48 protein-coding genes and 1 pseudogene (2 of these 49 running past the window's edge) are annotated in these 57,671 nt (G+C 63.2%); 29 read left to right on the top strand and 20 right to left on the bottom strand.

From position 1 onward, the window contains the following. Positions 1-921 carry the final stretch of a DEAD/DEAH box helicase gene (locus tag F8O09_RS00485; RefSeq protein ID WP_158053576.1) on the top strand. 1,710 nt of this gene lie to the left of the window's left edge, so 921 of the gene's 2,631 nt are visible here — the last part of the coding sequence; its start codon lies off the left edge, out of view; it ends in the stop codon at positions 919-921. 154 nt (positions 922-1,075) lie between these two features. Here the strand turns inward: F8O09_RS00485 and F8O09_RS10635 are convergent, their stop codons facing one another. Beyond that, on the bottom strand, positions 1,076-1,621 hold the full coding sequence (locus F8O09_RS10635; RefSeq protein ID WP_158053575.1) for a type II secretion system protein: 546 nt from the start codon (positions 1,619-1,621) through the stop codon (positions 1,076-1,078). 286 nt (positions 1,622-1,907) lie between these two features. Between F8O09_RS10635 and F8O09_RS00475 the strand changes: the two genes are divergently transcribed. After that, positions 1,908-2,165: a hypothetical protein gene (locus tag F8O09_RS00475; protein ID WP_158053574.1), complete on the top strand. Its 258-nt coding sequence runs from the start codon at positions 1,908-1,910 to the stop codon at positions 2,163-2,165. Here the strand turns inward: F8O09_RS00475 and F8O09_RS10630 are convergent. From F8O09_RS10630 to F8O09_RS00445, 5 genes are all read right to left on the bottom strand, one after another. Beyond that, positions 2,162-2,464 carry a helix-turn-helix domain-containing protein gene (locus tag F8O09_RS10630; RefSeq protein ID WP_158053573.1) on the bottom strand — a complete coding sequence of 101 codons (303 nt, stop codon included), beginning with the start codon at positions 2,462-2,464 and terminating at the stop codon, positions 2,162-2,164. The genes F8O09_RS00475 and F8O09_RS10630 overlap by 4 nt on opposite strands. 643 nt (positions 2,465-3,107) lie before the next feature. After that, entirely contained in the window at positions 3,108-3,752 is a 645-nt protein-coding gene (locus tag F8O09_RS00465; protein WP_192497501.1) for a CPBP family intramembrane glutamic endopeptidase, read from the bottom strand. A gap of 387 nt (positions 3,753-4,139) precedes the next feature. Next, positions 4,140-4,280, bottom strand: a complete 141-nt coding sequence (locus F8O09_RS00460; RefSeq protein ID WP_225732785.1) for a hypothetical protein — start codon at positions 4,278-4,280, stop codon at positions 4,140-4,142. A 205-nt stretch (positions 4,281-4,485) separates the two neighbouring features. Beyond that, the gene (locus F8O09_RS00450) at positions 4,486-5,913 is read right to left on the bottom strand and encodes an MFS transporter (RefSeq protein WP_225732784.1); all 1,428 of its coding nucleotides are present in this window, start codon (positions 5,911-5,913) and stop codon (positions 4,486-4,488) included. A gap of 312 nt (positions 5,914-6,225) precedes the next feature. Continuing rightward, positions 6,226-7,221, bottom strand: coding sequence for a DNA cytosine methyltransferase (locus F8O09_RS00445; protein ID WP_225732783.1), 996 nt, complete (start codon positions 7,219-7,221; stop codon positions 6,226-6,228). 285 nt (positions 7,222-7,506) lie between these two features. Between F8O09_RS00445 and F8O09_RS00440 the strand changes: the two genes are divergently transcribed. Beyond that, positions 7,507-7,992 (top strand): hypothetical protein, encoded by a 486-nt coding sequence (locus F8O09_RS00440; RefSeq protein WP_158053571.1) that lies wholly within the window; start codon positions 7,507-7,509, stop codon positions 7,990-7,992. A gap of 181 nt (positions 7,993-8,173) precedes the next feature. Here the strand turns inward: F8O09_RS00440 and F8O09_RS00435 are convergent, their stop codons facing one another. After that, on the bottom strand, positions 8,174-10,258 hold the full coding sequence (locus F8O09_RS00435) for a CHAT domain-containing protein (RefSeq protein WP_158053570.1): 2,085 nt from the start codon (positions 10,256-10,258) through the stop codon (positions 8,174-8,176). 173 nt (positions 10,259-10,431) lie between these two features. Here F8O09_RS00435 and mobF (F8O09_RS00430) point away from each other — a divergent pair. The 4 genes and pseudogenes from mobF (F8O09_RS00430) to F8O09_RS00415 all read left to right on the top strand — a co-directional run. Further along, positions 10,432-12,966 (top strand): annotated as a pseudogene (gene mobF / locus F8O09_RS00430) (MobF family relaxase); the annotation flags it as partial. 129 nt (positions 12,967-13,095) lie between these two features. Then, on the top strand, positions 13,096-13,851 hold the full coding sequence (locus tag F8O09_RS00425; protein ID WP_158053569.1) for a hypothetical protein: 756 nt from the start codon (positions 13,096-13,098) through the stop codon (positions 13,849-13,851). 22 nt (positions 13,852-13,873) lie between these two features. Then, positions 13,874-15,103: an ATP-binding protein gene (locus F8O09_RS00420; RefSeq protein WP_192497500.1), complete on the top strand. Its 1,230-nt coding sequence runs from the start codon at positions 13,874-13,876 to the stop codon at positions 15,101-15,103. Beyond that, positions 15,103-16,407 (top strand): hypothetical protein, encoded by a 1,305-nt coding sequence (locus F8O09_RS00415; RefSeq protein ID WP_158053567.1) that lies wholly within the window; start codon positions 15,103-15,105, stop codon positions 16,405-16,407. Before F8O09_RS00420 ends, F8O09_RS00415 begins: the two co-directional genes overlap by 1 nt. A 130-nt stretch (positions 16,408-16,537) precedes the next feature. Here the strand turns inward: F8O09_RS00415 and F8O09_RS10465 are convergent, their stop codons facing one another. Together F8O09_RS10465 and mobF (F8O09_RS10460) are read right to left on the bottom strand one after the other, a co-directional pair. Continuing rightward, positions 16,538-18,604: an ATP-dependent DNA helicase gene (locus F8O09_RS10465; RefSeq protein WP_263971101.1), complete on the bottom strand. Its 2,067-nt coding sequence runs from the start codon at positions 18,602-18,604 to the stop codon at positions 16,538-16,540. A gap of 173 nt (positions 18,605-18,777) precedes the next feature. After that, a complete protein-coding gene (gene mobF, locus F8O09_RS10460; RefSeq protein WP_225732782.1) occupies positions 18,778-19,995 on the bottom strand; it encodes a MobF family relaxase in 1,218 nt (405 codons plus the stop codon). Positions 19,996-20,253: 258 nt separating this feature from the next. On the opposite strand from mobF (F8O09_RS10460), the gene F8O09_RS00405 reads away from it, so the two are divergent. Next, the gene (locus F8O09_RS00405; protein WP_225732781.1) at positions 20,254-21,114 is read left to right on the top strand and encodes a MerR family transcriptional regulator; all 861 of its coding nucleotides are present in this window, start codon (positions 20,254-20,256) and stop codon (positions 21,112-21,114) included. Positions 21,115-21,138: 24 nt separating this feature from the next. Here F8O09_RS00405 and F8O09_RS00400 read toward each other — a convergent pair whose 3' ends face one another. Beyond that, positions 21,139-21,564 carry a CGNR zinc finger domain-containing protein gene (locus F8O09_RS00400; protein ID WP_158053566.1) on the bottom strand — a complete coding sequence of 142 codons (426 nt, stop codon included), beginning with the start codon at positions 21,562-21,564 and terminating at the stop codon, positions 21,139-21,141. Between the two features lie 80 nt (positions 21,565-21,644). On the opposite strand from F8O09_RS00400, the gene F8O09_RS00395 reads away from it, so the two are divergent. From F8O09_RS00395 to F8O09_RS00385, 3 genes are all read left to right on the top strand, one after another. Then, the gene (locus F8O09_RS00395; RefSeq protein WP_158053565.1) at positions 21,645-22,493 is read left to right on the top strand and encodes a TrmH family RNA methyltransferase; all 849 of its coding nucleotides are present in this window, start codon (positions 21,645-21,647) and stop codon (positions 22,491-22,493) included. Between the two features lie 232 nt (positions 22,494-22,725). After that, positions 22,726-23,601 carry an exopolyphosphatase gene (locus F8O09_RS00390; protein WP_158053564.1) on the top strand — a complete coding sequence of 292 codons (876 nt, stop codon included), beginning with the start codon at positions 22,726-22,728 and terminating at the stop codon, positions 23,599-23,601. A 40-nt stretch (positions 23,602-23,641) separates the two neighbouring features. Further along, complete coding sequence (locus F8O09_RS00385; RefSeq protein ID WP_158053563.1) at positions 23,642-23,875, top strand: hypothetical protein; 234 nt, start codon at positions 23,642-23,644, stop codon at positions 23,873-23,875. Between the two features lie 52 nt (positions 23,876-23,927). Here F8O09_RS00385 and F8O09_RS00380 read toward each other — a convergent pair whose 3' ends face one another. Both F8O09_RS00380 and F8O09_RS10455 read right to left on the bottom strand, forming a co-directional pair. Next, positions 23,928-24,971: a recombinase family protein gene (locus tag F8O09_RS00380; protein WP_225732780.1), complete on the bottom strand. Its 1,044-nt coding sequence runs from the start codon at positions 24,969-24,971 to the stop codon at positions 23,928-23,930. Continuing rightward, entirely contained in the window at positions 24,905-25,495 is a 591-nt protein-coding gene (locus F8O09_RS10455; protein ID WP_225732779.1) for a recombinase family protein, read from the bottom strand. Before F8O09_RS10455 ends, F8O09_RS00380 begins: the two co-directional genes overlap by 67 nt. Before the next feature lie 35 nt (positions 25,496-25,530). Between F8O09_RS10455 and F8O09_RS00375 the strand changes: the two genes are divergently transcribed. Further along, a complete protein-coding gene (locus F8O09_RS00375) occupies positions 25,531-26,520 on the top strand; it encodes a C-terminal helicase domain-containing protein (protein ID WP_192497499.1) in 990 nt (329 codons plus the stop codon). 285 nt (positions 26,521-26,805) lie between these two features. After that, on the top strand, positions 26,806-27,102 hold the full coding sequence (locus tag F8O09_RS00370) for a sulfate permease (RefSeq protein ID WP_158053562.1): 297 nt from the start codon (positions 26,806-26,808) through the stop codon (positions 27,100-27,102). 28 nt (positions 27,103-27,130) lie between these two features. On the opposite strand, the gene F8O09_RS00365 is transcribed toward F8O09_RS00370, so the two are convergent. Continuing rightward, positions 27,131-27,715, bottom strand: a complete 585-nt coding sequence (locus F8O09_RS00365; RefSeq protein ID WP_158053561.1) for a hypothetical protein — start codon at positions 27,713-27,715, stop codon at positions 27,131-27,133. Between the two features lie 423 nt (positions 27,716-28,138). Between F8O09_RS00365 and F8O09_RS00360 the strand changes: the two genes are divergently transcribed. The 7 genes from F8O09_RS00360 to F8O09_RS00330 all read left to right on the top strand — a co-directional run bounded on the left by F8O09_RS00360 (position 28,139) and on the right by F8O09_RS00330 (position 38,159). Further along, entirely contained in the window at positions 28,139-29,377 is a 1,239-nt protein-coding gene (locus F8O09_RS00360) for an SIR2 family protein (protein WP_192497498.1), read from the top strand. Further along, positions 29,364-31,304: an ATP-binding protein gene (locus F8O09_RS00355; protein ID WP_158053559.1), complete on the top strand. Its 1,941-nt coding sequence runs from the start codon at positions 29,364-29,366 to the stop codon at positions 31,302-31,304. Before F8O09_RS00360 ends, F8O09_RS00355 begins: the two co-directional genes overlap by 14 nt. Beyond that, on the top strand, positions 31,301-32,011 hold the full coding sequence (locus tag F8O09_RS00350) for a DUF4238 domain-containing protein (RefSeq protein ID WP_158053558.1): 711 nt from the start codon (positions 31,301-31,303) through the stop codon (positions 32,009-32,011). The genes F8O09_RS00355 and F8O09_RS00350 overlap by 4 nt, the downstream gene beginning before the upstream one ends. A gap of 138 nt (positions 32,012-32,149) precedes the next feature. Next, on the top strand, positions 32,150-33,331 hold the full coding sequence (locus F8O09_RS00345) for a tyrosine-type recombinase/integrase (RefSeq protein ID WP_158053557.1): 1,182 nt from the start codon (positions 32,150-32,152) through the stop codon (positions 33,329-33,331). Between the two features lie 238 nt (positions 33,332-33,569). After that, positions 33,570-34,526: an AAA family ATPase gene (locus F8O09_RS00340; RefSeq protein ID WP_158053556.1), complete on the top strand. Its 957-nt coding sequence runs from the start codon at positions 33,570-33,572 to the stop codon at positions 34,524-34,526. Further along, positions 34,523-37,132, top strand: coding sequence for a S8 family peptidase (locus F8O09_RS00335; protein WP_158053555.1), 2,610 nt, complete (start codon positions 34,523-34,525; stop codon positions 37,130-37,132). The genes F8O09_RS00340 and F8O09_RS00335 overlap by 4 nt, the downstream gene beginning before the upstream one ends. A gap of 214 nt (positions 37,133-37,346) precedes the next feature. Continuing rightward, positions 37,347-38,159, top strand: a complete 813-nt coding sequence (locus tag F8O09_RS00330) for a hypothetical protein (protein WP_158053554.1) — start codon at positions 37,347-37,349, stop codon at positions 38,157-38,159. 1,807 nt (positions 38,160-39,966) lie between these two features. On the opposite strand, the gene F8O09_RS00320 is transcribed toward F8O09_RS00330, so the two are convergent. Then, positions 39,967-40,236: a Rho termination factor N-terminal domain-containing protein gene (locus tag F8O09_RS00320; protein WP_158053553.1), complete on the bottom strand. Its 270-nt coding sequence runs from the start codon at positions 40,234-40,236 to the stop codon at positions 39,967-39,969. Positions 40,237-40,517: 281 nt separating this feature from the next. On the opposite strand from F8O09_RS00320, the gene F8O09_RS00315 reads away from it, so the two are divergent. After that, positions 40,518-41,246, top strand: coding sequence for an NUDIX hydrolase (locus F8O09_RS00315; protein WP_158053552.1), 729 nt, complete (start codon positions 40,518-40,520; stop codon positions 41,244-41,246). 110 nt (positions 41,247-41,356) lie between these two features. Continuing rightward, the gene (locus tag F8O09_RS00310; RefSeq protein ID WP_158053551.1) at positions 41,357-42,400 is read left to right on the top strand and encodes a hypothetical protein; all 1,044 of its coding nucleotides are present in this window, start codon (positions 41,357-41,359) and stop codon (positions 42,398-42,400) included. Positions 42,401-42,407: 7 nt separating this feature from the next. Here the strand turns inward: F8O09_RS00310 and F8O09_RS00305 are convergent, their stop codons facing one another. Then, on the bottom strand, positions 42,408-43,262 hold the full coding sequence (locus F8O09_RS00305; RefSeq protein WP_158031654.1) for a carbon-nitrogen hydrolase family protein: 855 nt from the start codon (positions 43,260-43,262) through the stop codon (positions 42,408-42,410). A gap of 130 nt (positions 43,263-43,392) precedes the next feature. Between F8O09_RS00305 and F8O09_RS00300 the strand changes: the two genes are divergently transcribed. From F8O09_RS00300 to F8O09_RS00290, 3 genes are read left to right on the top strand one after another with little or no spacing between them, the layout of a single operon-like run. Then, positions 43,393-44,964: a class I adenylate-forming enzyme family protein gene (locus F8O09_RS00300; protein WP_158053550.1), complete on the top strand. Its 1,572-nt coding sequence runs from the start codon at positions 43,393-43,395 to the stop codon at positions 44,962-44,964. Further along, the gene (locus tag F8O09_RS00295; RefSeq protein WP_158053549.1) at positions 44,961-46,418 is read left to right on the top strand and encodes a beta-ketoacyl-[acyl-carrier-protein] synthase family protein; all 1,458 of its coding nucleotides are present in this window, start codon (positions 44,961-44,963) and stop codon (positions 46,416-46,418) included. The genes F8O09_RS00300 and F8O09_RS00295 overlap by 4 nt, the downstream gene beginning before the upstream one ends. Continuing rightward, on the top strand, positions 46,411-47,601 hold the full coding sequence (locus F8O09_RS00290; protein ID WP_158031656.1) for an acyl-CoA dehydrogenase family protein: 1,191 nt from the start codon (positions 46,411-46,413) through the stop codon (positions 47,599-47,601). Before F8O09_RS00295 ends, F8O09_RS00290 begins: the two co-directional genes overlap by 8 nt. Before the next feature lie 118 nt (positions 47,602-47,719). Here the strand turns inward: F8O09_RS00290 and F8O09_RS00285 are convergent, their stop codons facing one another. Then, complete coding sequence (locus tag F8O09_RS00285) at positions 47,720-47,923, bottom strand: cold-shock protein (protein ID WP_158031657.1); 204 nt, start codon at positions 47,921-47,923, stop codon at positions 47,720-47,722. Between the two features lie 458 nt (positions 47,924-48,381). Between F8O09_RS00285 and F8O09_RS00280 the strand changes: the two genes are divergently transcribed. Both F8O09_RS00280 and F8O09_RS00275 read left to right on the top strand, forming a co-directional pair. After that, positions 48,382-49,710, top strand: coding sequence for a bifunctional glycosyltransferase family 2/GtrA family protein (locus F8O09_RS00280; protein WP_158053548.1), 1,329 nt, complete (start codon positions 48,382-48,384; stop codon positions 49,708-49,710). After that, complete coding sequence (locus F8O09_RS00275) at positions 49,707-51,782, top strand: ArnT family glycosyltransferase (RefSeq protein ID WP_158053547.1); 2,076 nt, start codon at positions 49,707-49,709, stop codon at positions 51,780-51,782. The genes F8O09_RS00280 and F8O09_RS00275 overlap by 4 nt, the downstream gene beginning before the upstream one ends. A 119-nt stretch (positions 51,783-51,901) precedes the next feature. Here F8O09_RS00275 and F8O09_RS00270 read toward each other — a convergent pair whose 3' ends face one another. The 4 genes from F8O09_RS00270 to F8O09_RS00255 all read right to left on the bottom strand — a co-directional run bounded on the left by F8O09_RS00270 (position 51,902) and on the right by F8O09_RS00255 (position 55,657). Next, entirely contained in the window at positions 51,902-53,092 is a 1,191-nt protein-coding gene (locus F8O09_RS00270; protein ID WP_158053546.1) for a hypothetical protein, read from the bottom strand. A 148-nt stretch (positions 53,093-53,240) separates the two neighbouring features. Continuing rightward, positions 53,241-53,807: a GNAT family N-acetyltransferase gene (locus F8O09_RS00265; protein WP_158031867.1), complete on the bottom strand. Its 567-nt coding sequence runs from the start codon at positions 53,805-53,807 to the stop codon at positions 53,241-53,243. A 99-nt stretch (positions 53,808-53,906) separates the two neighbouring features. Then, entirely contained in the window at positions 53,907-54,719 is an 813-nt protein-coding gene (locus F8O09_RS00260; RefSeq protein ID WP_158053545.1) for a formate/nitrite transporter family protein, read from the bottom strand. Beyond that, positions 54,716-55,657 carry a VOC family protein gene (locus F8O09_RS00255; RefSeq protein WP_158053544.1) on the bottom strand — a complete coding sequence of 314 codons (942 nt, stop codon included), beginning with the start codon at positions 55,655-55,657 and terminating at the stop codon, positions 54,716-54,718. The genes F8O09_RS00260 and F8O09_RS00255 overlap by 4 nt, the downstream gene beginning before the upstream one ends. Before the next feature lie 195 nt (positions 55,658-55,852). Between F8O09_RS00255 and F8O09_RS00250 the strand changes: the two genes are divergently transcribed. Continuing rightward, on the top strand, positions 55,853-56,065 hold the full coding sequence (locus F8O09_RS00250) for a heavy-metal-associated domain-containing protein (RefSeq protein ID WP_158053543.1): 213 nt from the start codon (positions 55,853-55,855) through the stop codon (positions 56,063-56,065). 66 nt (positions 56,066-56,131) lie between these two features. Then, positions 56,132-57,671, top strand: the 5' portion of a protein-coding gene (locus F8O09_RS00245; protein ID WP_412973563.1) for a heavy metal translocating P-type ATPase. It continues 728 nt past the right edge of the window; the window shows 1,540 of its 2,268 coding nt (coding positions 1-1,540); it begins with the start codon at positions 56,132-56,134; its stop codon lies beyond the right edge, outside the window.

Below are 57,671 nucleotides of genomic sequence, written 5' to 3'. Positions count from 1 at the left end.
GAGCAGTATGCGTCCATCCTCACGTTGCATCAGCTCGATAACCAGCAGACTCCGCTCCGAAGCTACTTTCTTGACAAGGTAAGGGACGGGCGAGAACTGCTCCGAAAGGCTGCTGCCTCGATCCAGGTACCTGTTGAGGTGCTGCGTCGCTCGCCAAACATCCTCCCTGGGTATCAGAATCGTGTGTGGGCTGATCTCAAGAGTGGCTCTCAGATGCCACTCGTTTCTGAAGGCGCTGATCTTACCGACGTGAATACGTTCCTTAACGTGCTTAACCGACTAAGTGCCCTTTATGAATGGCGGACAACAGAGGTGTCGGGTATCGATCCCCTTATGCCCAAAAACGCTGACGCAGCTGGTTGGGAGCGTCGCCTCTACTATTGGGCACTCCTCATGCGTGGTTGGGTGCGTGGAGACCCTATCAACCGGGTCATTGCAAGTTCAGTCGCATACTATACACAGCGTGGATGGATTACGTACCGTGACTATTCTCGCGAGAAGAACCTGGTGAAAGAGCGATTCGACCGGAACTCCGCGAAGCATATCAATCTCATTATCGAGTGGACGTTGCGGGACATCGAGGGCGGCCTGCGGTTCCGCATCATCGGGTACCTGCAGAACTTCTTCGATGTGAGCCTCATGTCACTCGGGAGAGACAGAGCCGGAGTCAACGTTGCGACCCTTGTCGAGTACGGCACGACTGATCGGCGGGCAATTCAGCTTCAAGAGGTCGGTTTTGGTCGGTCCGTCGCAGCAGAGCTTCTGGCCGATCACGCCGATGCGCTCCGATTTTCTGTCAATGATGAGCTCGAAGAATTTGATCATGAAATCGTGTTAATGAGTCCCTCACCGTCACGAGAGGCCCGTGCGGAAGTCGAGAATATCATGGTGAAGATTCAGACAGATACCCCTACCGCGTAGTTACCTGTAGACACCCAACAAAGGTATGCGGGCATCAGATGACCGACCCTCAAACCCTACTGATTGACACCTGCACTAACTTACACACAGGCATTGCCACGCAAACACAACGAGCTTTCATAGGCTTGTGATGGTGGCGAAAAATGGATAGATACTACTTAACACACCAGTTCGAGGCGGGTGCGAGCGACCCTTCTACATCGGCAAATGCCGGGCTGACACCGAGCTTGTCGCTTGAGATGTAGAGCATCTTTGCGTCATCGGGCCACACTTGTGTAACAGAGAAGCCCGCGCAGCCCTTCCAACCGGTAACAACACCTCCCTGCGATGAGTATGTTCCCGTGCATGTAGTCAACCAGACAATGCCAGATGGCGACGCTCCACTATCCGCCCCAGTTTGGCGTATATAGTCGTGCGCCGCAGAGCACCAAGCACCTGCCGCCCCGCTCCCCCGAGCAATCTCCTCGTCCATTTTGGCTTGAAATGGCCATTCACCATGCTCAATCCGGTACATCTCCATTTTCTTGCGAAGCTGCGTGAGCTGGAGTGCAACACGGGATTCTCGAGCCCGCTGCTGAATGCCGTTGTAGGCCACTAAGCTCACAGTGGCAAGGATCGCGATTACTACGATTACTACGAGAAGTTCAACGAGAGTGAATCCGTCAGTTGAGTTTGTCTTCTTCGATTGTGTGCGCGTCATATTTCAGTTGTGGAGTATAAGACATAAGCGGTGTTTCGTCAAGAAATAGAGTGATGGAATGGAAATGTCTACTTTGCATTGTGGTGTCTACGACGAAGAAGAAGAAGAAGAAGAACGGAATGCGTCGAACTTGAGCAGGTCTCTAGCGCTGCCTTCTCATCTGATAACAGGTGCTAGTGAACTTGTAGTTGTCTCTTGATTTTCAAATTTGTTCGTATAGCATTCTGCCCTGTTGTATTTTCTACACTTCGTATAACTATACAAAATCGTCATACTAGATGCAGATATGAACGACGATCAATTCGATAAACTATGGAATCATTTCGAGCAACGCTTTAACGAGCTGAATGAACGTTTGGATATTCGCACCGGTCGCCTCGGGGACAAGATCGACGGGATTTACAATCATCCGGATGCACTTCGCGAAACCCTCGATACCGATGAGGTTGAACGTGGAGCACTGGCCGATGAAGTCGAGCGTCACGAGAATTGGATCGAGCGAGCTGCGCCACAAATCGGTGTCACCTACGATGCAAGCGCTTAGCACGTCGAGTCTCTCAGCATATCGATGATCTTCTTGACCGTCTTCCTATTGATGCCGATCTCTTGAGCGGTTCCAGCGTAAGTGCCGACTCGGGCGTACACTTCTTGAACTTGCATCTGAAGCGCCTCATCATCGAGTTTTGCGCCAACCACGATGCCCCGCTGTTTCAAGTGACGAGCGATCGTCTGCCTATGGCAGCCATAGGTCTCCGCCAAGTCATAGATAGTCGATCCTTGCCTATATAGTTCCACCGCTCTGTCTACATCTTTCTTATTGACATGAACGTACTTTCGGCTCATAATGCGGGCAGGAGCTCGCTCAGGTAGTGAGACGTCTCCCTTCTGACACGCGAGTATGAACTCGTGACCTGTTACCCATTTTTTTGAAACTGATGATGGTGCCCCGACAGACAGAACGCCCCGTGTCCTTGTAAACACAAGGCACGGGGCGTTTTCTCGTTAACCGACCAACCCGTGTTCGGCCACCTCCGGGTGATCTAGGGGCGATGACCTTTTGATCGCCTCCACATCTCCCACCCTTTTCCCATCCTCTTACGACGCCTCGACCGCCAGTTCACCAACGACAGGTGCCCACCCCGGCCGACTCAGAACCAGCGGGCGCGCGCCGACCGCATTATCAACGGCACCATCACAGCGCGAACTGCCCCTCCCACGACGGGAGCACGGTGTGCGGGGCGACCTGGTCATCACCCTGCGCAACGAGCGATGCCTCCGCGCTGGCAGCTCATGGGTCAGGAACGATGACCGTTAGATGGTCACGGAGCTGCGCGAGGACGGATCGGCGACACCATTGCCCTACCTATCACCCAAGCAACTGGGCGCCTCGACCTGGGCTAGCTGAGGTACCCCAAACGCACTCACCTGTGATCCGGTTCCGGTTTCCTGACTGGGTTACGGGGCAGGACCGTGGAGTGGTGGGGTGTTATGGCTTGTGGCGTCTCCGGATCATGACCTTTGTCACTACGGCCGAAACGAGCATCACGGCGGCAGCTGCCAGAGCGGGCAGCGTCGTCGCCAGCGGCTCATCGGCCTCGGCGAGGCTCGCAACGCTGAGGTTCACGCCCAGGTGAATGATGACGGCCGGAATCATCCGCTGCCACAGGTTGCCTTCGAACAAGGTCGTGATGGTCAGACTCATGAGCGCGGCTGTCACTGCGAAGGTGAGGACCGGCAGGAATCCGAGCGACCAGTATCCGAGGTGAGTAGCGCCGAAGAGCAAACCCGCTATCACCGAGACAACGGCGGGACGAGCAAGCTGCTCCCCTGCCCGTTGCACCACTCCTCGCCAACCAATCTCCTCGCCCAGCACTCCTACCGTTTGAAGAATGAGAAACAGCCACAGCGGTGAGGCAAAGCCCAGTGCATTCCACGACGGCAGATGGCCGGTCAGTATCGACAGCGTTGCCACGAACATGATGACGGCGACGGCAGCTCCCGCCGAGACCGCAAACACTCGGCCGCTTGAAACTCGCGCCCACCATGAGGGCATCCACTTCGGACGCACGACTACTACGAAGCTTGCCAGCGCCGGAGCGAGCATCACGAATGAGAGCAGTTCGAACGGCACGCCGAGAGCGTGCTGAAGCCGGGGAGCCAACGCCGCGAGCACGATCAGTGCCAACACCCAGGCGGCAAGCAGCAGAACCGGCCGGGATCGACTCTCGGTCGACGCGCTAGTTGATGTCGCGTCGCCTGTTCTCGTCTGCACAACACAAGGATAAGTGACTCAGTCTGTCTCATCCATGCCTGATCGCCGATACAAGGCCCGTGCAGGCACGTTGCAGTGCGGGGCCATTGAGGAAGGGTCAGGGTCAAACGGATAGAGCTGTCGTGCACGTTGTGCGGTCTGCTGCCGGGTCTGTTCCTGCTCGGTGTGCTTGGACTCAATGCGCCGTGCTGCCTCACTTATCGGGATGCCGCGGAGCACGTGCAGCGGAATACCAGCGTCGGCCATTCAGGTCGCTCCCGTGTGGTGCAGGCCATGCCGGGTGAGGTCGGGCAGTCTGAACTTCGCGACGATGCTGTCCCAGTCGGTGGCGTCGCGGACGGTCGCGGTGGTGAGGTAGCCGCTCTTCGGCCCAGACGGGCTGTTCACCAAACTCGCTGAAGAGGATCGCAGAGCCATCGCGAACGATGATCACCTTCACGCAGTCGTACGCGACCGGCACACGGGCACGGGAGATGGTTGCGGTACGAACCATGAGTGGTTCGTACCGCAACCCTTGCCCGCTTCGATCAAACGAGCTGTCCGAGGACGCCATTGAGCACCTCGTCCATCGCATTCATGTGCTCGCGGATGCCTACGAGCTGCCCATCGAGTCAGTATTCGTGACTTCGACGTTGGGGAGGGCAATTCGCGCGGCAACGCCTCCTGCAATACAGAGACCGACAATTGCGAGTCCGCTGCTCAGTACATAGGGCGATATCCCGTGGACGATCGACGTAAAACCCAATCCGACGTAGACGGTGACCCCCGCGGACCCTCCGAGCTGGTCCGAGGCCCGCTGGACCCCGGACGCGACTCCCGCATCCTCTTCTGTGACCTCGGTCACCGCCGCATATTGCAGTCCCACGAGCCCGAATCCCATACCCGCGGCGATGAACAGCATCGCTGGGATCAGCAGCCATGCGGGGGCTTCGAACTGCGCAGCTATAGCGATCACGATCATGCCTACGCCTGCGGAACTTAGCCCGACAACGATGCAAGAACGCGCTCCCCAGCACCCCAGGAGGCGGGGCACGATGGTCACGGCGGCGATGAGTGCCACGGCAAGGGGCAGGAGTAGCAGACCGGCTTCCAGTGGGGAAAGACCGAGTTCATCCTGTAGGTAGAACGTGAACAGCAGGAACGATGTCGAAAGCGCCGCGCTCAGCAGTGCAGTCGCAAGATTTGCTCGTACTCGTGTTCGGTTGTGGAAGAAGGTTAGAGGTACCAGAGGATTCGCGGCTCGGCGTTCCACGGTGACGAACAAGCCTGCGGCGACACTCGCTCCTATCAGCGCGGCGATCGCTAGCCATGGCAGATTCCCGGTGTTCTCTCCGGCTTCGACCACCCCGAATGCGAACAGCAGGGGTGCGCTCGTCAGCAGAATCGATCCAAGGAAATCCAACGGGGCGCGCTCTTGTTTCTGGTCGCGTGGCAGGAGGACTACCGTGGCGAGCAGTACGAACAGAATGAATGGAACCGCGATGAGGAAGATCCATCGCCACCCCAGGTGTTCGGTGATGATTCCCGAGAGCACGAATCCCAGTACGAGACCGCAGCTCGCCACTGCCGCCCAGACGCTCAGGGCACGGCTGCGATCCTTTCCTTCGGGAAACAGCAGGACGATCGTTGCCATCGCAGCAGGCAGGGCGAGTGCTTCGCCTGCTCCCTGGAGCAACCTGGCGATGACGAGTAGCGCGAAGGAATCTGCGAGGCCCGCCATTAGCGAGGCTGTTCCGAAGATCGCTGTACCGGTGAGAAGGAGGCGGCGGCGGCCAAAGACGTCGCCCAGGCGGCCACCGAGCATGAGCAAGCCACCGCCTGCGATGGTGTAGCCGACGACGACCCATGTCAGCCCACGCAGGTCAACGCCCAGATCGTTGCCGATGGATGGCAGCGCGACGTTGACCACGGTGACGTCGACGGCGATGAGGAATTGCAGGACAGACAGGCACACGAGGGCTGCCCAGGAACGCGCAGCCGACACTTGCGCTGGCCGCGATGATGACGTGCTGTAAGACATAAAACTCCGCTGCTCGAATGAAGAATCGGGCGACAACGGGTGTCGCTCCGAACCGACGATCAAGCGACGGAACGTGAAACTTGAAAAGTGAGAAGACGTTCCGCCGCTAGCGGAGCGTCTCCGTCACAGCGGCAGCGGCCGCAGCAGAAGCACCTGACATGCCTCCCATTCTAGCCGACAGCAGCGTCGGCGGCAGATGACCCGTGCCACGGGCTCACTCGGGGAGGTATTGCTGCTAAGGCCTGGAGGCTGAGAACACCGTTCCCGAGGGTACTCATCTGTTGGTTCACGGTAATGCCGTGCTCAGAGGCGCTAACCCATCCAAATGGGAGGCCCATGAGCCACTCCACAAACTCCGGCGACGGCCTCGGACCGTCCGTGTCGTTCAGGAGCGTCGGTGATGGGGCTGGTCGTCCGGTGATGTGCTCCCAACGGGCTATCGCACGGGCGTATCCCCCCCCAGCGTCGAAGATGCTCTGAATCAGGCTCCACAGGGTCTCGGACTCGTTGTACTTGGCTCGCGAGCCAGGCGGTCCGTTCAGTGCGATGTCGATAACCTGATGGCTCAGAGCGATGGTGCCGCGTCGGGCGCGAACTTGATCCAGTGTTTCGCTGCCACGGGCTGAGTCCGAGGCCAGCGGGGTACGAAACAGTGTCCCGGCGATGGGCAAAGATGAAGATGCGATAGCGGTGATGGGGTGCGTCGACGAGGGAAGCTGGTAGACCGATCCATCGTGCATCCATCCCGAGGTCGGCCAGATCGCCGAGTACGGCGCCGGCTGCCCGGAGAGGTCGAGCTGGGAAGTCTCCCAAGCCCCACGAGTCGGGTTCCAGGTTGCGAACGGTTGCATCGCCGTGGGTTGCAAACTCCGGGTCGCGTTGCGCATCGTCTTTTTCTTCCAATGGTGCGCGGACGGCGGGTGAGGACAGCAGGCCCCGCACGTTTTCGATGACGACGAGCTGAGGCTTCAGCACGTCGATCGCTTCGGCCATGTGTGACCAAAGTCCTGAGCGGGTGCCGGGTGCGAGGCCAGCCTGCTTGCCTACAGTGGACACGTCCTGGCATGGAAAGCCGCCGCAGAGGATGTCCAGCGCTGGCACGCCGCTCCAGTTGATGGTGGCGATGTCGCCGAGGTTGTGGGCGTCGGGCCAGTGGTGAGCGAAGACGCGGGCGACGGGTTCGTTGATCTCGGAGAACCAAACGGTCTCGGCGTTGAAGACGTGCTCGACGGCGAGGTCGAGTCCGCCGTAGCCACTGAATAGGGAGCCGACTTGCAGCGGGCGGTCGTGGTGATCGGTGTCGAGCATGAGGACTCCGGCTGACAGGGTGATCCCCGGTCGGACTCCCCACAGGAAGTCGTTGTCGGGCTGGTCAACCTCTAGGTGCTGATTACCCGATCCGCCGCGTCCGTCTTCACATGCGCCGCCGACGTGCACCGTCCTGACTCACTCGTCTGTCAGGCATGCCGGACTCCCTGCCATCCGGCCACCAGAACCACCACGCGTCTTGCAGATGAGGTCAACTCCGCCATCCGTCTCTCGCTCGCAGAGAGCGCGATCCAGAACGTCAACGGTGTGGGAGATACTTCCGGCATGAACGACATGCAGTGGACTGACGAAGATTCCGCCCGGCTCGCCTTTGAAGCGTTGGCGGCTGACCATCCGTCACGAGTAGCGAAGGCCTTCAACGACCTTTTTCATCAGGACGACCTAATGGCATCTGTCCTTGAGATGTTTGTGACGCCAGAAGCCTGCGCCGATTGGGGAGACTTCTCAGATGGCAAACGGTTCTTCCTCGACCAAGCGATTGCTATCTCCACACGAGCGCTACGCCCGAAGGAAGCAAACGATGTGGCCTACGTGAAGCTCGTCCCCGACAGCGGCGCGTACCTCGTGAAGCAACCGAGGCAAAACGTGATCGCCTACGTCACTTTCGTATGGCGTCCAGAACTCCACGGTTGGCGTATTCACTCGATCGGACAGCCCGCGCCACCTTACTTGCTGCCCCGCACTGATCTTGGTGGCACTGCGCCACGATATGAGTCCGACGTTGAAGTCTCGATGGAATCAAAAGGATAGCCACCAGCGCTCTAGGGTTGCGTCCTTCGACATCTGCAACCCCACGCGGTTCGGCGGTTCCGGTATGTGCATCTCGTCTGCCGTGAGGGGCAACCCCGTCCGCGCTTAGGTTCGCTGTCAGACCGAGTGGTTCGATGGCGAGGCTTTCATCTTGCCGGCTTGGCTCAACTGCCAGGTTGCCTTACAGATCCGTTGACCACGCAGTATCGGTGGGTGCGCCGACCAGGAGAAAGCTCGGCCTACCCAGCATCGTGTACATAAGACTCTCGGGCACATATCCTGGTGAGCGTAACCAGCCTCGCACCCGTTGCTCGTCGCTGGTTCGTGCGGCGATGCCGACAAGTCGAGCTTCCGCATCCTGATACAGGTGCGTTCGTCGCATGCCATGGTCACCTGTCATGAACTGCTCGATCGGGCTGGTGCCATTGACTCTTGTGAAAGCCCATTCCATGAGTTTGCGGTTCCCATGGACAAGATCGATAACTACGTTTAGAGCTTGAACTTGATGCCAAACATCCATAACCGAAGTGTTCGCGGGCGTTGCGGAGTCATTGACAGCGAGAGCCACATATCTCAGGAACCGGGCCACAATCTGCGTGTTGTGAAATACGTTTACTGGAACCAGGGTGCTAAGTACCGAAACAGCGCCAGCTCTGATCAAGAGATCTCCGATGTTTACCACTCCTCCTCCTCGTGGAGAGGTGTGGCACGCGCTGAGAATCACCAATGGTGGGACTGCGCCGAAGTCATCTCCGAGGCTGCGTTCATCCTCCCCGATAATGATGCCGGCGACATTTTGCTCAGATGCGTGAAACCCGTGTGCGCTAAGGATCAGCACGTCCGGTGCTGAGGCGGTGATCGCTTCACGGAGCGAAACTCTGGTAAGCGTCTCACTGATCGTGAAGTCAATGCCTGCGGCCTCCATCTCGTCGGCGATACGTGCCCATCCCACCCGAGATGCTGCCCCAACGGGGTCCGAACTCGGGATGCACTCCGCAACGAGGACTTTGAACCCCGCGTTCAAAAGGTGTGGTGCCTGTGGGATGAGTTCAAACTGCAATGCACGCGTGAGAGGGTTGATGGGACGATAGCTGATTGGGAGACGATTGCAGATAGGTGAGGAGTCGCCGGGCAGGGTCAGCAGCCCCAAGGGGAAGTTGGTGAATACTTCGATGGACGATGCGCAACGTATGGCTGCGACCATTTCGTCGGTCCAAAAGGACTCAGTGGCATTGTTGAGACGCTGAAAAAGTCGTCGAACTGCCCCTGGACGCGGCACCTCTGACCAATGTCGTTCTAGCGCTGCGACAGCATGAAATGCTTCTGGAGTCAGCACATCTTCAAGGACGATGCCCATAGAGTTGTCCGCCGACGCGGCATGACTAACCATCAGTGCCCTAACTTCTGGGTAGTCATCCCTGAAGACGCCGTCGGTGATTCCGTCCGCGCCCGAAGAGAACCTGACGTATCGAGGTGCTGTGCCGGATAGACTCATCGTCAACCGCATGCGCATGTTTGACTTCTTCTCCAAAGCTAAGGGGTAATGCGCTTCGGCTGAATCAATGTCGACACCCTCGTGCTCGAGTTCTGCAAGGGCTTCGAGATGTATTCGAAGCCCCCGGACATGCGCTGCCGAACGAAACGGAGATCCCTGTTCTTTGGGGAACTCGAGCGGAACCGCCATCATTCGTGCCAGTCTTTGAAGTGAAAGAAATGAGCCGTCCTGTCGTATCGGCCATGACCACCTCGGAGTTGCAGGTTCGAGGACAACACTTCGCGGCCAGTCATCGAGCCATCGCGAAGCCAGTAGCCGCCAGTGTTCGTCTAGGGAAGATTGACCTAGCGTCTCGAAGGCGGCCGGCGGGAGCAGCGACCCGACCTGCCTCGAAGCCGTCTGCGCTGCCTTGATCCGGTCGGAAGGCGCAAGGATGAGAGCTGGTTCATACGGAGCAGTCAACACCGCCATGAGTTTTGCTTCATCCAGCATTACATCTGGGATAAGTGCGATTGAGTGACCACGAGGAAAACCGACTACCTGATCTCTGATCGCCGGTATTTGCAGGTCAAGCGTTTCGAACCGGTTCTTTGGAAGGTGCATCGCATAGTGGATACCGATAAGGGCTGGCAGGAGTGCTTCGTCAAAGGTTCCGGACTGTGGCTCATCTGGAATGAATGCTGGTTGGAAAGCCGCTCCATCTGGTCCAAGCGGCGCCGCAACAATGTATAGGGGCGTTGGAACGCCCACCTTGCGGTCGTTACTCGTCACGCTGAACCTCGCTACTGGATTATAGATAGACGGAGAAACCAGAATCGCGTCAATGAGTAGACGCAACAACCAGGCACCCTGCAAACCTAACCCTCGTACACCGGCGTAGTGCGGATTTGAAGAACCGCGCGGCGTCCGCCCACCTATACATCGTGACGGTTTCGATGCGGGTGATGAGTTCCGGTGACGGCTACAAGTACCTCCTGCGCTCGGTCGTGGCAGGAGACGGCGAGCGCTCACTCTCGACACCGCTGACCCGGTACTACGCGGAAGTCGGGAACCCTCCCGGCCGCTGGATCGGCACCGGCATTGCGCAGCTCGGCGGCGGGAGAATCCTCTCTGGCAATGAGGTCTCGGAGAAGCAACTGCAGCTCCTTCTCGGCATGGGCCGCGACCCCGTCACCGGTGACCCTCTGGGTCGCGCCTACCCCGAATACTCGACCCCTGCCGAGCGCATCCGCGAACGAGTCGAAGGTCTCGACCCTGAACTCGGCCCAGCCTCGCACGCTGAGGCGGTCGCGCGGGTCGAAGCCGAGGAACGGCAACGCGGCACCCGCAAGGCGGTCGCCGGCTACGACTACACGTTCTCCCTTCCGAAATCGGCGTCGGTGCTGTGGGCAGTAGCTGATGCGGGCACGCAAGCCCTGATTGCCGAAGCGCACCACGCCGCGATCGCCGAGGTGATCGAGTTCATGGAACGAGAAGTGGCGGCGACCCGTGTCGGTGCCACGGGCGCGGATGGGGGCGCGGTCGCGCAGGTCGATACCTTCGGTCTTGCCGCGACCGCCTAGGACCACTACGACTCCCGTGCCGGCGACCCGCACCTCCACACGCATGTCGTCGTGTCGAATAAAGTGCGCACCGTCATCGATGGGAGGTGGCGGTCGCTGGATGGGCGGCCGATGCACGCTGCGACCGTGGCGCTCTCCGAGCTGCACGAGGCGATCATCGCGGACCACCTCACCCGGCTCCTCGGCGTCGAATGGGAAGCACGCGACCGTGGCCGAGACCGCAAACCGGCCTGGGCGGTCACGACCGTGCCCGAGGAACTCGTGCTCGAGTTCTCCACCCGATCGCACCAGATCGACGAAGCGAAAGATCGCCTCATCGCCGAGTGGGTGCAGAACCACGGACGGCGGCCCTCGGCCGCGACAGTCATCAAGCTCCGTGCGCAAGCGACGCTGAGCACCAGGCCCGAGAAGAAGATCCGCTCCCTCGCCGACCTCACCACCGACTGGCGGTGCCGCGCCACCAGCATCCTCGGCCGCGAGAGCAGCGATTGGGTGCGCGAAGCGATCCCGGCTGGTGAGGTGCGGGTGCTCCGCGCAGACGATATGCCGCTTGAGCAGATCGAGGAGATCGGGCAGCAGGTCGTGGAAGCCGTGGGCGCGAAACGGTCGACCTGGCACCGGTGGAACCTCACCGCCGAGGCCGCACGGCAGACGATGGGCTACCGCTTCGCCACGACCCAAGATCGGGAAGCGGTGACCGGGTTGATCGTCGATGCCGCCGAGCGTGCCTCGCTCCGGCTCACCCCGCCTGAGCTCGTATCGACCCCGGCACGGTTCCAGCGCATCGACGGCACGAGCGCATTCCGGCCCCGCCACTCGGTACTGTTCTCCTCCGAGGTACTGCTGAACGCTGAGGCTCGGTTGCTTGAGCGATCCCGCACGACCACAGCACCGACGGTGCCGCTCGCGGTAATCGAGCGGATCGCTGCACGGCCTGACCGGGAAGGCCGGGTGCTCGGCCCGGACCAGGCCGAGGCGCTCACCCGGATCGGAGTTTCCGGCCGCGCCCTCGATCTCCTCGTCGGCCCGGCGGGCACCGGGAAGACCACCGCGATGCGCGCCCTCCGCCTCGCCTGGGAAGCCGAGCACGGCAAAGGCTCGGTCGTGGGGCTCGCCCCTTCCGCGGTCGCAGCGGAAGTCCTGGCTGAAGACCTCGGCATCGCGACCGAGAACACCGCCCGCTGGTGGACAAAGTACCTCTACGGCACGGCATCCTTCGAGAAGGGGCAGCTCGTCATCATCGACGAAGCGAGCCTCGCCGGCACCTTTTCCCTCGACCGCGTCACTGCCGTCGCGGTTGAGGCTGGCGCGAAGATCCTGCTCGTGGGCGACTACTCTCAGCCTCAATCTCCGGAAGCCGCCGGTGCCTTCGGGCTCCTCGCGAACGACCGCGAAGACACTCCTCAGCTCTCTACGATCCACCGATTCTCGAACCCGTGGGAGAAAGCCGCATCGCTCCGACTGCGCCTCGGCAAAGCCGACGTGATCCCCACCTACGAGGCTGAGGATCGCATCATCTCCGGCGATACCGACGACATGACCGCGGCAGCCTACGAAGCCTGGCGGCAAGACCAGCGCGCGGGCATCCCCTCGATCCTCGTCAGCGACTCAGCCGAATCCGTCGCCGCGCTGAACCTTCGCGCCCGCACCGAGTTGATCCTCGCCGGCATTGTCGCCCCGATCCGTGGCGAGGTCACCCTGAACGGTGGTGCGCAGGCTGCGGCAGGCGACACGGTGATTACGAGGAAGAACAACCGGCGGCTGCGCACGAAGACTTCGTGGGTGCAGAACGGCAACCGGTGGATCATCGCGAACGTCCACCGCGACGGTTCCGTGACTGTGCGTCCGGCGGAACGCAGCAGGGGCGGTTCGGTGGTGCTGCCCGCCGACTACGTCGCCGAGCACCTCGACCTCGGCTAGCCGAGGTACCCCAAACGCACTCACCCCTGATCGTGCGCGTGTGCGTGTGCGCGATCTGAGTTTACTCCGCGCCGCTCGACACCACGGCACCCCGGCCAGCGCTGCTGTTGTCGATATGCTTGAGTTATGCGTGAGGGGTCAGGGTTTACAAGCCAGCAGTGGCTCAACGGGTTACTTCCCGAGGTCGACTCCGCGCGGAGCGTGCTCGCATCGGCTGATCGACTGTTGCGGCAAGACGGAGCCCTCGAACGCGACCTCGATGCTGTCCTTGCGACTTACTCGATAGGCATCGAACGACTGATGAAGCTCGCGCTTGGCACCGCAGCCGTCTCGAGAGGTGAAGGTTGGCCGAAGAAGATGGGCTTCACCCGCGACGGCTGGGGCCATGCCTTAGACGAGATGGATGAGCGGCTACGCTCCGAACTTCGCGAGGCAATCGAGTCTGGCGACTGGGATCGGAAACGCTTGCTGCGCAGTTGGATTTGCACCCTCGACAACGACCCTGTCTGGGCAGCGGTGGTTCGCACGCTGAGGAACTATGCAGACACGGGCCGATACCACCACCTTGACCAGGTTTCCGGCAAAGAGGTCAGCTCGCGGTCATCTAGAACGATGTGGGACGAGGCAGAGCGGGCGGCAATCGCTAGCTCACCTCTTCTCTCTGCCCATCACCAGCGAACGATAGAAGGCGCGGACTTCGCGCCATTCGAACGAGAGCTGCGTGCTGAAGTTGCTGACTCGATCAAACGCTGGGTTTCTATCGTTTGCTTGTTCGGCTTCCACGGCGTACTCGGTGAAGACTGGCGTGTCATCGGGGCCTCCGCGCTCCCCGATGACGCGTTGCCGGTCCGGGTGCTGCCGAGCTGTGAGGCTCAAGCGTGACGGCCCGCACGAGAGACTTCAGGTGACGACTGTGCTGCCAGGTGGGTTCGAGGACGATGAGCCCGATATCGTCGAAGGGCAGTTGTTCCGGGTCCTGTCCAATTTTGATGGTTCAGTCTTACTTGAGTTGCGGAACGGCAACACGGCCCGTGCCAATGGTCCGGGCCTAGCTGATCTAGAGCCCGGAGACGTCTTCCTACTTGCCGACGGTCGAGTCGAGCGGCTTGCTGCCGAATCATGGCCAGCTGGCGATCGCACCGGAACCGTTGTATGGGCTGGGAGCACCGACATCGTCGTGAAGTCAGCTGGCTCCACATATAGCTTCCGACAGCGAGCCGACGATCCCTTCGAGAAGGGGCAAACGGTCCGACTCGGACCAGACGGCCAGCCAGTCGCCGTAATTGCAGACGAGCCCATCGACGACCTCAGCCTTCTCCGCGACGACGATTTCGACCCGGAGTCTCTTGTTGTCCGCAAGGAAGATAACACCACGTCCGTCGAGGATTTCGGCGGCAGCATATTGCTTGTCCGCCGTGCCCTCGATCTCGCGACCGTGGCTCTTTCACCCGACGACCCGTTGCGGACAATGGGAGTCAATCCCATCAAGGGGATGCTCTTCAGCGGCCCCTCTGGCACGGGAAAAACGTTTCTTGCCCGGGGTCTTGCCGCTAAGCTCGACGCTTCCTTCTACAACGTTGGCGGGCCCGCGATTGTAGACAAGTTTGTTGGCCAAACTGAGCGCCGACTCCGCGAGATCTTCGAGCATGCGCAAGATAACGGCCCCGCGATTCTCTTCTTTGATGAGATCGATAGCTTGTATACGCAACGGGGCGAACACAACCACGAGGCAACCAACCGGCTCGTTGGACAGTTCCTGTCTCTTCTTGACGGCTTCGTAGCGTACGACCGAGTGCTCATTATTGCGACGACGAACCTTCCCGGTGCACTCGATGACGCGCTCTTGCGACCTGGACGGCTGGGGCACAAGCTCGTCTTCTCCTTGCCTTCTAAGGAAGACCGGGTTCAGATTCTCTCGGCGTCGAGTCGCAAGGTGGTTTTCCGAGAGAGGCCAGACCTATCAGCGCTGGCTCAACTCACGCAAGGCTGGACAGCGGCCGAGCTCGCTGCGATCTGGACAGAGGCCGGTCTCGCTGCGACTCTCGACCATAGGAAATCCATCGCTTGGGAAGACATCCTCATCGGCGTTGAAACGGTTGACCGCGACCGCAAGACTCACCTAAAGGCAGAATGATGGCTATCTGGAACCGCAAGCGCAATGAACCCCGCGACCGCCACCGTGAGTTCATTTATCTGGACGAAGTGAGTGTCGTCAGCCTTCTCGCTGGCCTTCAAGGTGAGATTAAGGAGGCCGTCACTGACACACTCGCACGAACGGAAGACCACAATTTGGGGGGCACCCTAGGTGCGGCGAAGGCCGGTGCCAGCGTGGAATCACGCCTTGGCACATCGCGGACCTCCACCAACGAGGTTGTCCGGCGTGCTGTCATCCAAAGCACGTTCCGGGACCTCTGGCGACGCGACGTCGGAGTTCTCCTTCACGACATCTCAGGGATCAGGCGTAGGTCTCGCAAAACGATCCACTCACATCGCGATCTTGAAAAATCCCTCCCACGATTGAAGAAAGCAAAAATAGCCGTCCCCCTGAGTGACGTCCACCGTGGCGACATCGTGGAGATGGACGTCAAGGTTGAAGCCGATCAGTTCTTCAAGATCATCACGATGGGTACTACGCTTCTCGATCTGATGAACGGTCGAGAGGACCTTTTTGGCATCTCGGATGCGGACGTTCGTAAGGTCGCACCGATGATCGAGGTGCTCGGGGAACTCCTCGTTGGGCTCGTTCCCATGCGGGGACTAGCTACAAGTCACAGCGTCGTCGAGGTGGCCGGTCAGCAGGTCGCAATCGCAACGGAGCTTCTCGGAGATGAAGTGCGGGAGAGCGCGAGACCGCTCGAACTGGTCGGCTTCGCAGAATCCGATTCCTTCTGGCGAGACCTCCGCCGCACGCTATTCTCGGGATCCACCTTCACCGTCTACGCCCGGGCGGAAGGACCTATACTCACGTCGCCTTGGTCCCCAATCAAGATCGCGGACCTCCTCGAATCCCTGTCACCTGATCTCCGTGACGAGGTAGTGCTGCCACTGCAACAGCTTGACCTTGGCAACACCAAGTTGGCCGAGACCCCCGACGCAAACGTCACCGCTCAGTTTCAACTTGAGAACTTCGCTGCTGCGCTCCAAACAGCCTCGGGCGCAACCCCAGATGCCACTTTGGCCAACGAGGCCGTTGCAACTGCCATCCCGGCACTGGCTTCCGCGACAACTATTGAGGAGCGGCGTCGTGCCTTTGAGCCCGTCGCTCAGGCCGTAGCGGGCGAGGACGCTGACCGTGACCTGCTGCTGACAACCAGATCTGAATGGATCGATCGACTCCCCGAATCCGTGCAGAACCCTTCGACGGCTCCTCTTCAACAGCCGAGCCCCAAGGTATTACCAGTTCAGCTCGAAGTTGGGTTCGTCGCGATGTATTGGTGAGCTGCCAACCAAGCAGAAACACCACCTGTTTTCTTCCGCCCGCGCCGCTATCCCTTTCGATTGCAATCCACGAAGCGAAATGATTACAGAGTCCGAGCCGTAGTAGTTCACGAGTTTTTCCGAATTATTGCTACAAGCCGCGTGCTGGCCCGTCCCTTCGCGGATCGCCGTGGTGAGGGCCGTAGTCGAAGGGGTCGCGGAGCTGCCGTGTCCGTTCGGCCGCACGCCGCTGGGCCTCCTCGGCGGCGATCCGTTGTGCGTCCAAGCGTGCGGCTGCCTGTTCGACGGGCAACGCACGCAGGGTCTCGACTTCCTGGCGTACTGCCACGGCTCGTGCGGTGGCTTCGCGGGCTTGCCGGTGGGGGTTGATCGTGACCATTCCGGCGTGGGCGCGGTGCGCTTGAGTGGGACCGTATTCGTGGACCAGGAGCGCGATCCGTTCGCGTTCGTGCCGTTCCCGCACGCGGTCGCTCTTTGCGGTCGCGGCTGTGACAGCCTTCAAGGAATCGAGCACCCGCGGATCGCGTTCGGCGTGGCTAGCGGCTTGCTGCGCCGACCATACGGGCAGCGCCTGGGCCGCGTGGGGCGGTTCGTCTCCCCAGGAGGTGCGCACCTTCGCCCGAACGGTACGCAAGCGCTCGGCGGCTGTCTGCTGCTCGGCGCGGGCTCTGCGCCTGCCCAACCGTCTGCTGGCAGCGAGTTGCGCTGTCGCGGTGGCCTCGGCCGCCACAGCGGCGCGATAAGCCGCCCCATCCGCCTCAGCCTGCGCAGTGAGCGGCACGGCGACCTCGGCGCGGGTCTGCTCGGCGGTTGCCTCAGCGGCACGAAGTAGTGCGGTGGCTTCGGCGTTCTCCGCGCGGTGGGTGGCGCGTTGGGTGTCGAATCGTGTGGCGGTCTGCGTCCACCTTGCCGCCTGCCGCTCGGCCTGTTCCGCCTCGGCGATCAGGCGTGCGATCGCCTCGTTCACTTGCCGTACCGGACCGTCAGCGATGAGGCCGCGTACTGCCTCTGCTGCTTGGGCGGTGGCGTAGTCAAGGCCACGGTCAGCGGGATCGCGTTGCATCGCGTCAATGAACTGCGCCCTGGCGTCGGCCATGTTCTCGGCGACGATGTGGAGCCGGTTGTGCTCTCGACCTCGGGTCATGCCGACGTAGACGCCTGCCGCGCTCTTCGCCTCCGACAGCACGGTGTGCGAGGCGTTGACGGTTGCGCCTTGGACGCCGTAGGCAGTCGCGGCGTAGGACAGGTGCGTGTGCTCGTTCACATACTCGGCAGGGAGGGTGACGGTGTGGGGGTTCGTGCGACCGCTGCCGACCTCGCGGGCATAGACGGTGCCGTCGTTCTTGACGTGTTGGACGATCCACTGCTGCCGGTTTGCTACTCCCACATCGCTGTCGTTGCGGCGGGTCTGGATGAGGTCACCGGCTCCGATGCTTAAGCCATCGCTGCCGGTCGCGGTCATGGTGTCATCAACTTCACCGCGTTGGACCCGTCCGGTACGGATGCGCTCGTTCATCTCAGCGGCTTCGTCGTTGGTGGCAACGGTGATCGCTTCATCGTCCTGGGCGTGGGTGGTGATGTGTTCGCGTGCGGTGTCCTCGTCAGCGTGGACGGTGACGAGCCCCATCGCGGCGAGCCGGTCGAACACGTTGCCGGGGTTTTCCCGGTCGCGCATCGTCAACGTGAGCGCCGCGTATTCAGCGTCAGCGAACCTGTGGAGTTCGGTCATGTCGTAGGTGCGGCCCCTGATTTGTGCGGCCATGTCGAGCACCCCGCCCCTGCCGACGGCGGGGAGTTGGGCGCGGTCTCCGACGAGCGCGACCGTCGCTCCTACTTCGGTGGTGATGGTGAGGAGGGCGTGGGCGGTGTCCTGGTCGAGCATGCCCGCCTCGTCCACGATCACCCGCTCACCCCGATCCAGCACCGCACCCTCTGGTGGGCCGGTGTAAGTGCGCCCTGTTTCAGGGTCAGCGTCTCCAACGGCGAGGCGTGCCCATACACCGTCGCTGTTCCATCGCCACCCGTGCGCGTGCACGAGCGCCGCAACACTCGTGGCGGGTACGCCGAGTTCTTCGTGCGCGACCTGTGCCGCGCGCAGCGTCGGTGCAACCACCCGCGACTGTCTGCCGTGCTCGGCGGCGACGTCGATGGCGGTGCGGAGCATCGTCGTCTTCCCGCTCCCCGCAGCGCCCTCCACGATCACCAACGGATCAGACGAGGCAACCGCCACAGCCGCGACCGACTGCCCGCCGTCCAGTCCCGTCGCGTGCGCGGCCTCGGTCACGTCCGGATGCTCCGGTGCTTGCTCCGACACAGCGGCGGCGAGCCGGTCGCGGAGCGCGGTTTCGGCGGCGACCACGGTGAGGCTGGTCAGGTGCGCGACATGCTCCGGTGTCGCCGCATCCGGCGGGAGCACGGAGAAGCAATCCGACACGGCAAGATCGGTTGCAACCGTGATGAACTCGCGCAGCTCGGTCGGTATGGCGTGCACGCCTGCCTCGGTGGTGATGCGGGTGACGTGCTCCTGCACCGTATGCCTCGTCCACGTCGAGGATGCAGCGGCGCACCGATCCAGTGCCGCGATGCAACCTCCTGTACCGCCAGATCATCCAGCAGCACCGAGCGCTGCACCGCATGCTGATTGAGTTTCGCAGGGTCGTATCCGGCGTCGCGGAGTTCCTGCACCCACCACTGCTCATTCTTCAAGTCGGCGGGCTTCTTCCCTGGCCGTTGGTGCGTCCAGGCGATACCTTGCAGCCTCGCGGTCATGACGGGGCCGAGCGCTTCGCCTGGATGGTCGGCTTCCCAATCGACTTCGAGACGGTCAAGGTTGCGTCTGATCTGCGCCGACCGCTTCGACGTCACCCCGTTGAACGGCTGCAACTCGACCACCTCACCGGACACCGGGTCGAGGGTCAGGCCGTGCTCTGCGAGGGTCTGCGCGAGGTGCGGATGCGCAGCAATGACCGCGGTACCGAGGGCACGAATCGCGCTCTGCTGCTTGAACAACGCCGCCGTGTCGAGTGCCCGCCACCTCCCAGCCACCCACACCCGAGTGCCGATCTGCATATGGATGTGCCGGTGCGGGTCACCCGCCCGCGAGGTCTTATGGCGGATGCCGACGACCTGCATCCGCTCGATAGGCAACACTTCCCGCGCATCACGCGGTCCGACTCGCGTCACCGAGTGCTGGCCGAGCCACCACTGAATCTCTGCGAGGGCGTCCTGCTGCGCCTGATCGAGGGCGGCGGAGACTTCGGGTTGGAGGGCCGCGGCAACCGACAACGACTTGGGTGCGTTGATCGTCATCTCCGCGAACAACGGCGACCCCTTTGACCTTTCACCAGGCTTGCGTGGGGTGCCCCTCGACTCGCCCGTGATCGGCTCGGTCCAATCCACCCACCCCTCATACTCCACGGCTGTCAGGGAGCGAGTGGCGGTGACCTCGCCACGAGCATCGAGCACGGTGTATTCGGCGACGGCGTTGTCTGCGCCGAGGTAGTACTCGTCGGCGCGGGAGCGGTCCGCCTCGACGTACCGGCGCGCGGCGGCACCGGTACCGCGGAACATGATCACTCCGCCCTTCATCCTGGCCTCCCTCATGAGTCGTCTCATGAGGGAGGTGCGCACGCCCCACCAACGGTGGCATACGTGCATCGCTGTGTTACGGGGCATACAGGATCGGGGCAGTGCGTCAGCGGGGCACTTCGGGGAGAGACGGGTGTCAGGCAGCGTAAGGGCCGAAGAAGCGTGTGCTGGAAGCAGGTCGAAGCGCTTGCCTCGGAAGTGCTGGCTGGCAGGAGTTCAGAGCGAAGAGGCAGAATAGGAGGCGAGGAGGTCTGCCGGATGAGCATGCATGTGCCGGAGTCAATGATGCCGTGGATGACTCGTTCGAGCGCGCCGTCCTTCACCGCCGAAGACGTGGAAGCGCTGTCCGTCGGAGACACCGCCTCGTTGGTCGGCGTGAGCGTGAGGACGCTGCACCACTGGGATGACATTGGCTTGGTTGTCCCGCGCCATCGGTCGCGCTCTGGTTACCGTGCGTACGACGGCGATGACATCGGCCGGATTCACCGTGTGCTCATCTACCGAGAACTCGGATTCAGTCTCGCAAGCATTCAGGAAATCCTCGATGACCCCACCGTTGACGAGGAGCAGCAACTCCGTGAGCAGAGACGGATCATTGGCAACCGTATCGGTCGGCTCTCCGAGATGGCGGCAGGTATTGACCGGCTCCTAGCTGCGCGGGAAACAGGGACGCGTCTATCGATGCAGGAGCAGGCGGAGATCTTCGGACAGGACTGGCGGCCGGAATGGGCAGAGGAGGCCTACGAACGCTGGGGAGACTCGCGCGAATGGACACAGTTCGAGCAGAACGTCGCGCAACTTTCGGCAGACGAACGCGCCAGGATTTATGACCAGGGTGAAGCCGTCCAGCGTGAGCTGGTCGAAGCTAAGCGGGCCGACGTCGCGCCGGGAACTATCGAAGCCAATCGACTTGCTGAAGCTCACCGAAATACGATCAATCAGTTGTTCGCCTGCTCGCACTCGATGCACGCTGTCTTGGGACGCATGTATGTCGAGGACGAACGATTCACCGCGAATCTCGACCGTTGGGAGCCGGGTATGAGCGTGTGGCTGCGAGATGTGATCTTCGCCAACGCAGAGGCTCACGGTGTGGACCCGGTACAAGCCGAATGGGAATGACACCAGAGAAAATGGTGCGGCACGTCATGCACGTGATGGGTGCCGAGCGTGTCTGGAACATCTTCGTCTGCTGACCGCGTTCGTGGCATCGGCGAAAGTACGGCGGCACCCCGGATGATCGCACACCTTTACTCTTGACCACCCATCCAACGCGAGCAGCAGCATGAACGCATGCCGCAATGTGATCGGATCGTTTACGTCACCGCGTCGGATTCGGCTACATACCTCCGCGACGCCTTGCTCTTCGTGAGTGATTTCGGACCATAGCAATTGAGACGCATACGCCTGCCCCGACTGCTCGGCCGCATTGAGATAGGGCGCGAGTGCCTCAGGTCGATGCTCCATCGCCTGCCCGACCAGCCCAGCCAACCGTGCCACGAGCGCCACAGGCACGCGCAGCTCGCGGGCCGCTTGTCTGGTCGATGGAGGGTGCTCGGGCGTCTGATCCATGTCAGTGACGCTAGGGGCTTCCCTCGCGTGAGGGTCTAGCAGTTGACTCTCACGTCGCGTCATGCCGAACCGTGGAGCGCATGCACGTAACAACATCGCTTCACGACCGCATCAACGGCCCCGACGAAGAGCGCGCGGTCATCGATGACCCACATCATCCCATTGCTCGCCGGATCGGCGATGTCTTGCGCAACCGTTCGCCAAGGCCAAAGACCATCCTTATCGATGACCTTGAGAACATCGAGCAAGCGGTACGAAACAGCGTCCGGCTGGACAGTCTGTACGTGACCGAAGGGCTTCAGCTCGCCTCAATCAGCGGCGCAATATCCGAATACGGAAGGCTTCCAACTCACAAGCTTTCCCGCAACGTTGTTGATGGCCTGTTCGGTGGTGAGAAGCGAGCGCGAATTTTCGCGTTAGCGAAGGCTCCTCATCCCGCACGACTTAGCGACCTTTCGGGAGTAGAGGACGACATCGTCGTGCTCGATGGTGTCCGCTTGGTCGGAAATATTGGCGCGATCACGAGGACATCGGTGGGCTTCGGAGCCGCTGGGCTGGTTCTCCTGAATAGCGGATTGCGAAATGTGTTTGATCGACGGTTGATCCGAGCAAGCAGAGGCCTTGTCTTCGCTCTCCCGATCGTTCTCGCGACTCTTGACGAACTTACTGAATACTTACGCAGTGAGCGGATCAGTGTGGGAACACTTACGGCGCATGCAACGGAGGAGCTGGAATCCGCGTCCGGTGTCGCGGAGCGGATGGCGATAGTTCTGGGCAGCGAACGGCACGGCGTTTCCGAAGAAATCGACACGATAGCAAACCACAGATACGCAATCCCCATGTCGCCTGAGATTGAGTCACTGAACGTCTCCGTCTCGGCAGGCATCGCCCTTTACGAACGTAACCGTTCAATCCGGCGTCGCACATAACCGGCTCAGTAGCATTCTGCGACTGCTCAGCTCAGTGATGTCAGCACAAGACTCGTCAGCGTCGAATTCTTCTGTTACGTCGTCTCTAGGTTCTGCTGCGCGACGGTTGACGCAGGCTCAGGCTACGTGCCGTATGTGGCACTGCTGTTGACGGGCAGCGGGTGTAAGGGCATACCGCTGCGCGTCTCGGCTTGGGTGCTTGTGGCGCACCTCCTTCTCGGGAGGTGCCACCGTGACCGAACACACCCCACCCACTACAGGCGACGATGCCGTAGCCCCGGAAGGCTCGCCGCGTCACGGGTTCGAGACGCCAGAGGGCTTGCGTGCCCTGCTGATCCGGTTGCACGAGGCCGGGCCTGGGGCCTGGCGCAGTGACCGTGAAGCGGCTGAACTGATGCGGTACACGGCAGAGAGGTACCGGCGGCTGGCACGAAAGTACGGGCTGGATGAGTGGGAGGTGGCTTCGGCTGCGTTCGAGGTCATGCTCGCGCCCTCGACGCGGAACGCAGGTAACCCGTGGGCGGTGGTTACTCGTGCTGTGCAGATCACCTGTGGCGTTGAGGTACGGGCGGCGGGAATGCGCGTCTCGCCGAGCAAGGTACGCCACACGGCAAGGATCGTCGGGTTCCACGACGCCATCCGGTTCGCGGAGCGAGAGAGCTTGGCCGACTACCCCCCAGCGTTCGCCGTGAACTCCGCGAGCGACGATGAGGGGGACTTCGACGGCAGCGACCGTGCTCGGGTCGCTGCCGTTCTATCGGAGATAGTCGGGCTGTTCGCCTCGGTAGGCTGGGACGCCGTGCTCGTGACCGACTGCATCGAGCACGTCGCTTACCGGCTCGGTGACTTGACCTCCCGTCCGAACGCGGTGGAGGTGCTGCGCCGCGACCGCGCTATCTCGGCACTGCTGGGGATACCGCCGAGGTCGTGGGCTGCGTTGCTGCGGATCGTGCTGGGGCATCCTGCTCCGAAGCACGCTGGTACTGCGACCGGCGACGGGGTGCTGCTGCGTCTGCTCAATGGCGAACCCCTCGATTCCCTGCGTTGCGACACTGGCCTGCTGGCTGCGATCTGGGCCGCCAACCCGGACAAACAGACCGAGCCCTGAACCACGGTGAGCGTGCGGGAGGGGCGTCGCACCTATCAGCATGAGCACCCCCGCCGCCTCCGTCTCCGCCGTCATTGCCGACCGTTCTGCGCCGCCGTCACAGCCTGCCGATTCCACGTTGGGAGCACGCCTGGCCGCCGCCTCACGGCAGACGCAGGGCTTGCCCTCGACGGTGGACGATCCGGCGGTGCTGGCCGAACTGCGCGGGCTCTGCACGGCACCTCGCCCCACCAAGCGCACCCTCGCCAAGATGCGGAAAGGCCCCGCACCCTGAACCGTCGGTGCCGGTCAGGACGCGGGGCCGATAGCACCCTGGGCGGTGCTGGTCAGGCGCGCCAGATGAACTCGATCCGCCGGGCGAGAACACTGGCGCGGTGCGCGTCACGGCGGGCCTGGAACGCCTCGGTAGTCTCGTTTCGGCGCTTGGGCACGGCGGTCATCATGTCGGCGGGGTGGGCGTGGACGAGCACGGCTTGCAGGATCAGGCTGGTGGCCTGGTACTGCCACATCGGGGTACGGCCATCCCACTCGGCGGCGACGGTAGTCATGTCGATGCTCGGCCCCGCGTGCTGCTCGGGTAGAGCGGCGGCGTACTCGCGGCGGGTGGCCTCGATGCGCTCAGCGATCCGTGCCCGTTGCCGCACCCACATCGCCTTGTCGATCAGCCCATCGTAATGGTCATCATCAAGTTGAGCCAGGCGCTCTCGGTCAACATCGAGTGTGGCCGCCAGTCCGACACGCGCCGTCAAGTCACCGCCGGTTGCTCGGCGTTTGGTGGGGTTCAGAGTGATCTGCTCGAACGTCGCCAACACCGCTTCCTCTACGAGCTTCGAGACTTCGGCGGAGCGAATCGAGCGATGACAGCCGCCGCGCGTGGCCTGCACGCACTGATACACCGGACCTCGGTGGAGCATCGCCGTTCCGCAAGCAGAGCAGCGGATCAGCCCCGAGAACGGATACATCCGCTTCGCCGCCCCGGTGCCGGGCTGGTGGAAGTTCCGGGCCTTCTTCCGCGCATCGAGCACGTCGGAGACCTGTTGCCAGGTATCCTCATCCACGATCGCAGGCCACGCCGCCTCCACCTGCATCAACGAGGTCTTGGAGCGCGTGCCGTCGGGCAGGATCGGCCGGTACTCACGCACTCCCTTCGTGGAAGAGTTGCGCAGCATCAGTTTCAGTGTCCTGTCCGACCACGCGCATCCGTGGGTGGTGAGCACGCCGCGTTCGTTCCAGTCCTTGCGAATCTGGTACAGCGACTCACCGGCCAGCACCCGCTGCATGGCCTCGGCAACCATCGGCCCGGTCACCGGGTCGATGACGAGGACGCCGGACTCGGCGCGGTACCCGAACGGCACCCGGCCCCATGCCACGCGCCCTCAATGGCCTGCTGCTTCGCCGCCCGCGCCACCCGACGTGCAGTGTCAGCGGATGACTTGTTCGCCATCGCCACCAGCACCCGCGCCATGGCCACATCGGAATCCGTGTCCAGGCGCAGAGACCCAGTCACCGAGCGAACCCCAAACCCACCGAGCACCTTGGCGTCGATGAGGTCTTCCAGGTCGCGCGGGTCGCGCACCGCCCGATCTAAGTCATACGCGACCATCACCTGCGCCTGGCCATCTGCGAGGTGCTTGAGCATCGCACGGAACTGCGGACGGATCACCCGCCGCACCCGCTCACCCGAGGGCAGAGCGATCGTGCGCTGCTTGAACGCCGACGTGTCGTTCTCCCGGAACACCGCCACGACTTCCCAGCCGTGCGCGGCGGCGTAGGCGCGGCAGTCGGCCTCCTGCCGGTCAACTCCACGCTCGCTGCCCTCGGGGTCATCACTGATCCTGACGTACACCACCGACCGCAATGAAGACGCTGCTTGTTCCTGCTCGTTCTGGCCCATCTCCGGCCCCACCCTTCTACTCGTGTGAGAGGTAGGTGCGTTTACAGAACCTCGGCTATGCGATCACGGCGCATCGGGCGCAGGGGTCGACGGTGGATACGGCGCACGCGATCGTGCATTCCCCGGAGATGACCCGCGAATCCCTCTACGTGTCCATGACCAGGGAGCGGGAAGCGAACCACGTCTACGTCGCCACCGACGAGCACCACCTCGAACCCCACCAGCACCGCACCGACCTGGAAATGACCGCCCGCAGCATCCTCTACGGCATCCTCCAGCACGCAGGAGCTGAGCTGTCGGCTCACGACACGATCGCTGCTGAGCAGGACGCGTGGGGGTCGCTGGCGCAGCTCGCGGCGGAGTACGAGACGATCGCGCAAGAAGCCCAGCAGGAACGCTGGATCACCCTCCTCGAACACGGCGGCCTCACCCCGCCCCAGATCGATGAGCTCGTCGACTCGGACTCCTTCGGCCCCCTCACGGTGGTGCTGCGCAGGCTCGAAGCCGACGGTCACGACATCGACGATCTCCTCCCACGCGTCACCCAAGCGGGAAACCTCGACCACGCAGCCGACCTCGGATCCCTCCTCAGATACCGGATCCAACGCGTCACCGCCACCTACCAACCCCAACACCGCCGAGCACCCGGACGAATCGCAGGCCTCGTCCCGCGCGCCACCGGCACCATGACCCCCGACATGACCCAAGCCCTCGCGGAGCGGGAGCAGCTCATGGAACAGCGCCTCACGGCGCTCGTCGCAGCGGTGCGAACCAGCCCGGAGCCGTGGATGCGATCCCTCAACGCGGATGGAGAGCCGGTGGCGGAGGAGGCGTTGGTGGCGGTGCTGGCGTACCGGGATCGGTGGGGCATCACCGCGAGCAGCCCCCTCGGCATAGTCCCGGACGATGACGCGCAACGCATCGACTACGAACGCACCCACACCATCCTCGGGTCCAGCACACGCGACGAAGACGACGCGGCCACGCGGCGAGGCCCTGGACGCGCCGGGCCATCACGCGGCTAACGTCGCAGCGCGATCGCTGCATGCCTGCGTGAGTAGGAAGAAGCAGGCCTAGCGATCGATGGAGGACGGGCGTAGTCTCGGTGCTGGCAGGAATATTTAAGGGCCGAGCCCGCACCCAGCTTCTTGGGTGCGAGTGGAGCAGACCGCCTCGATCAGGGGCACACATTGCAGACGACCTGCCACCCCATCCGTTTGGTACGTCTGTGTGAAAGTGAGACCCCGATCATGCTCCTCACCCGTCTCTAGAACGCAAGCATCCACACCCGCATCTTCCTACGCCGCTGGATGCCCACCAACCGCCTCCTCGACTGGCTCCGCCGCAGAGAGAACCTCCGCTGGGGCATCCCGTTCATGCTCCTCGGAGCCGCTTACATCTTCACCGCAGCCATCTGCACCACCCTCATCAACCAGGGATGGAGCGAATGGCTCTACCTCGCCTTCGCCCTCTGCTTCTACAATGGGCTGAAGCTCCTACTCTTCGGACCCTGGAGCCTCATCCTCCTGGCCCGCGCCTGGACCCGTGAGGCGCGAGCCCGCAGGCAGAACCGGCTGCGCCAGCCCCAGGCCGTACCGCAACACTGAGCCGAATGCATCCAGTGAGACGGCGGCGCTACTCGTCTGTCGCCGAGTCCCGGTAAGAGTCGAGGAGCCGCTCCCAATCGGCGGCTGGGACGAGGTGCGGGATCGTGGGGTCCAGGAGTCCGGTGTCGACGACGTACTCATGTTCGCGGCGGGTGGCATCGAAAAGCGCGAGCACCGCCTCGCGAGGGGCGTCGATCTCGTAGATCTGATGCGGCAGGCTCGAAAGCGATCCCAGCCGGGTCGCGAACCAGTGCGCTCGCTCGAAACTCGTCGTCCACGACAAGCCTGTCTGATGCCCGTCCGCTGCAGCGCGATACAGCCGCAAGCTCTCCGGGAGCCGCGATCGGTCACGCAGGTCCGTCTCGTGGAGGTAGTGGTCGTCGTCGACTCCCGCGAGCTCGAAGAAATACGTCCATACCTCGTGGTCTGCAGCCCGACCCGGCCACTCGCTTGTCGTCCATGAGTCCTCCAAGCCTTTTCGCAACTCCCGATCGTTCAAGAGCCCGGAGGTTACGGCGGCGAGGAGCACGCCGGGTTTGTCGGTGCGGCCGATCCTGGCCGAGAGATCGCTCCACGCCGCCCGTGGGGACTGCGAGCTGCCGAGTCTGCCCATCAGGTGCCCCCTTTCTAGGAGCTGCGGGAGATGATCCTCGAACAATTCTTGCGGACGCGGCCCGAAATCTCGCCCGTCACCCAACGATCGGTCCACGCCTACGCCTCAGATTGGGTTGGCCACCAAACGGCGAGATCCGTGCACGAGTTCCAGGTCCACCGCTTGGGCGGGCCGGGACACGTCCGTCAAGTTGTTGCTCCATGACAGTGAGGTATGCTGGGAGACACCCAGGGTGTCGGCGCTGAACCAGTGCAATCACGTCTCTACAAGACCCGCTGATCCCCATGACGACCAGTACTCTTGGTAGAAGACGGATCAGCTACCTGACCCGTGTTCTTGGAGGAAATGTAACCCAGTTCGGATCGTGAACAACACGCCACGGCCCCACTCGGGCACACGATGGCGGAGAGTGAGACCGGACAAGTGGAACGAACGAACCACCTCAGCGTCGAGGAGCTGCGTGACATCGTCCAAGATGCGCACCTCAACTTCCTTCTCGGCGCTGGCGCATCAGCAGACCTGTTCAAGCCCCTGGGTGACGTCGAAGACTGGCTCACATACCTTGCGCAGAATGAGGACGTACCAACGGCCACGCTGAATCGGGTGCGTGCGTCGGTGTATGCCTACTTCTTCGAGGGCGTCATCGACCCCAACGCCGACGTGATCAATGAATCACTTGAAGCGAGCCCGATTCTCGATACATACCGTGGGTTCCTGCGCACCCTGAACACCCTTCTCGTTCGACGAAGAAGCTCAATTCTCGACAAGCAGGTCAACCTCTTCACCACGAACGTTGATCTCGCAACTGAGGTCGCCGCTGAAGAACTTCAACTCGAACTGAACGACGGATTCTCAGGGCGATACCTGCCAATGTTCAGTGCCAGCAACTTCGGAACCGTGAAGTCCCGCCGCAGCCTCCAGTACGACAACCTTGCAGAAGTACCGACATTCAACCTGTTCAAACTGCACGGATCCACGAGCTGGGCCACACGAAAGATCGATCTCGGCGAAGAGACAAAAGAAGTCATAACCTTCAACCCGAGCACGGAAGTATTCGACTCTATCCGTGGAACACTCCATTCGGCGAATGGTGCGCTCTACGACGTGGATAAAGGGACCAAGATCGACGAGCTCGTACAGGTCGCGGACAAACCGACGCCGTTGGAAGAATCTCTGCTGGATGCGTTCATGGCCGAGTACGAGCAGCTCGCAATCGTGAATCCCACCAAGGATAAATTCGGCCTGACGGTGCTGAACCAGAACTACTACGATCTCCTCCGCATCTTCTCGAACACCCTCGAGAAGGAAAACAGCATCCTGTTCATCATCGGATTCTCTTGCCGGGACGAGCACATCCGTGAGCTCATCATCCGCGCAGCACGCACCAATCCGACACTGCAGGTCATCGTTTTCGCTTACCATCCCGATGAAGCGCAAGCCCTCAAAGATCGCCTCAACGCAGACCTTGCAGCCAACGGCAACATCCTCGTGGTCAGCACGCCCAAGACAGCCGAAGAGACGGACCAAGAAACTTACACTTTGAGCAGCATTACGAAGGCGTTCTTCGAACCGCTCCTGCCCAAGGCCCCGCGCAAGCCCGACAGTGTGGTCGACGTCCGACTCAAGCTAGCGGAACCGCTGGAGATCGATGATGTTGAGTAGCGACGCCGAGCTTCAAGAGCTGTCTGTTTTCAAGATCGGAAGCGTCGTTGAGATCAACGGCCGCACCGTGCGTATCCGTGTTGACAAGGCCAAGAACGGCTCCCACTTGCTCTACCAGGGCAAGACGCTACGGAACGTGTCCGTGGGCGGCTACATTAAGATCGCTAAGGGCTTCTACGACATCATCGCCAAGGTCGACGGCGAGGCCGTCACCGAAGACAACGACTCCAGCTCCTTCTACAGCAGCAAGCGATCGCACGTCGACCGGATCCTGACCGTTAGTCTGCTCGGATACTTTGACCGAGGGGGCAAGTTCCGTCGAGGTGTCCGTGAACTCCCGCTGGTAAACAATGACTGTTTCCTCCTCACTCAGGCCGAGTTCGATGAGATCCACAGCTTCGTCGGCCCAGAAGACATCGCGCTTACGATCGGGAGCCTGGCGATGGAGAAGGGGCAACAGGTCAACATCGGCGTCGACGCCGTCTTTGCAAGCCACATCGGGATCTTCGGTAACACGGGGAGCGGCAAGTCGTACACGCTCGCGGCGGTCTATCACCGGCTCTTCGAACAGTACAAGCACTCTGATCAGTTCAAGAAGAACGCGGAGTTCGTGCTGATCGACTTCAACGGAGAGTACGTCAACACCTCGGAAGAAACCGAAGACCACCGCTCCACTTCCGTCATCACTGACAACGAGCTCAGACGTGAGTACGTTCTCTCAACCAGAGACGGGAACGGCCACCGCCTCCCCATATCGAAGGAGACTGCCGAAGACCCAGTCTTTTGGACGGTCCTCCTCGACGCCTCGGAGAAGACGCAGGCCCCCTTCATCCAACGAACGCTCGATAGCCCCTATTGGGATGAGAAGCTCGACGACGATGAAGCCCTCAGGCACGAAATCGGCTACATCGTCTACAACGCCGTGAAGAACGGTGACTCCGCCCAAGACCGTGCGTCGATCAACCACTTCCTCAAAGAAGTGGCCCTCGCGCTCGGCGCAAACGCTCCACAGGAGCTGACCGAATACACCGACCGGCTGCACGCAAAGCTCGGCTACCACAACGTCGGAAAGACCTTCTACTACCGCGATGACTCTCGCGGCGATATCTATGCGAACGTTCCCACCAATGACCAGTACTTCAAGGAGGTGACGCTCGACGCGATAAAGGCTCTGGATCTTTCGTTCGGTCTTGTTGAGCATATGAACCGGATCAGGTTCAAACTCATCATCCAGTACTACAGCGACGTGTTCCGAGGCTTCGCTAATCGGGAGCACCTCGGCCCCGTCATCAAGCGCCTCGAGACGCGCATGCCCTCGATACAGAAGCTCCTCGAGGTCTCAGACGGGGAGTTACTTACACGGCCGCTCACAGTGATCTCGCTCCGGGACGTGAACCTCGACATGAAGAAGGTCATCCCGTTGCTGCTGTGCCGCCAGCTCTACGACCGCAAGAAGAAGGCCGAGAACGGAACCTTCCTCAACATCATCATTGACGAGGCACACAACATCCTGTCGACGGTCTCTGCCCGAGAGAGCGAAAGCTGGAAAGACTACAGGCTTGAGACATTCGAGGAGATCGTTAAAGAGGGGCGAAAATTCGGCGTCTTCCTGACGATCGCGACCCAACGACCCCACGACATCTCAGACACTATCGTCTCGCAACTCCACAACTACTTCCTCCACCGGCTCGTCAACAACCTCGACATCCACGCGATTGAAAAGGCAGTCTCGTACCTCGACAAGATCTCCTTCGAATCCCTTCCGATTCTCCCGACCGGCACTTGCATTCTCTCGGGGGTCTCCGCACAGGTGCCGGTCGTGGTCTCCGTCTCGGCGCTCGAGCCCCCGTTCGAGCCAAACAGCAAGACTATGACGCTCAACGACAAGTGGCAGGCGCGGCCAAGCGAAAGCAAGGAAAGCTCATGAGCGTGAAGCGTTCCCACATGCTCTCACGTGCATATCTCAAGCAGTGGGGCGATAAGGGTGGCAACGTCGAGGTTATTGACATCCTGAAAAGGATCGGGGTCACTACCGACGTCGTCAATGCCACAGTCGTGAGCTACGGCTACGAGCCAGAAGTACTCAAGCGCGACCTGGAAGGCGAGTTCTCGAAGATCGAGGCGCTGGGAATTCCCGCACTATCCAAACTACGTTACGGACACAAACTCTCGGACCAGGAGAAGTCCGATACCGTAGCGTTCCTCGACATGCACCTGCACCGAGGACGCTACGCGGACCAATCAGAAATTGACACACCCGCTGTCCTTCTAAAGACCGACGGAACGACCGAAGAGGCAAAACTCAAACTCGCTGACCGCCTGATGCTCTCGCAACACATGAAGGACCTCCTCCGGCTCGCATCACTTGGTATCGAAAGCTGGCCATGGGCTGTTCACAACACCAAGAACCTCGCGACCGGCGATGGTGCGGTCTTGCTCTGGGGAGAGGCGCAAGACGATGCGCCATCAACAGTGAGCTTTCCCTTGTCACCAGAGCACCTTCTCATGATCGGTCGCCCCCTTGACGCTCGCCACTTCGATTCTCTCAATGCGCGACTCGCACAAAAGAGTCGGCGATGGATAGTTGGGCAAGTAGGAACCCTCAACCTGGACTGGGCCCGGACCGTCATCTGACCGAGGCGGTCATATCCGGAGTTGCTCTCGTCAGATCTATCCGCGGGCCCATCCAGACTTAACGGATGCAGTCACAACTCCACAGCGAAGACCCCGCAGCACGAACCGATTCCGACATCGCCACGGAGGAGAGCATTCGTGGCTAGACCCCGCACCCCGATCGGAACTTTCGGCATCATCACCATCCGCCGCACCGACGCGGGACGATACGTCGCCCGAACCCGGTATCGCGACTGGGACGGGAAGGGGCGTCACGTCCAAGTTACCGGCGCGACCAGGCCCGGCGCGGAGCGTGCGCTGAAGAAGAAGCTCTCCGAGCGGGATCTGTTCCATCCAGGGTTCTCGGGGATGAGTGCCGACAGCTCCTTCCCGGCGCTGGTGTCCTACTGGCTTGAGGACATGCACCTTGAGGACCGGCTCTCACCAACGACCAGGCTGCTTTACGAGCGCAACATGCGCACCCTCGTCCTGCCGTTCTTCAAGGAGGTCACACTTCGAGAGATCGGCGTGGCCCGCTGCGACTACTTCCTCAAGCAACTCGCGAAGAAGAGCTACAACCGGGCATGTCAAGCCAGAGTTGTCCTCCGCCTCGCCCTCTCGCTCGCAGTGCGCCACGAGATCATCCCGCGCAACCCGATGGATCACGTCTCCCGGCTCCGCCGTCCCGCACGAACCCCGGACGTCTTCACCTGGGACGAGCTCAAAGCCATCCGCACTGGCATTAGTGCGTGGGAGCAGCGCCCGATCAAAGCAGGACCGAAACCCGACGGGCAACTCGGACAGATCGTAGAAGTCATGCTCGGCACCTCAGCCCGCATCGGAGAGCTCCTCGCGATCCGACTTGGAGACCTCGACCTGGACGCTCCGATCCCATCCGTGCGGATCTCGGGAACGATCGTGAGCAGAAAAGGCGAACCCACCCACCGGCAGGATCACCCCAAGACGGCGCGATCCGTCCGCCGAGTCGCCCTGCCAGGGTTCACGCTCCGAGCGATTCAAGCGCGCCTCAAGAAGATCCGCTTCACCCACCCCGACGCACTGCTGTTCGCGACCCGCGTCGGGACACCGCACACGACCAACAACGTCCGCAGGCAACTCCGCGACGTGATGGACAAGGCCGGGGTCGCAGACGTGACCCCGCACAGGTTCCGCCGCACCGCCGCGACTGCGATCAACGAGATCGGGGGACTGCAGCTCGCTTCCGAACTCCTCGGCCACAGCGACCCCTCGATCACCAGAGAGCACTACATCCGCCGCAACGAGACCGTGAACCCGATCACGGCAGAGTTCCTGGAGCAGGCGTTCGGAAAGGTTGGCTGAGCCCGAGCCCGTCAAACTCGTCGTCACCCCGGAAGATACTCCGTAATCGTTGACCGCCTAACTGCATACACACCCCACGGACCTGTCGTGGGTTAGGCGCTCGCAGGCGGCAAGCGCTTCGCCGGAGCCCTCGAGACACGCCTTGGGGCACTCGATGTCGGTGCGGCGCCTTAGCATGGCGAAGGACAACCGGTAGACTGGGAATACATGGCAGATCGATGCTGAAGGAGGACTACCAATGGCGCGAGCAGACCTCCTCCTCGATCTTGTCCAGGCTGAGCGCCACGGCGATCGTGACAGGTTCCGCACGCTGGTAGAGGCCGTGATCGCCGAAGAGCGCGCCAACCAACACCACCTACTGGCGGATCGCCTCTCTGAACTCATTACGACGACCGGTCAGGGGCTGACGAGAGACGATCGTGCAGCCGCCGTCCGCGACCTTGTCGAGGAGATCGTTCCTCAGCGTCGACTGGCAGAACTTGAACTTGCTCCTGTGCCACAGAGAGTCATCACGGAGCTTGTCGAAGAACAACGTCGCGCAGAGTTGCTTCGAAGCTACGGAATCGAACCCCGTAACCGCCTGCTCCTTTCTGGCCCGCCCGGGAACGGGAAAACAAGCGTCGCTGAGGCGATCGCATCTGAACTGATGCTTCCGTTCTACGTCATTCGCTATGAGGGCGTGGTCTCAAGTTTCCTCGGAGAGACCGCGGCCCGTCTCGACAGCGCGTTCGAATTCGCCAGGACACGTCGTTGCGTTCTGTTCTTCGATGAGCTCGACACGATTGCCAAGGAACGCGCTGACGAGCATGAAACCGGCGAGATCAAACGCGTGGTCTCAACGCTCCTTCTCCAGATCGACCGCCTCCCTGCCCACGTCGTCCTTGTCGGAGCAACAAATCACAGCGAGCTCCTCGACCGAGCCGCCTGGCGAAGGTTCCAAGTTCGTGCTGAGCTCGAGGCACCGAGCCGTTCCCAGGCAACGCACTATCTCGAACGGCTGGCTGATCGCTTCGGCGGTGATCTGGGGTTCGCGCCTCGAACTCTTGCGGACAAGCTCGCTGGAGCAAGTTTCGCAGAACTCGAAGAATTCGCCCTTGACGTGCGCAGACGAGCAGTTCTCGAACTGCCAGACGCTGACGTACGCCGTATCGTGAAAGAACGGCTAGAGCACTGGCGTAGTCAGGCCACTGAATGACCGGTGAGGGGCGGCCGCTTCTCGCGCTCGGGGCACCAGAGATCGGCACTCGCCTCAAACAGCCGCCGTCAGTGCCGCCCTCGGTCAAAGGTCCCGGCTCTGGGAGACAAGGCGAACGCCTCGCCCCTAAGTTCCGTGAACTCGTTGACGCATTCGACAAGCGTCGGGCACAGCTTTCCACCGAGACTCTTGATGAAGTCGATCCAGAGCTTGTTCTCGTGTTTGACCTAGCAGGCACCATCGCCGACTTCCGTAACGCCGTCGCCAAGATCGAAGGCTTAGAGTTCCTCACAGAACTACTCGATGACGAAACAGACCCCGACGACGACTTCCACATGGAGAAGAAAACAGAGGGACGCACCGACGACAAAGTCGGACGGTCGCTGCAACTCGTCATGTCGAACGCCAAAGCAGCCGGGCAACTCGTCAAGCTCTTCAACGACTGGGTAGCAAACCCGAAGATGCCCTTCGAACGCGGACTCACGAAGTTCCGAACCGCATTCGAGCAATTGCGCGCAATACGCCGTTGGGGGCCAGAAGACCGCATCCGCGAAACAGGGTTGATCGAAAGCTGGAAGGAACGGCTTGAGGTCGCGGGCCAGTACTACAGCCCGGTGCGCGTTGAAATCGAACTCTGGTATCGGCGTGACGCCAGAGACCGTCAGCGAGCCGAAACTCACCTGACTTCGTTGATCGTTCAATCCGGCGGAAGCGTCAAGAGCCGTTCTGAGATCGCTGGCATCAACTACCACGCTCTTCTTGTTGAGCTTCCAGTTCAACAGGTCTCTGCAGTCCTCGAGGACGGTGCGGACGCCATCAGCATTCTCACTGCGGATGAAGTCATGTTCGTCGGTCCCAGCACCCCAATGAGCGTCGCTGCTCCTACTGAAGATCTGCCCTCATCGACAAACCTGCCCCCGACTGGGCAAATCGACGGGCTCCCTCGTATCGCGCTGCTCGACGGACTCCCATTTGTGAATCACGACGTCCTCGCAGGACGCCTGGTCGTCGATGACCCCGATGACTTGGGCAGCGATTATGCTGTTGGCTCCCGTCATCATGGAACCTCGATGGCATCGCTGATCATCCACGGCGATCTTTCATCCTCCGCTGAACCACTGAACCGACGGCTCTACGTGCGCCCAATTATGCGACCGCACGAAATCTATCCCAACGTCGAGCATGTTCTTGACGACGCCTTGTTCCCGGACCTCCTTCATCGTGCCGTCTTGCGGATCGTGGGGGGAGAACGGGGCCAAGAGCCCGTTGCGTCCAGCGTACGAATCATCAATCTCTCGATCGGCGCTGAGTCGCGAGCTCTTGTTCGGAGGATGAGCGCACTTGGTCGTCTTCTCGATTGGCTAGCGCTCGAGAAGAATCTTCTATTCATCGTTAGCGCTGGAAACCACAGCAGGCCAATCTCGATCCCTGCCGATGATGCGCATACACCCGACGATGCCCGCCTGGCTGCGCTCAAAGCAGCACGGTCCACGAGTCGCCAACGCGGCATTCTTCCTCCCGGAGACGCACTCAACGCGATCACCGTGGGCGCGATCCACGCTGACGAAGCAGGAGAGATTGCACTGCCGGATGGGGTGTGGGACCTAGTCAGCGAGGGCATGCCTGCTCACTACAGCGCCGTCGGTCCAGGAGTTGGGCGTTCGATCAAGCCGGATATCTATCATGCCGGTGGGCGCGTACTTTATTCCCGCCCCGTTGTCGAACAAGGAGCGAGCGAGGCTGAGCTCCAGCCTCTGAACACTCCCGCGACTGCACCCGGAACACGTGTTGCCGCACCGGCCCGAGGTGGCGCTACAGACGCTGTTGCCTTTACTCACGGCACCAGTAATGCCACAGCACTTGTTACGCGCGAAGCCAGCCGACTCTTCGACGTTCTCGAAGCCGGAGCTGATCTCGGAGATCCCACCTTCCCGGATTCTCTCTACCACCCTGTTCTCGCGAAAGCTCTCTTGATCCACTCGAGCTCATGGGGTGATCGCGCCGCGCGTTTGCAGCGGCTCCTCGGTATGGATCCCCAGCAGGCACGTCGAGAGCTCAGTGCGTTGTTGGGGTACGGCTCGATCGACACCACCCGTTTGGGTAACGCCGCAACCAACCGTGCCGTGTTGATCGCAGGCGGACTCATCGAACGCGAGCAGCGCCACACCTACCGCGTCCCGCTCCCGCAGTCACTCCGTTCGAGACCCGAGTGGCACCGAGTGACCGTCACGTTGGCATACATGGCCCCGACTTCGGGACAGCTCAACAGATACCGGGGAACGAAGCTCTTTTTCGAAACGCCTGACAAGAAGATCACTGCTGGTTCACGAGCCGAGGCTGAGTATCGAAACGCTCGCCGGGGAAGTTGTCAGCATGAGATCTTCGAAGGGTACGGATCGATGATCTTCGGGGTGGACGGAACTCTCCCGATCGACATCGAGTGCATGAAGGACGGTTCCACACTCAAGAAGGGAAATCACGTCCGATACGGCCTCGTGGTCTCCGTCGAGACCAGGGTCGAAACGTCGACCGCCATCCACGATGAAGTCCGTGCCCGTCTCAAGACACTGGTGCAGGCGCAGGCCCGCCAACGCATTCAGAACTGAACGTACGAGTGTCAGTGTGCTTCGCGTATATCTCGATCAGAACAAATGGATCGATCTTGCGCGTGCAGCTACCGGCCACAAACAGGGAGAGCGATTCGCCGGAGCATTGGCAGCGGCTCGGGCGGCTGTAGCTTCCGGCACAGCGTCCTTCCCGCTCGATATCTATCGACATCTGGAGACAGCGAAGCGCGCCAATGATCGGTCTCGGACTGACGTGGCCGATCTGATCCATGAGCTTTCAAGGCAACACGCTCTGGCACGTCCGCACGCTCTGCTTCCCGCAGAAATCGACCGCGCACTTCAAGGCATTTTCGGGTTTCCTAAAAATCCGCGCTCTGTAGATGCCTTTGGCCTCGGTATAGGGCACATCACCGGTGGCGACGTGACTCTTCCGCCGTTCAATCCCAGCGAACTTCCGAACAGCGGTGTTGGTCTTGCTGCGTCGGATCTTGCCAAAGTCGAGAGCACCTTCAAAGACCTCGTTGAGCGGGAGCTGCTCAGAGTCGGCCCCAACCCGTTGAAGGCGGCTGGCTTCGACCCCTCCAACTCCGAGCTGGCAAAACGATACGTCGAGCACGAAAACACGATCGCCGCCTCGATCCGTGAGAAGAACCTGACAGGAGAAATGCTCGAGCTCGCTGTCCGAGCCTCAGACCTCGGCGATATCCAGCCTGCGGTCACCGAAGCGCTTGAACGTATCGACATGACGTGGGCAGGATTCCTCGAGGCTCTAGGACCCTCGGGAGTCGTCAGCTTTGTGGACGACCTGCCCACAAGGTACGTGACGAACCTTATGCGATCAGCAAAGCTCCGGCAGAACCAGCAGAAGTGGGAACCCAACGACTTCAATGACATCCTCGCGCTGCCAGTCGCCGTGGTGTACTGCGACGTCGTTGTGACCGAGAAACAGTGGGCCCAACGATTTCGTCAGGGCAAGGTCGAGCAGCGCTTCAACACCACTGTTCTCAACGACACGGCCGACCTGGTCGAGGTTCTCGCCTCCGCCGCCTCGCAGCTTACGGAATAGGCTCGGAGGCCAATCCTGCCTATCGATGCAACCACTCGTTTACAAGGAACTTGCCACCCAATATCGTTATGCCTCGCACGGCTCAGTGTCGAGCCCCGCTACGAGATCCGGTCCCTCATGAGCCGGGCCCAGGCCGCTGTTCCAAACTTGGAAGCTTGCGACGTCGGAGCCACAGGAGGCGGGGAGAATAGGGGATTCATCGTCGTGCATGCTCCCGCGTCCAAGCGGCGCTGCTGGTGTCACGTTCGCCAGGGTGAAAGGTCAAAGACGCTGATCCTGGCATCTGGCAATACCTTCACTCTTTGCTAAGGAATTGACAGACCCTGACGCGTGCTGGGCCGGATTGTCGTTCGGTTTCATTGGCGGGGCGGCGGGTGCGTACTTGGCGTTCGGCTCCATCAACAACTTTTCCTGCAAACAGATCTACAAGTTTTCTTGTGGATGACGGGTGCGTCGGGCCCGGGACGATGCTGTGGGGTCGGAGGGGCGGGGCGAGTCTAGATCGAGTCTGTCACTCCGTCTTCGTCAAGGGGGACGAGCGATTCGCGCGTGCATGTCGTGCAACGTGGCGTCCCCGAGCTCGTGACTCTGGGCGTACCTGATGGTCGAGGCGACGAACGGCGGCCCTCTCATAAACCCCGCGTAAACCCCTGACGGATCTGTGGTCGGCTACCAAGAGCCGGGACCTGACCGGGACCTAACGCATGCAAACCATGCAATCCATGACGTGAAATCGGGCCCTTTGAGGGGTAGAGATGCCCGGAAAATCAAGGAATCTGGCGGAACCGTCTACCTGGGGGGGGTCAAGAGGTCGCAGGTTCAAATCCTGTCAGCCCCACAGACAGAGCACTCCGTGCACTTGCAATCACACCGCACGGGGCGTTTTCTCGCTACCACTCCCCGCTTAAGCCACCTCGGTGTGATCTGGAGGTAATCACTTCTTGACCGCCTTCGCACGGGCGTGCTGTTGAAAGTGCTCACTACGAATGCCGACCACCTGTGATGGGACGTACGGTACCCGAGACTTACGAGGCCTCTTCCGAGGCCAGGTAGACCTAGGCGGCCGCAAGCTCGGCGGGTCGGCCGGGGCAGCCGAGCGAGGTGTTCTCGCCGAAGCGACGCTACCTCTCGCCCCCTGCCCGTGGCAGGGATGAGAAGCGTCCATATGGGGCCCGGGGCAACCGCGTTGACGCGCACGCTTCGCTCCCCTTTGCTCCTCAGCGAGGACACGGGGTGAAGGCCACGACAGCGGCCTCGCACATCATAATGACGGGCGCGACGAGGTTCGTCTCGAACACCTCGAGGATCTCCTCGCGTTCGATTGCAGTATCGGGTTTGCGCTCGTACTGACCCCCGCCGGTAAGCACGAGTACGTCGAGTCTTTCAGCCGTGTAGTCCACGGCGTCGACACAAGCAGACTCCTCGCGGAGGCCTCCCGGCGGCCTGAGGCACCTGCGCCCCACATCTATGCTGTATCGCTCGGTCTCTGCGGCGTCTGGTTCCTCCTGCGGCAGGCACGAGATCGCGGCATCTGCCCCTCCCAGGCAAAGGAAATCGCGATGGCGACACCGACACCAGAGTCACCAACGGTGATGAGTGGTGCCCGCTCTCCCAGAGTCTCGTGCAGCCACAACAACTCTCCTCACCGTGGTCTGCTCAGGGATCCATCGAGGCGGTCAGCCCGACTGGTCTGACTGATTCTGCTCAGGTAGTGGCGGCCACGGATACTTGTAGCGCGGATCAGTGTTCATCATGATGTGCTCCGTTGTTTCGTCGCTCACTTCATCGAGACGAGGATCGCCCGCAGTCAGTGCTCGCGTAACAGGCGGATGAGCTCGGCTCTACGCAGCTTGGAGTAGCCGGTGAGGCCGAGCTCTTTCGCACGTCCACGCAGTTGCGAAACGGTGCGTTCTTCGTAGTCCTCGGCCTCGCCACCGCGCTTGCCGAGCTTTGACCGGCCTTCCTTGGCTGCCGCGTTCGAGATGCGGGCGGCCTTCTCTTTCGACGCCCCTTCGTCACGCAAACGCTCGTAGAGCTTCTCGTCCTTCAGCTGGGGCACAGATGATCGTTTGGGCATCGTCCTCTCCTTTCTTTGCGTGTGGTCCTGCGGAGGCTGCGCGCCCGCCACGCAGGCGGAAGGCTACGCAGAGAAACCCATCAACTGGCGTGCTGCCGACTGCCGGCTGCCGGAGGGAGTTTCTACCACCGACTCTAAGCGGAGCCCTATCGCACGACCACCCCATTGACAAGTTTGACAGCGATGGCCCATGGTGACGCCCCCCCCCCGCGAATCAAGACCTCTCGCTCTCCGGATACACGACCGCACGGCGCGGCCGCACCCTGCCCTATGGTGTCATCATGACCACATTGGCGCAGCAGGCACGGCACCAGCTCGAGGCGCAGTTCGGGCGCGGCTATCGCATCCCCTTTGTCGCGCAGGGCAACGCGGCCTCCACGGCCGACGCACGCCGCTCGGCCGTGCTCATTCTCTTCGGCCAGCTCGACGAGGTGCCCGCCACCGCCAGCGCGACCGCCGCGGTCGATGCCGCAGATCACGCCACAGACGCCCACCCCGTCGTGCCCGAACTCGACGTGCTGCTCACCCGCAGATCGAGCACGATGCGCGCGCACGCCGGCCAGATCGCCTTCCCTGGCGGCGGCGCAGAGCCCGGCGATGCCTCACCGGCCGCGACCGCGCTGCGCGAGGCCAACGAAGAGACCGGCCTCGACCCGACCGGCGTCGACGTGTTGGGCACGCTGCCCGACATCTACATACCCGTCAGCAACAATCTGGTCACGCCGGTGATCGGCTGGTGGCGCCGCCCGAGCGAGATCGCAGCCGACAACACCGAGTCGACCGAGGTGTTTCGCGTGCCCGTCGCCGAGCTGATCGACCCGACGCATCGTGGCACCTCGGTGCTGCGGGTCGGCCACCAGACGTATTACGGCCCGGCGTTCCGGCTCGCGTCGCACTTCGGCGGGCATCTGGTCTGGGGCTTCACCGCGATGCTGCTCGCCGGCGTGTTCGACTCGCTCGGGTGGGCGGTTGCGTGGGATGCCGACCGCCGCTTCGAAGTCGCCCGCTGATCGCGCATGGTCGCCGCCGGTCGAGTACCGCTCCGTACAGCAGCCGACTAAACTCTGTGGTCGTCACTGTGTCGCACGCAATGTCGAGCTGAGAACAGGAACCACAGAACATGGCCCAAGCAGCCAGAAGCAGGAGCCACGCGAAGGGCGGTTGGTGGATCGCCAGCGCGCTGATGGTCGTCGCCCTCGTCTGCGGCGGCTACCTCTGGTACCTGCACGGCGGCGGTCTCGATCAGCTGAGCACAGGCGCCGGCAGCGATGAAGGCCGGTGTGCGTCAGCCACGACTTCTCTGACCGAAGCGCAGAAGTCCCTCACCGATGCGGCAGCCGCAGCGAAGACCGCTCTGCACGAGGCAGACGCGGACGCCGACGTCGCGAGCCGTCGCCCCGCTGAGGCCGCCGACGAAGAGGGCCCCGCGTACGCGGCCACACCCGATGGCACGACGCTCATCGCACAGCTGCGGCCGGCGGCGAGCAGTGCCACCACGACGCCGGTCCCCTCCTGCAGCACGCGATCTGACGCCGACGCGATCGGCACCCACGCCGACGAGGTGAAGGCACAGGCCGACGATCTCGCGAAGAGCACGGCGACGCTGCGCCAGGGCATGACCCAGCTCAAGCGCGATCAGGCAGCCGAGACTGCTCCAAAGGTGCTGAGCACCTCAGACCAGGTACTCTCCGACGCCCATGCCACCGACGAGTACGCGACCAGCGACGTGGGGCGCACGCTGATTCCCGACGTCGAGAGCCGCCGTGACGCTCTGCGCAAACTGACGCAGACCGACACCAAGAACGTCGACGCCGCCCTGTTCGACAAGACGGTGGATGCCGCACGCTCCGGCGCGACGGCGCTGGCCGCAGACCTGGCCGAGTGGAAGCAGGCGCGTGCTGACGAAGAGACCGCGGTCTCGCAGAAGTCGCTGGAACAGGCCGCATTCGACACCTCGCACGACGACGAGCAGGATGCCGACGAGCAGGATGCCGACCACTCCCCCAGCGCTCAGAGCGCCGCATCCGACGCGCCTGCGGGCGGCGAAGACGTCCGGCTGCACGCCTTCTGCAAGGCGCAGAACGGCTACATCACCTACCGTGCGTCGAACGGCTGGAGCCGCATCACAGCCAACCAGGATTACCTGCAGCGGCAGTGCGACTGACCGTCGGTCAGCGCTGCTGAGACTCGTCGGCGATCGTCACGGCGAACCTCCGGCCCAGCAGCGCCGGGTTCGTGGCACGCACTTGGGCGATGCGCTGCAGGCTGATCTCGGTGTGCACCAGAGCGTCTTCGGCACCGGTGGCCGAGAGCACCACGCCCATCGGGTCGACAATCAGTGACCGTCCGATGCCGTCGGGCACCGACTGCCCCGCAGCCAGCACATAGACGGTGTTCTCGATGGCACGCGCCTGAGCCAGCGTGCGCCAGTGCAGCTCTTTCAGCGAACCGCCGACCCACTGCGACGGCACCGCCACCAGCTCGGCACCGGCGTCGACGATGCGTCGGGTGATCTCGGGAAAGCGCAGGTCGTACCCGGCCTGCAGCCCGACGACGATGCCCTCGACCTCGAAGGTCTGCGGGTCGTCGAGCGGGCCCGGTCGCACATACCGCGACTCATGGTGCCCGAAGGTGTCGAACAGGTGCACCTTACGATAGATGCCCTCGATCTCGCCTTTGGGCGACACCGCGACCACGGTGTTCCACAGCCGCTGGTCATCCTGGTCGTCGACCTCGCCGAAGCCCGCGACCACATGGATGCCGTGCACCGCTGCGATCTCGGCGAGCTGACAGACGAAGGGGCCGTCGAGCGGCTGCGCGTGGGCGACGAAGTCTGCCCCGAGACGACCGCTGAAATACGAGGCGTACTCCGGAAAGACCACGAGGGATGCGCGACGGCGGGCCGCCTCGGCGACGCACCGCTCGATGATGCGCAGGTTCTCGGCCTCATCCGGCCCCGGCGAGATCTGCGCGGCCACCACCACCACGGTCTTGTTCAGCCAGAGAGAGTCTTCGGGAGTGGACATGACGTCATCTTCTCACAGCACAGGCGTCGAGTCGCCGCACGACGCTCTGCCAGCAGCGGCCGGTGGGGTAAGGTGTGCGTCATCGAGGCAGAACGCCGCCCGTCTCAGCGCACCTTTCGAGGAGAAAACCGTGCCCATCACTCAGTCGATGCTGCAGGTCGCGGCCTCGCACCCCGAACGCCTCGCGATCGTCGGCGACCGTCTGCGTCTGACCTACCGGCAGCTCGTCGACGACGGAGCCCGAGTGCAGGCCGCCGTCGAGCATCTGCTGGGCCCTGACCGAGACGCGACGACAGCCGGCATCCCCGAGGCGCAGGGGCGCCCCATCGTCGGCATCTGCCTGACCGACGCCGCACAGACCGGGCGTCTCATCGCCGGTCTTGCGGGCTTCGGCGCGATCTCGGCGACCATCGACCCGCGCTGGCCGGTCGACCATCAGCTGCGCGTCATCCACCGCACTCAGATGGCCATCGTCATCACTGACTCGACCACACTGCGGCAGCGGCTGCACGACTGGACGGGCACCGTGATCACCTCGACGGCCTTCGACGAGCTCACGCGCACTCTGCCGCCGGCGAGCGCACCGACCGTCCGCGACGGCGACGAGCCCTTTCTGCTGCTGTTCTCGTCAGGCACGACCAGCGCGCCCAAGGGCTTCGTCCGCACCCGCCGCGAGTACCGCTACAACATCGCCGTCTCGAGCCGCTACCTCGAGGCGCTCGACGGCGAGCGCACCCTCGCGCCCGGCCCCATCTCGTACAGTCTGACGCTCTATGCCCTGCTCGAAGTGCTCGCCTCTGGCGGCACCTGCTCTCTGAGCGACTCGTTCTCGCCGATTCCGCTGGTCTCGCGCATGCGTGACGAGCACATCGAACGCATCGTGGCGGTGCCTGCTGCGGTGCAGGGCATCGCTCAGGCGGCACGACACGAGCCAGCCGCGGCCGAGCACCTGCGGCTGCTGGTGACCGGCGGCGCCAACCTCTCGGCGAGCGTGCGTGAAAGCGTGCAGCAGGCCTTTCCCGGTGTGCCGCTGATCAGCTACTACGGAGCCGCCGAGATCGGATTCATCGGCGACAGCCGCGGCGGCGACGGCACCCGCATCCATCTCTACGACGGCGTCGAGATCAGCATCCGCGACCCGCACGGGCAGCCGGTGCCCGACGGTCAGATCGGCGAGCTGCACATTCGCGTGCCCTCGACAGCGGCCGGCTATGTCGCCGCGCTCACCGATGAGCATCTCGTCGACGAGGCCGGCTGGGCGACGGTGCACGACCAGGGCCGGCTGGTGGATGGCGCGCTCGAGCTGGTCGGGCGCGCAGGCGACATCGTGGTCACCGGCGGTCACAAGGTGAGCCTTCCCGAGGTGGAACGCGCCCTGGCCGAGATCCCGGGCTGCGAGCGCAGCTGCGCGGTCGCCGTGCCCGACCGCACGCTCGGCTCGATCGTGGTCGCCGTCATCGAGCACGATGAGCGGGATACGGGCGCAGTCGAGCCGCCCACGAACGTCGAGCTGCCCACGAAGGCCGAGCTGCCTACGAAGGCCGAGCTGCTCGGCGAGCTGCGTCGGCGTCTGGCTCCGCAGTTCGTGCCCAGAAGGTTCTGCGTCGTCGCCCGGCTGCCGCGCACCGTCGGGGGCAAGATTCGGCGTTCCGAGACCGCTCAGCTGATCGAGGCCGACGGGCCGGAGGTCACCCGGCTATGAGCGCAGATGTGTCCACGAGCTCACGTCCTGCGGTGAGCGCACCCCAGAACGGCGCACGCCGCCCGGTCTTCGTCAGCGGGTTCGGTGCCGTGACTCCCTGCGGGCTCGATGCCGAGACCACCTGGCAGGCGGTGCTCGCGGGGCGCAGCGGCGTCGGGCTGCTGCACGGCCCCGACGGCTGCGGCGGATCGTACGACGACCTGCCCGTGCGCATCGGCGGGCAGGTTCGCGACTTCGAGGCGAGCTCGGTGCTGCCGCCGCACGAGGCGCGCCGACTCAGCCGGGTGCTGTGGTGGGCGATCGCCGCAGCAGACGAAGCCCTCGCTCACGCCGGGTCGGCTGGTCGGCTGCCGGGCGCGCCACGAGCCGAGATCATTGTGAGCACCGGCTCTGGCCCGATCGAGACGATGCAGCAGCAGACCCGGGCGCTCGACGCCCGCGGGCCCAGAGGAGTCACCCCGTACGTCGCCATGCACGGCGCACCCGACGCCGCCGGCGCCCTGCTCAGCATGCGCTACGACCTGCACGGCCCGACCGTCGGCCTCTCGGCCACCTGCGCGAGCGGGGCGGTCGCACTCGGCGAGGCCATGCGCCGCATCCGCCACGGCTATGCCGACGCCGTGCTCGTCGTGGGCATGGAAGACTGCCTCAACGCGGTCAATCTCTCGGCCAACGCACGCATGCGGGCGCTGGCGGCCGGGTACGAGGCCGACCCGGCATCCGCCTGTCGCCCGTTCGACCGCGCCCGCAGCGGGTTCGTCATGGCGCAGGGCGCCGCGGCCATCTTGCTCGAATCCGGCGAGAGTCTGCGAGCGCGCGGCGGTCGCCCGCTCGCCGACCTGGCCGGCTATGGAGCGTCGAGCGATGCCTGGCACGCGACGGCGCCCGACCCCGAGGCGCGCGGCGCGGCTCAGGCGATCCACGCCTGTCTGCAGGATGCCGGCGTCGCGCCCAGAGACGTCGATCACGTGAACGCGCACGGCACCGGCACTCCGCTCAACGACAGCATGGAGGTGCAGGCCCTCGACCGCGCGCTCGGCGCGGCGGCACAGCAGGTGCCGATCACCTCGACGAAGTCGTCGACCGGTCATCTGCTCGGCGCCTCGAGCGTGCTCGAGGCGGTGTTCGCCGTGCAGACCCTGCGCGACCGCGTGGTGCCGCCCACGATCAATCTCGACGAGAGTGCGTTTCCCGACCACGACATCGTCACCGGGCAGGCCCGGCCAGTCGACGTGCGCACGGTGCTGTCGAACTCCTTCGGCTTCGGCGGGCATAACGCCTCGCTGCTGCTGCGCCGCGCATCCGCACTCGCCCCAGGAGACCTCGTGAGCTCGCATCCGCAGACGGCTCGGGCCCAGCCTCAATCCAACATCCAGACTCAAGCCCAGACCCAGACCCAGACGACCGGGCAACCAGCCGGCCGCCGACCCACGCGAAAGGCAATCGATGACTGACACCGCACACCGTGACCGCGAGGCGCGCTTCGCCGAGATCTCGCAGCAGCTGCTGCCCGACGATCTCTGGCAGCGCATCCATGATCGAGCCGCCGACTACGACGAGCGCAACGTCTTCTTCGACGAAGATCTCGCCGAGCTGCGCGAACACGGCTATCTCAAGGCGTTCGTGCCCACCGAACTCGGCGGCGCCGGCCTCGGCATGCACGAGGTGTCGCTGCTGCAGCAGCGCCTGGCGCAGGCCGCACCGGCGACGGCTCTCGGCATCAACATGCATCTGGTCTGGACGGGTGTGGCGCACGCCATGGCCGCGCGCGGCGACCACTCGCACGACTTCGTGCTCGAAGAGACCGCTGAGGGAGAGATCTTCGCCTTCGGCATCAGCGAGGCGGGCAACGACTTCGTGCTCTTCGGGTCGACCACCGAGGCCGACCCCCAGGACGACGGCGGTTATCGCTTCACCGGCACGAAGGTGTTCACCTCGCTGGGCCCGGTCTGGACGCGGCTGGGGGTGCACGGGCTCGACCAGACCGACCCGGAAGCCCCGCGAGTGGTCTACGGGTTCGTCAATCGTGAAGACGGCGGCGCCGAGCCCGTGGGCGGCTGGAATCCGTTGGGCATGCGCGCGACCCAGAGCCGGTCGACGCGGCTCGATCACGCGCTGGTGCACGCCGACCGCATGACCCGAAGCATTCCGGTCGGCCCCTCCCCCGACCTGCTCACCTTCGCCATCAACGCGAACTTCCAGCTGCTGATCGCCTCGGTCTACACAGGCCTCGCCGCGCGGGCGCTCGATCTTGCCGTCGAGGGGCTGCGCGGCCGCTGGTCGGCCAAGGCTTCGGAGTCGCTCGCCGAGGTGCCGGAGTTTCGGGCGCGCATCGCCGACATGGCGATGGAGTACGAAGCCGTGCCGCCGCAGCTGGCGACGTACACCAGAGAGTTCGACGCCCTCGTCGATCACGGCGCCGGCTGGGCCCGCCGGTTCGTGGGCGGCAAGCTGCGCGCCGTCGAGATGGCCAAGAACGTCGTGCAGGATGCGATCCGCCTGTCTGGGTCACGTGCCTATGACGCCGGCAGCGAGCTCAGTCGCCTCCAGCGCGACGTGCTCGCAGGGATGTTCCATCCGGCCGGGTGGGACGCCGCACGGCCGGTCTTCGCGACGCAGTATCTCGACGAGCAGTAGTCGTCAGACGACGAAAGAGGGCGTTCCCACTGAATTCATCAGTGTGAACGCCCTCTTGGTGTGTGCCGTGCGCGATCAGTGCGATCGTTCACGACTCACGAAGTCGACTGCGCCTGTCTCAGGCGTTGCGGATGTTCTCGGCCTGCAGACCCTTGGGGCCCTGCGTCACCTCGAACTCGACGTGCTGGTTCTCTTCGAGGTTACGGTAGCCGTCACCGGTGATCGCGCTGTAGTGAGCGAACACGTCGGCGCTGCCGTCGTCAGGGGCGATGAAGCCGAAGCCTTTTTCCGAGTTGAACCATTTGACTGTGCCGGTTGTCATGCTGTACTGCTTTCTTTCGTTGTTCGACAGCACTCCTGCACTGTCGATTTTTCGCGGCCCGGTGGGCGCGAAGCTCTTCTGTGTGCGTATGACAACCGTTGTCATACGACTTGTGCACGCCCTTTTCGCGCGAATCTGGTCGGACGCCGAGGCACATTCGCACATGCCACCGAGAGTGCTGATTGTCCGTTGATTGCTTTCGAAGGCCGAGCGGGAAATCACCCGGCCGTTCGACGACCGATGTGACCGAGAGACGACTGCCTGCATCGCTCTCGTCCGTACGGGCGCTCTCAACCGCCCGCGGTAGCTCTCAGCCTACACACCTCGCCTGCGACGCGCGACTCCTGCGGCGCGGCGCGTCGCGGCGAATCTCGCCGACAAGCCTGTCACAGCTTGCTGCTCGGAACTGCACATGCAATCACCTCCTGCATCACAAGCACCGTCGCGAGCATGTTCATATGACGACCGACCAGACCCGACCGGCAACCGACCCACACCGTCTGCGCGCCCCTGATCCGCCGCAGACGCCGCACAGCGTGCTGAACATCGTGATTCCCGTGTACAACGAAGAGGCCTCGCTGGCGCGGGCGGTGACGACCACCCGTTCCTTTCTCGATGAGGGGTTTCCGTTCAGCACGACGATCACCATCGTCGACAACGCATCGACAGACGGCACGTGGCAGGTCGCCGGCGCGCTGGCCGGGAGTCTGCCCTCCGTGCGCGCTGTGCATCTCGATCAGAAGGGGCGAGGGCTCGCGCTGGCCACCGCCTGGTCTGCTGCCGACGCTCAGGTGCTCGCATACATGGATGTCGATCTCTCGACGGATCTGCGCGCACTCGCACCGCTCGTGGCACCGCTGGTCTCAGGGCACAGCGATCTGGCGATCGGTACACGACTTTCTCGCACCTCTCGGGTGAAGCGCGGCGTCAAACGAGAGTTCATCTCACGCTCGTACAATCTGCTGCTGCACGGCACGCTCGGCGTTCGCTTCTCAGACGCACAGTGCGGGTTCAAGGCGATCTCGGCGCAGGCGGCTCGGGCTCTGCTGCCCTACGTGCACGACTCGCAGTGGTTCTTCGACACCGAGCTGCTGGTGATCGCCGAGAAGGCGGGACTGCGCATTCACGAGGTTCCGGTCGACTGGGTCGACGATCCAGACAGCCGTGTCGACATCCCGGCGACTGTCAGGCAAGACCTCGGTGGCATCGTGCGGCTCGGATCCGAGCTCGTGCGCGGCCGCATCCCGCTCGAGACGATTCGTCGCACGGTTCGACCAGGAGACCCGAGAGCACCTGCGTCGACCGATGCGAGCGCACCAGAGACGCAGAGCGGCTCGCTGCTCAGACAGCTCGTGCGATTCGGTCTGATCGGCGTCGCGAGCACGGCCCTCTACACCGTGCTGCTGCTGATGCTGCAGACCATGATGAGCGCGCAGGCGGCCAATCTGCTGGCGCTGCTGCTGAGCACGATCGTCAACACCCAGGCCAATCGCAGACTGACCTTCGGAGTGCGCAGTCGTGCCGGCGCCCTGCGGCATCAGGGCCAGGGGCTTCTCATCTTCGCCCTCTGCTGGCTGCTGACGTCGGTGGCGCTTTCGCTGACTCAGGGGTTCTCTCCCCTCGTGCAGATCGTCGCTGCCACCGTCGCGAACCTTGTCGCCACGCTGCTGAAGTTCCTGCTCTTTCGACGCTGGGTCTTCCGCCCGCACCCCGCCGATTCGACGTCGGCAGCCGATTCGAACGACCGATCCTCACACCCTACGATCATCTCCGGAGGAGACAAATGACGACCACCGCATCCACCCCCGAGACCGCCGCCGTCAGCGAGACGCGAGCGCCCGAGAGGCAGCGACGCCCACGGTGGGAGCTCCCGGCGCTCGGTGCCCTGCTGGTGGTGACGGCCTTCACATACATCTGGAATCTCGGCGCGTCGGGTTGGGCGAACGCCTTTTACAGCGCCGCCGTTCAGGCCGGCGCCGAGAACTGGACGGCATTTCTCTTCGGCTCGTCAGACGCCGGCAACTCGATCACTGTCGACAAACCGCCGGCGTTCCTCTGGCTCATGGCGCTCTCTGTGCGGGTTTTCGGACTGAACACGTGGGCGATGCTGATACCTCAGGCTCTGCTAGGCGTGGCGACGACAGCGGTGCTCTATGCCGCCGTGCGGCGGGTCTCCACCCCCGTGGCTGCTCTGCTGGCCGGCGTCGCATTCGCGTCGACGCCGATCGTGGCGCTGATGTTCCGTTACAACAATCCCGATGCGATGCTCGTCTTTCTGCTCACGCTCACGGCGTACTTCGTCGTCCGTGCCGTGCAAGACGGCAGAACACGATGGATGCTGTGGGCCGGCGTCGCCATCGGGTTCGCCTTTCTGACGAAACAGCTGCAGGCCTTCGTCGTGCTGCCGGGGTTCGCCGCAGCCTATCTGCTGGCGGCACCGGTGCCGTTGAGACGCCGTCTGCGAGACGGACTGCTGGCCGTCGCAGCGATCATTGCGAGCGCTGGATGGTGGGTGGCTCTGGTCGAACTCGTTCCCGAGTCATGGCGCCCCTATGTCGGCGGTTCACAGAACGACTCGTTTCTCGAGCTCACCTTCGGGTACAACGGGCTCGGCCGCATCACTGGCAATGAGACGGGATCGGTCACACCCGGCGGAGGCGGCGGGCAGGGAAGCATGTGGGGCTCGACCGGAATCACACGTCTGCTCGACGGCGAGATCGGAGGTCAGGCGTCCTGGCTCATTCCTGCTGCGGTCATCCTGATGGTCGCGCTGCTCGTACTAACGTGGCGTCGTCCACGAACTGACGCGCTGCGGGCTTCGGTCATCGTGTGGGGCAGCTGGATGCTGGTCACCTTCCTGGTGTTCAGCTTCATGTCCGGCATCTTCCACGCCTATTACACGGTCGCTTTGGCACCGGGCATCGCCGGCGTCATCGGGCTCGGCGCCGCTGAGCTGTGGCGGATGCGCGGCGAGAGCGCACGACGCGGCCGCGCTCTGACCATCGTGCTGGCAGGGGCGGTCATGGTGACGGCGGTTTGGGCGTTCGTGCTGCTCGGCCGCAATGAGAGTCTGCTTCGCTGGCCGGTTCTCGTGCTCGGCGCGGCCTCGGCGATCGGACTGGCGGCCAGCGCCTGGGTTCCCGATTCGCGAAAGCTGGCCGTGCGCAGCGCAGTCGCCGCAGTCGTCGTCTGCCTCGCCGGGCCGACGAGCTACACGGTCTACACCGTGCAGCAGGGGTACACCGGCTCGATCATCACCGCGGGCCCTGCCGTGCAGTCTGGCAGCATGCGAGGCCCAGGAGGCGGCATGGGAGGCGGTATGGGAGACGGTATGGGCGGCGGTATGGGCGGCGGACAAGGCATGCCGCAGCCTGGAGCAGGCGCAGCTGACGGTGCCGACTCGGCACCGAACGCTCCGGGCACCTCACCGGACGGCTCGGGTACCCAGCCGCCGAGTGCGGGATCGGCCGGAAGACGCGCCGAAGGCCGCATGGGTGGCGGGCTTCTCGGCGGCACCACGGTCTCGGATCAGATCACAGAGATGCTGCGAGATGATTCCACCGCCTTCCGGTGGGCGGCCGCCACGACAGGGTCGCAGAACGCGGCCTCGTATCAGCTCGCCGCCGACGTGCCGGTCATGCCGATCGGCGGGTTCAACGGCAGCGACCCGTTCCCGACGCTGCAGCTGTTCCAGCAGTACGTCGACGATGGCGAGATCCACTTCTACATCGCCGGGGGTTCCATGGGAGCGCCCAACGGAGGATCATCGGCGTCCTCTGAGATCGAGTCGTGGGTGCAGCAGAACTTCGCAGCTCAGACCATCGACGGAGTGACCGTCTACGACCTCACACAACGGTGAACCGAAATCGCCCGCCGCACTCTGCTCACTGAGCAGCTGTGCAGCGGGCGATCTTCGTCGGCTCTGTTCAGGCGGCCAGCCCTGTGCAGGCGGCCAGCTCTTCAGGCGGTCGGCTCTGTTCAGGCCAGAGACGCCCTCAGACGGTCGGGCGCTGTCGAGCGGCCTTGCGCTCCATCGCCGACGCGCATCCGTCCGGTCGCTCCGGTGACTCCAGTCGTTCCGAGTGCCTGCTGCACCAGTCGTACGCAGTTCTCGAACGCTTCGGCGTTGCGATCGGTCATCTCGCCGGCATAGTGTCGCGCGGCGATTTTCATGTTCAGCGCCTGGCGTCGTGTCGCCCAGCCCTTCTCGACGCGGCCGACCGGCAGAGCTCGAAGATAATGCGCGCCGACGAGGCCCGGCCATGAGACCGCCCGGCGGTCTGACCGTCGGGCGTCGGTACGCATCACTCGCGAGTTCTCCAGGTGCAGCACGCCGTCGAGCATGACGACGCGGCGGGCGTCGTAATGGTCTGCCTGACGCCACGAGCGGCTCGACTTGACCTGGACGCCGATCACTTCGTGCGCTGCGGTGTCGATCACGATCATGTCGGCGTTCGCTCCGCCGGCGAATCGTTCGAACTGCGGCGGGGCGGGAAGCACCACCGTCTGAGGTGACCGACACGACACTTCGAGCAGGGCGATCATCGCGTCGATCTCTGTGAGCATTCCCGTGTGCCATCTGCGCAGCTGTCTCGTCTCAGCATCGTCTTGGGCCATGCTGCCCAGGGCCTGTTCGCGCACTGCAGAGAACAGCAGGACGTCACTGGAGAGTTCGAACCGCGCCCGCGCCACCGTGCGGCGGATGCTTCGAGACGTGCACTCGTCGAAGAGCAGTGCGCTCCACATCGGCAGACATCTGGCGTTCAGTCGGTGAAAGCTGAATTCGGTCAGCGCGTGGAGCACCTTCGCCGATTCGATCTGCTGAGGTGCGGTCACTCCTTCAGCCGGCCCGCCAGAGCAATCGACGTCAGAGGCCGCCTGCTCGTTTGCGATCTCGACTGACAGCGCGACGAGTCGATCTCCGGCCGCGGCGAACCAGCGCAGGTAGGCCTGTGCCTCGGCGTCGAGCTGACGCTTCGAGATGCCGATGGCTCTGCCGCTGAGACAGTCGTGCAGAAGACCGCCCCAGCGCTCGGCGTGGGCCCTCCCCTGACCCATGATGGAGTCGAGTTCGCGCTGCGTCTTCGCTGGGAGGCTTGCCCCAGCTGTCGCGGTGTGCGTCGGTGGGACTTCGCGGTGATACGCCTGCACGAATTCGCTGAACTGCATGACTCCTCCTGCCGGGAGCCGCAGCATGCGGTCCCCGACTACAGGGTGCCGCCTGATGCTGTGCCGTGTCTGAGCAGCAGCCGTGCGTCTGCAATCACCGAAGGGGCATCAGGATCGCCGGTTCGGTGCGAGCCAGGTCAGAGGGGTCTCAGAGGTGCTTCGGCAGCATGGCGGGGCGGGCCATGCCGGCCTCGGCGGGATGATCGTCGTCGAGGTCGAGTTCGAGCCAGGTGACGTCGTGCCACTCGTCGAACTTCCAGCCGACCCGTTCGAAGCGGCCGACCTCACGAAACCCCATGCGCTTGTGCATGCGGATGCTGGCCTCGTTCTCGCTGACCACGTTCGCGATGACGCGTCGGTAGCCGCGCTCGGCCAGACGATCCATCATGGCGTCGTACATCGCACGGCCCACGCCTCCACGGCGTTCGTCGACCGACACGTACACGCTGGTTTCGCAGGTCCAGTCATAGGCGGGTCTGTCGCTGAACTCGTGCGCATATGCGTACCCGACGACCTGGCCGTCGCGTTCGGCGACCACCCATGCGTAGTGCTCGAGGGCTCCCTGCATGCGCTCGGCGACCATCTCGGTCGTCGGAGCGATCGTCTCGAAGGTGAACGAGGTGTGTTCGACGTACGGACGGTACACTTCGGCGCACGCCTGAGCGTCGTCAATCGTCGCCAGGCGGATGTTCAGATCGGTCACAGTCTCTGTCATCGTCACCGCGTTAGCCTAACGTTCGAAAGCGAACATGCAAACCCCTGTTTCCTGCGTGTCGCCGACGTCGTGGCACGCCCCTGGCATGGGGTGACGGGATCAGGCGACGCGCCGATGTGCCCACCACAGTGGAAGGACGGTGAGCAGCAGCGCGCCGGCCAGGTTTCCGGCCAGTGCGGGCACCTGATTCCACGCCCACCACTGCGCTGCGGTGACGTCGGCGCCGAGTACGATGCCGGCCGGGATCACGAACAGGTTCACCACCGCATGTTCGAGTCCCAGGGCATAGAACATCGTCACCGGCAGCCACATCGCCAGCACTCGCCCGGCAGTGTCGTCAGCCGCGTAGTTGAGCATCGCGCCGATCGTCACCAGCCAGTTGCAGAGCATCGCCTTGACGAAGACCACGGCGACGCCCAGGGCACCGAATGCGGCGTAGCCGGTCGTCTTGGTCTCTGCCGTGCTCACGATCATCGCGATGACGGCGGATGTCGCGCTGTGACCCTCGGGCGTCCTGCCGAAATCCGTGGCACCGGCTGCGAAGAGGCCGATGAAGACGCCGGCACCGACGAAGTGCCCGAGCAGCACCCATGTCGCGTTGCGCGCGAAGTCACGGCCGCGAGCGCGGTGCGCGAGCATTGCCAGCGGCACGACGGCGAAGTTGCCGGTGACGAGTTCGAGACCGAGCAGCATGATGACCACGAACCCGATCGGAAACACGATGGCGCCGATCAGCGGCAGCCCGGTCTGCGTCGTGGCCGCATATGAGAGCACCGTCGCACACGAGAGCAGCGCTCCGGCGAGTGCACCGCGGGCGAAGAGCGACGCGGCCGGAGCCACAGCCCGTTGGGCTCCGGAGTCGATCACTCGATCGAGCATGACCCGCGCGCTCACGGCTCTCGGGGCGCTCACGGCGCCAGCAGCTCGTCGATGACGATCTTCTTCATGCCCAGAAGTCGTTCATAGGCTTTGGGTCGCTGCATCAGCTCGCCGATGTTCGCAGGAACGATCTGCCAGCTCACCCCGAACCGATCTCGGCACCAGCCGCAGGCCTCGGCCTCAGGCGACGACGACAGCAGCTTCCAGAGACGGTCGATCTCGGTCTGGTCGGCACAGTCGACCTGCAGAGACACGCCCTCGGTGAATGTGAAGTCGGCACTGCCTGTGTCGTCTGCGGCCGTGAGCCACTGGCCGCAGAGCTGAAAGTCCGCGAACTCCAGCAGCCCGTCGGCGCTGGCGTCGTCCGTCGGATCTTTGCCTGTTCGGCTGTGCGGAATGACCGTGCCGAGCCCGGCCATCTCGGCGCGCGGTCTGAACACGTCGACGTAGTACTCGATCGCCTGCAGGGCACTTCCTCGCTGGGGACCGGCGAACAGGAGCGACGGCAGCACGAACGGCCGAGGCGCACCGCGAGGGTCGGTCAGGATCAGCTGCCAGCACACGCCGTATCGATCCTGCATCCACCCGAAACACCTGCTGAACGACGTCTCGCCCAACGGGGCGAGGGCTGTGCCACCACGACCGAGTGCCTGCCACACGCGGTGCAGATGCTCCTGTGCCTGGGCGTCGACGCTGGGGTCGAAGTTCAGCATGAGCGAGATCGACGGGTTCGGACGAAATTCCGCACCGGCGTTGATGGCGACGAGCCTCTGGCCCGCGACGGTGAACTCGATCGTGAGCTCCTGGCCCGCCATGGCTTCCTGGAAGGGAGGCAGACCCTCGTGCGGATAGTGCGAGACGTCGGTGACGTGGCAGTCTGGCAGCGCCTCGAGGTAGAAGTCGACGGCCTCGCGAGCGCTGCCGTCGAACCAGAGGTTCGGCACGATGCAGGTCTTCTCGTCTGTCTGCATCGGGGGCCTCCTTCGATCGCCGCTGACCATGTCATCTCATCGTGCGCCATGAGCCCGTTCTGCCACCACTCGGGCGCCGCGGAATATTCGATTTCGTCGGTGCGACAGCGCAAAGTCAGGAGTATAGTGGGCGAACGAATACCCCCACCGGGTATTCGAGCCGACGATGTGATTCGTCGAAGAGAGGAAGACGACATGAGCACGATCACCGATTTCGCCGTCACGGGGATGTCCTGCGGGCACTGCGAGCACGCCGTGCGCGAGGAGGTCGAGAAGATCCCCGGCGTGCAGAGCCTCGAGGTCAGCGCACAGACCGGTCGCCTGCACATCACCAGCGAGCAGCCGCTCGACGACGCAGCAGTTCTGGCCGCCGTCGAAGAGGCCGGATACTCGGCGACTCACGGCTGAGCCGGCCGCAGTCAGAAGCCGCAGAGACAACAGCGGGCATCATTCTCAGCGAAGGAGTCAGACACCGTGACCGCAGAGAGCACCACCTCGGCAGCGACCGGGCGCGACAGCATTGAACTCGAGATCGGCGGCATGACCTGCGCCTCGTGTGCAGCACGCATCGAGAAGAAGCTGAACCGGCTCGACGGTGTGCAGGCGACGGTGAACTTCGCCACCGAGAAGGCACGGGTCCACGCGCCCGAAGGGTACGACCCGGCGCAGCTGATCGACGTGGTCGAGCAGACCGGCTACACGGCAGCTCTGCCCGCTCCCCCCGAGCCGTCCACCGCATCCGCCGCCGCCTCGCACGCCGACGTCGAGCTGGTGGCGCTGCGCAACCGGCTGATCGGCTCTGTGGTGCTCTCGGTGCCGGTCATCGCGATGGCCATGATCCCCGCACTGCAGTTCACGAACTGGCAGTGGCTGTCGCTCACCCTTGCGGCTCCGGTCGTCGTCTGGGCGGCGTGGCCGTTCCATCGCGCCGCCTGGATCAACCTGCGTCACGGGGCGGCGACGATGGACACACTCATCTCTCTGGGCACCGTCTCGGCGTTGCTCTGGTCGCTCTACGCGCTCTTCTTCGGCACAGCCGGCATGCCAGGCATGCACCATGCGTTCGAACTCACGATCGCTCCCACCGACGGCTCGAACAACATCTACCTCGAGGTCGCCGCCGGGGTCACCATGTTCATCCTGGCCGGGCGTTACTTCGAGATGCGCTCGAAACGACAGGCCGGCGCAGCGCTGCGCGCACTCGTCGAGCTCGGGGCCAAAGACGTCGTGGTGCTGCGGAACGGCCGCGAGCAGCGCGTTCCGGTCGCTCAGCTCGCCGTGGGCGACGAATTCGTGGTGCGGCCGGGCGAGAAGATCGCGACGGACGGCCGCGTGATGTCAGGGTCCTCGTCGGTGGATGCGTCGATGCTGACGGGCGAACCGGTGCCGGTCGAGGTGCACGAAGGCGACGCTGTGGTCGGCGGGACGGTGAACGCCGGTGGCCGCCTGGTCGTGCGCGCCACCCGGGTCGGCTCCCACACGCAGCTCGCGCAGATGGCGCAGATGGTCGAAGACGCCCAGTCGAGCAAGGCGCCGGTGCAGCGGCTTGCCGACCGCGTGTCAGCCGTCTTCGTGCCCATCGTGATCGGCATCGCCCTGATCACACTGGTGGTGTGGCTGCTACTCGGGCATCCCGCCACGGCGGCCTTCACCGCAGCCGTCTCGGTGCTCATCATCGCCTGTCCGTGCGCTCTTGGGCTGGCGACACCGACCGCACTGCTGGTGGGCACGGGGCGCGGTGCGCAGCTCGGCATCCTCATCAAAGGCCCCGAAGTGCTCGAGTCGACGCGTCGGGTCGACACCATCGTTCTCGACAAGACCGGCACTGTGACCACGGGCCGCATGACCGTGAAGAACGTCGCCGCCGAGCCTGACGTCACGCAGCACGAGCTGCTGCGGCTGGCCGGCGCCCTCGAGGCTGCCTCGGAGCATCCGATCGCCCGTGCGATCGCCCAGGCTGCGGCCGAAGCCGGAGCTCTGCCAGAGGTCTCTGACTTCGCCAACGCCGCAGGCC

This window comes from Pseudoclavibacter sp. CFCC 11306, assembly GCF_008831235.1.
In the GTDB taxonomy this organism is placed as follows: Bacteria; Actinomycetota; Actinomycetes; order Actinomycetales; family Microbacteriaceae; genus Pseudoclavibacter_A.
This window is presented reverse-complemented; position numbering and strand designations above follow the sequence as displayed.

Bases quoted from the DNA above. Each gene is read 5' to 3' on its own strand.
- F8O09_RS00395 (WP_158053565.1), top strand. From the start codon at position 21,645: ATGCACGTAACAACATCGCTTCACGACCGCATCAACGGCCCCGACGAA.
- F8O09_RS00290 (WP_158031656.1), top strand. From the start codon at position 46,411: ATGACTGACACCGCACACCGTGACCGCGAGGCGCGCTTCGCCGAGATC.
- F8O09_RS00265 (WP_158031867.1), bottom strand. From the start codon at position 53,807: ATGACAGAGACTGTGACCGATCTGAACATCCGCCTGGCGACGATTGAC.
- F8O09_RS00385 (WP_158053563.1), top strand. From the start codon at position 23,642: ATGAGCACCCCCGCCGCCTCCGTCTCCGCCGTCATTGCCGACCGTTCT.
- F8O09_RS00280 (WP_158053548.1), top strand. From the start codon at position 48,382: ATGACGACCGACCAGACCCGACCGGCAACCGACCCACACCGTCTGCGC.
- F8O09_RS10635 (WP_158053575.1), bottom strand. From the start codon at position 1,621: ATGACGCGCACACAATCGAAGAAGACAAACTCAACTGACGGATTCACT.
- F8O09_RS00305 (WP_158031654.1), bottom strand. From the start codon at position 43,262: ATGTCCACTCCCGAAGACTCTCTCTGGCTGAACAAGACCGTGGTGGTG.
- F8O09_RS00295 (WP_158053549.1), top strand. From the start codon at position 44,961: ATGAGCGCAGATGTGTCCACGAGCTCACGTCCTGCGGTGAGCGCACCC.
- mobF (WP_225732782.1), bottom strand. From the start codon at position 19,995: ATGAAGGGCGGAGTGATCATGTTCCGCGGTACCGGTGCCGCCGCGCGC.
- F8O09_RS10455 (WP_225732779.1), bottom strand. From the start codon at position 25,495: ATGGGCCAGAACGAGCAGGAACAAGCAGCGTCTTCATTGCGGTCGGTG.
- F8O09_RS00250 (WP_158053543.1), top strand. From the start codon at position 55,853: ATGAGCACGATCACCGATTTCGCCGTCACGGGGATGTCCTGCGGGCAC.
- F8O09_RS00340 (WP_158053556.1), top strand. From the start codon at position 33,570: ATGGCGCGAGCAGACCTCCTCCTCGATCTTGTCCAGGCTGAGCGCCAC.
- F8O09_RS00440 (WP_158053571.1), top strand. From the start codon at position 7,507: ATGAACGACATGCAGTGGACTGACGAAGATTCCGCCCGGCTCGCCTTT.
- F8O09_RS00445 (WP_225732783.1), bottom strand. From the start codon at position 7,221: ATGCTCGACACCGATCACCACGACCGCCCGCTGCAAGTCGGCTCCCTA.
- F8O09_RS00285 (WP_158031657.1), bottom strand. From the start codon at position 47,923: ATGACAACCGGCACAGTCAAATGGTTCAACTCGGAAAAAGGCTTCGGC.
- F8O09_RS00400 (WP_158053566.1), bottom strand. From the start codon at position 21,564: ATGGATCAGACGCCCGAGCACCCTCCATCGACCAGACAAGCGGCCCGC.
- F8O09_RS00425 (WP_158053569.1), top strand. From the start codon at position 13,096: ATGCGTGAGGGGTCAGGGTTTACAAGCCAGCAGTGGCTCAACGGGTTA.
- F8O09_RS00475 (WP_158053574.1), top strand. From the start codon at position 1,908: ATGAACGACGATCAATTCGATAAACTATGGAATCATTTCGAGCAACGC.
- F8O09_RS00370 (WP_158053562.1), top strand. From the start codon at position 26,806: ATGCCCACCAACCGCCTCCTCGACTGGCTCCGCCGCAGAGAGAACCTC.
- F8O09_RS10630 (WP_158053573.1), bottom strand. From the start codon at position 2,464: ATGAGCCGAAAGTACGTTCATGTCAATAAGAAAGATGTAGACAGAGCG.
- F8O09_RS00275 (WP_158053547.1), top strand. From the start codon at position 49,707: ATGACGACCACCGCATCCACCCCCGAGACCGCCGCCGTCAGCGAGACG.
- F8O09_RS00405 (WP_225732781.1), top strand. From the start codon at position 20,254: ATGAGCATGCATGTGCCGGAGTCAATGATGCCGTGGATGACTCGTTCG.
- F8O09_RS00415 (WP_158053567.1), top strand. From the start codon at position 15,103: ATGGCTATCTGGAACCGCAAGCGCAATGAACCCCGCGACCGCCACCGT.
- F8O09_RS00310 (WP_158053551.1), top strand. From the start codon at position 41,357: ATGGCCCAAGCAGCCAGAAGCAGGAGCCACGCGAAGGGCGGTTGGTGG.
- F8O09_RS00320 (WP_158053553.1), bottom strand. From the start codon at position 40,236: ATGCCCAAACGATCATCTGTGCCCCAGCTGAAGGACGAGAAGCTCTAC.
- F8O09_RS00365 (WP_158053561.1), bottom strand. From the start codon at position 27,715: ATGGGCAGACTCGGCAGCTCGCAGTCCCCACGGGCGGCGTGGAGCGAT.
- F8O09_RS00270 (WP_158053546.1), bottom strand. From the start codon at position 53,092: ATGCAGTTCAGCGAATTCGTGCAGGCGTATCACCGCGAAGTCCCACCG.
- F8O09_RS00350 (WP_158053558.1), top strand. From the start codon at position 31,301: ATGAGCGTGAAGCGTTCCCACATGCTCTCACGTGCATATCTCAAGCAG.
- F8O09_RS00335 (WP_158053555.1), top strand. From the start codon at position 34,523: ATGACCGGTGAGGGGCGGCCGCTTCTCGCGCTCGGGGCACCAGAGATC.
- F8O09_RS00355 (WP_158053559.1), top strand. From the start codon at position 29,364: ATGATGTTGAGTAGCGACGCCGAGCTTCAAGAGCTGTCTGTTTTCAAG.
- F8O09_RS00255 (WP_158053544.1), bottom strand. From the start codon at position 55,657: ATGCAGACAGACGAGAAGACCTGCATCGTGCCGAACCTCTGGTTCGAC.
- F8O09_RS00315 (WP_158053552.1), top strand. From the start codon at position 40,518: ATGACCACATTGGCGCAGCAGGCACGGCACCAGCTCGAGGCGCAGTTC.
- F8O09_RS00450 (WP_225732784.1), bottom strand. From the start codon at position 5,913: ATGTCTTACAGCACGTCATCATCGCGGCCAGCGCAAGTGTCGGCTGCG.